Source organism: Castellaniella sp. UC4447_H14 (assembly GCF_052978285.1).
Genome location: NZ_CM129666.1, coordinates 2,934,195 through 2,991,538, shown reverse-complemented (window position 1 = coordinate 2,991,538; position 57,344 = coordinate 2,934,195). Strand labels below are relative to the sequence as shown.

Annotated in this window: 50 protein-coding genes, 1 tRNA gene and 1 pseudogene (2 of these 52 cut by a window edge); 24 read left to right on the top strand and 28 right to left on the bottom strand. The window is 64.8% G+C overall.

All coding sequences use genetic code 11. The annotated features are described in order from the left end of the window. A protein-coding gene (locus ACVCMJ_RS14405) for an aldose epimerase family protein (RefSeq protein ID WP_447082083.1) crosses the window boundary here: on the top strand, window positions 1–841 show its 3' portion. The gene continues 44 nt to the left of window position 1, outside the view; only the last 841 of its 885 coding nucleotides appear in the window; the start codon falls outside the window, past its left edge; it ends in the stop codon at window positions 839–841. A 12-nt stretch (window positions 842–853) separates the two neighbouring features. Here ACVCMJ_RS14405 and ACVCMJ_RS14400 read toward each other — a convergent pair whose 3' ends face one another. Next, entirely contained in the window at window positions 854–2,044 is a 1,191-nt protein-coding gene (locus tag ACVCMJ_RS14400) for an L-talarate/galactarate dehydratase (RefSeq protein WP_447082082.1), read from the bottom strand. 200 nt (window positions 2,045–2,244) lie between these two features. Between ACVCMJ_RS14400 and ACVCMJ_RS14395 the strand changes: the two genes are divergently transcribed. The 3 genes from ACVCMJ_RS14395 to ACVCMJ_RS14385 are packed head-to-tail and all read left to right on the top strand — an operon-like array spanning window position 2,245 to window position 6,113. Further along, window positions 2,245–3,813, top strand: coding sequence for an aldehyde dehydrogenase (NADP(+)) (locus ACVCMJ_RS14395; RefSeq protein WP_447082081.1), 1,569 nt, complete (start codon window positions 2,245–2,247; stop codon window positions 3,811–3,813). Window positions 3,814–3,815: 2 nt separating this feature from the next. Beyond that, window positions 3,816–5,165, top strand: a complete 1,350-nt coding sequence (locus ACVCMJ_RS14390; RefSeq protein WP_447082080.1) for an enolase C-terminal domain-like protein — start codon at window positions 3,816–3,818, stop codon at window positions 5,163–5,165. A 45-nt stretch (window positions 5,166–5,210) separates the two neighbouring features. Beyond that, window positions 5,211–6,113, top strand: coding sequence for a DMT family transporter (locus tag ACVCMJ_RS14385; RefSeq protein ID WP_447082079.1), 903 nt, complete (start codon window positions 5,211–5,213; stop codon window positions 6,111–6,113). Here the strand turns inward: ACVCMJ_RS14385 and ACVCMJ_RS14380 are convergent. From ACVCMJ_RS14380 to ACVCMJ_RS14365, 4 genes are all read right to left on the bottom strand, one after another. Beyond that, window positions 6,091–6,582, bottom strand: a complete 492-nt coding sequence (locus tag ACVCMJ_RS14380; protein WP_447082078.1) for a GAF domain-containing protein — start codon at window positions 6,580–6,582, stop codon at window positions 6,091–6,093. The genes ACVCMJ_RS14385 and ACVCMJ_RS14380 overlap by 23 nt on opposite strands. 32 nt (window positions 6,583–6,614) lie before the next feature. After that, complete coding sequence (locus tag ACVCMJ_RS14375) at window positions 6,615–7,841, bottom strand: copper resistance D family protein (protein WP_447082077.1); 1,227 nt, start codon at window positions 7,839–7,841, stop codon at window positions 6,615–6,617. A 102-nt stretch (window positions 7,842–7,943) separates the two neighbouring features. After that, a complete protein-coding gene (locus ACVCMJ_RS14370) occupies window positions 7,944–10,466 on the bottom strand; it encodes a YbcC family protein (RefSeq protein ID WP_447082740.1) in 2,523 nt (840 codons plus the stop codon). Further along, a complete protein-coding gene (locus ACVCMJ_RS14365; protein ID WP_447082075.1) occupies window positions 10,463–12,061 on the bottom strand; it encodes an NADH-quinone oxidoreductase subunit L in 1,599 nt (532 codons plus the stop codon). Before ACVCMJ_RS14365 ends, ACVCMJ_RS14370 begins: the two co-directional genes overlap by 4 nt. A gap of 94 nt (window positions 12,062–12,155) precedes the next feature. On the opposite strand from ACVCMJ_RS14365, the gene ACVCMJ_RS14360 reads away from it, so the two are divergent. From ACVCMJ_RS14360 to ACVCMJ_RS14330, 7 genes are all read left to right on the top strand, one after another. Then, window positions 12,156–13,058 (top strand): LysR family transcriptional regulator, encoded by a 903-nt coding sequence (locus tag ACVCMJ_RS14360; protein ID WP_447082074.1) that lies wholly within the window; start codon window positions 12,156–12,158, stop codon window positions 13,056–13,058. 239 nt (window positions 13,059–13,297) lie between these two features. Further along, window positions 13,298–14,560 carry an ABC transporter substrate-binding protein gene (locus ACVCMJ_RS14355; protein ID WP_447082073.1) on the top strand — a complete coding sequence of 421 codons (1,263 nt, stop codon included), beginning with the start codon at window positions 13,298–13,300 and terminating at the stop codon, window positions 14,558–14,560. 124 nt (window positions 14,561–14,684) lie between these two features. Next, window positions 14,685–15,557, top strand: coding sequence for a branched-chain amino acid ABC transporter permease (locus ACVCMJ_RS14350; protein ID WP_447082072.1), 873 nt, complete (start codon window positions 14,685–14,687; stop codon window positions 15,555–15,557). 26 nt (window positions 15,558–15,583) lie between these two features. Then, window positions 15,584–16,504: a branched-chain amino acid ABC transporter permease gene (locus ACVCMJ_RS14345; RefSeq protein WP_447082605.1), complete on the top strand. Its 921-nt coding sequence runs from the start codon at window positions 15,584–15,586 to the stop codon at window positions 16,502–16,504. Then, window positions 16,501–17,259, top strand: coding sequence for an ABC transporter ATP-binding protein (locus tag ACVCMJ_RS14340; protein ID WP_447082071.1), 759 nt, complete (start codon window positions 16,501–16,503; stop codon window positions 17,257–17,259). Before ACVCMJ_RS14345 ends, ACVCMJ_RS14340 begins: the two co-directional genes overlap by 4 nt. Continuing rightward, window positions 17,246–17,971: an ABC transporter ATP-binding protein gene (locus tag ACVCMJ_RS14335; protein ID WP_447082070.1), complete on the top strand. Its 726-nt coding sequence runs from the start codon at window positions 17,246–17,248 to the stop codon at window positions 17,969–17,971. Before ACVCMJ_RS14340 ends, ACVCMJ_RS14335 begins: the two co-directional genes overlap by 14 nt. Then, complete coding sequence (locus ACVCMJ_RS14330; protein WP_447082069.1) at window positions 17,950–19,167, top strand: PQQ-dependent sugar dehydrogenase; 1,218 nt, start codon at window positions 17,950–17,952, stop codon at window positions 19,165–19,167. Before ACVCMJ_RS14335 ends, ACVCMJ_RS14330 begins: the two co-directional genes overlap by 22 nt. Before the next feature lie 57 nt (window positions 19,168–19,224). Here ACVCMJ_RS14330 and ACVCMJ_RS14325 read toward each other — a convergent pair whose 3' ends face one another. Both ACVCMJ_RS14325 and ACVCMJ_RS14320 read right to left on the bottom strand, forming a co-directional pair. After that, window positions 19,225–20,403 carry an ABC transporter substrate-binding protein gene (locus ACVCMJ_RS14325; RefSeq protein ID WP_447082068.1) on the bottom strand — a complete coding sequence of 393 codons (1,179 nt, stop codon included), beginning with the start codon at window positions 20,401–20,403 and terminating at the stop codon, window positions 19,225–19,227. A 55-nt stretch (window positions 20,404–20,458) separates the two neighbouring features. Continuing rightward, a complete protein-coding gene (locus tag ACVCMJ_RS14320; RefSeq protein WP_447082067.1) occupies window positions 20,459–21,550 on the bottom strand; it encodes a Rieske 2Fe-2S domain-containing protein in 1,092 nt (363 codons plus the stop codon). Between the two features lie 197 nt (window positions 21,551–21,747). Here ACVCMJ_RS14320 and ACVCMJ_RS14315 point away from each other — a divergent pair, with 197 nt between their 5' ends. Next, window positions 21,748–22,656, top strand: a complete 909-nt coding sequence (locus ACVCMJ_RS14315; protein WP_447082066.1) for a helix-turn-helix domain-containing protein — start codon at window positions 21,748–21,750, stop codon at window positions 22,654–22,656. A 39-nt stretch (window positions 22,657–22,695) separates the two neighbouring features. Here the strand turns inward: ACVCMJ_RS14315 and ACVCMJ_RS14310 are convergent, their stop codons facing one another. Further along, a complete protein-coding gene (locus ACVCMJ_RS14310; RefSeq protein WP_447082065.1) occupies window positions 22,696–23,691 on the bottom strand; it encodes a 3-hydroxyacyl-CoA dehydrogenase NAD-binding domain-containing protein in 996 nt (331 codons plus the stop codon). A gap of 103 nt (window positions 23,692–23,794) precedes the next feature. Here ACVCMJ_RS14310 and thiS point away from each other — a divergent pair, with 103 nt between their 5' ends. The 3 genes from thiS (at window position 23,795) to ACVCMJ_RS14295 (ending at window position 25,997) form a co-directional block, all read left to right on the top strand. Further along, complete coding sequence (gene thiS, locus ACVCMJ_RS14305) at window positions 23,795–24,124, top strand: sulfur carrier protein ThiS (RefSeq protein WP_447082064.1); 330 nt, start codon at window positions 23,795–23,797, stop codon at window positions 24,122–24,124. 48 nt (window positions 24,125–24,172) lie between these two features. Next, window positions 24,173–24,652 carry a hemerythrin domain-containing protein gene (locus ACVCMJ_RS14300; protein ID WP_447082063.1) on the top strand — a complete coding sequence of 160 codons (480 nt, stop codon included), beginning with the start codon at window positions 24,173–24,175 and terminating at the stop codon, window positions 24,650–24,652. 154 nt (window positions 24,653–24,806) lie between these two features. Continuing rightward, window positions 24,807–25,997, top strand: coding sequence for an MFS transporter (locus ACVCMJ_RS14295; RefSeq protein ID WP_447082062.1), 1,191 nt, complete (start codon window positions 24,807–24,809; stop codon window positions 25,995–25,997). Here the strand turns inward: ACVCMJ_RS14295 and ACVCMJ_RS14290 are convergent. From ACVCMJ_RS14290 to ACVCMJ_RS14280, 3 genes are all read right to left on the bottom strand, one after another. Continuing rightward, the gene (locus tag ACVCMJ_RS14290) at window positions 25,994–26,194 is read right to left on the bottom strand and encodes a hypothetical protein (RefSeq protein WP_447082061.1); all 201 of its coding nucleotides are present in this window, start codon (window positions 26,192–26,194) and stop codon (window positions 25,994–25,996) included. The two genes, ACVCMJ_RS14295 and ACVCMJ_RS14290, sit on opposite strands and share 4 nt — an antisense overlap. Next, a complete protein-coding gene (locus tag ACVCMJ_RS14285) occupies window positions 26,191–26,475 on the bottom strand; it encodes a hypothetical protein (RefSeq protein ID WP_447082060.1) in 285 nt (94 codons plus the stop codon). The genes ACVCMJ_RS14290 and ACVCMJ_RS14285 overlap by 4 nt, the downstream gene beginning before the upstream one ends. 67 nt (window positions 26,476–26,542) lie before the next feature. Beyond that, the gene (locus ACVCMJ_RS14280) at window positions 26,543–28,708 is read right to left on the bottom strand and encodes a putative bifunctional diguanylate cyclase/phosphodiesterase (protein ID WP_447082059.1); all 2,166 of its coding nucleotides are present in this window, start codon (window positions 28,706–28,708) and stop codon (window positions 26,543–26,545) included. Between the two features lie 255 nt (window positions 28,709–28,963). Between ACVCMJ_RS14280 and ACVCMJ_RS14275 the strand changes: the two genes are divergently transcribed. Beyond that, entirely contained in the window at window positions 28,964–29,242 is a 279-nt protein-coding gene (locus tag ACVCMJ_RS14275) for a type II toxin-antitoxin system RelE/ParE family toxin (protein ID WP_447082058.1), read from the top strand. Between the two features lie 9 nt (window positions 29,243–29,251). Beyond that, window positions 29,252–29,575, top strand: a complete 324-nt coding sequence (locus ACVCMJ_RS14270; RefSeq protein ID WP_447082057.1) for a HigA family addiction module antitoxin — start codon at window positions 29,252–29,254, stop codon at window positions 29,573–29,575. Between the two features lie 11 nt (window positions 29,576–29,586). Here ACVCMJ_RS14270 and ACVCMJ_RS14265 read toward each other — a convergent pair. Continuing rightward, window positions 29,587–29,663: transfer RNA gene (locus tag ACVCMJ_RS14265), tRNA-Pro, on the bottom strand. A gap of 45 nt (window positions 29,664–29,708) precedes the next feature. After that, window positions 29,709–30,674, bottom strand: a complete 966-nt coding sequence (gene ispB / locus ACVCMJ_RS14260) for an octaprenyl diphosphate synthase (protein ID WP_447082056.1) — start codon at window positions 30,672–30,674, stop codon at window positions 29,709–29,711. A 104-nt stretch (window positions 30,675–30,778) separates the two neighbouring features. Between ispB and ACVCMJ_RS14255 the strand changes: the two genes are divergently transcribed. After that, on the top strand, window positions 30,779–31,630 hold the full coding sequence (locus ACVCMJ_RS14255) for an ATP-binding protein (RefSeq protein WP_447082604.1): 852 nt from the start codon (window positions 30,779–30,781) through the stop codon (window positions 31,628–31,630). Further along, window positions 31,623–32,615 (top strand): Nudix family hydrolase, encoded by a 993-nt coding sequence (locus ACVCMJ_RS14250; RefSeq protein ID WP_447082055.1) that lies wholly within the window; start codon window positions 31,623–31,625, stop codon window positions 32,613–32,615. Before ACVCMJ_RS14255 ends, ACVCMJ_RS14250 begins: the two co-directional genes overlap by 8 nt. On the opposite strand, the gene ACVCMJ_RS14245 is transcribed toward ACVCMJ_RS14250, so the two are convergent. Genes ACVCMJ_RS14245 through ACVCMJ_RS14215 form a run of 7 tightly spaced genes read right to left on the bottom strand, consistent with a single transcriptional unit; the run spans window position 32,616 to window position 43,677 of the window. Continuing rightward, the gene (locus tag ACVCMJ_RS14245) at window positions 32,616–34,073 is read right to left on the bottom strand and encodes an efflux transporter outer membrane subunit (RefSeq protein ID WP_447082054.1); all 1,458 of its coding nucleotides are present in this window, start codon (window positions 34,071–34,073) and stop codon (window positions 32,616–32,618) included. A 13-nt stretch (window positions 34,074–34,086) separates the two neighbouring features. Continuing rightward, window positions 34,087–37,191: an efflux RND transporter permease subunit gene (locus ACVCMJ_RS14240; protein WP_447082053.1), complete on the bottom strand. Its 3,105-nt coding sequence runs from the start codon at window positions 37,189–37,191 to the stop codon at window positions 34,087–34,089. After that, on the bottom strand, window positions 37,188–40,268 hold the full coding sequence (locus tag ACVCMJ_RS14235; RefSeq protein ID WP_447082052.1) for a multidrug efflux RND transporter permease subunit: 3,081 nt from the start codon (window positions 40,266–40,268) through the stop codon (window positions 37,188–37,190). Before ACVCMJ_RS14235 ends, ACVCMJ_RS14240 begins: the two co-directional genes overlap by 4 nt. After that, window positions 40,265–41,512: an efflux RND transporter periplasmic adaptor subunit gene (locus tag ACVCMJ_RS14230; protein ID WP_447082051.1), complete on the bottom strand. Its 1,248-nt coding sequence runs from the start codon at window positions 41,510–41,512 to the stop codon at window positions 40,265–40,267. The genes ACVCMJ_RS14235 and ACVCMJ_RS14230 overlap by 4 nt, the downstream gene beginning before the upstream one ends. Before the next feature lie 10 nt (window positions 41,513–41,522). Continuing rightward, on the bottom strand, window positions 41,523–42,275 hold the full coding sequence (gene zapD / locus ACVCMJ_RS14225; RefSeq protein ID WP_447082050.1) for a cell division protein ZapD: 753 nt from the start codon (window positions 42,273–42,275) through the stop codon (window positions 41,523–41,525). Between the two features lie 11 nt (window positions 42,276–42,286). After that, window positions 42,287–42,919, bottom strand: coding sequence for a dephospho-CoA kinase (coaE, locus tag ACVCMJ_RS14220; protein ID WP_447082049.1), 633 nt, complete (start codon window positions 42,917–42,919; stop codon window positions 42,287–42,289). A gap of 14 nt (window positions 42,920–42,933) precedes the next feature. Then, window positions 42,934–43,677 (bottom strand): prepilin peptidase, encoded by a 744-nt coding sequence (locus tag ACVCMJ_RS14215; protein WP_447082048.1) that lies wholly within the window; start codon window positions 43,675–43,677, stop codon window positions 42,934–42,936. A 105-nt stretch (window positions 43,678–43,782) separates the two neighbouring features. On the opposite strand from ACVCMJ_RS14215, the gene ACVCMJ_RS14210 reads away from it, so the two are divergent. Next, window positions 43,783–44,487, top strand: coding sequence for a hypothetical protein (locus tag ACVCMJ_RS14210; protein WP_447082047.1), 705 nt, complete (start codon window positions 43,783–43,785; stop codon window positions 44,485–44,487). Between the two features lie 148 nt (window positions 44,488–44,635). Here ACVCMJ_RS14210 and ACVCMJ_RS14205 read toward each other — a convergent pair. The 6 genes and pseudogenes from ACVCMJ_RS14205 to metH form a co-directional block, all read right to left on the bottom strand. Continuing rightward, window positions 44,636–44,794: pseudogene (locus ACVCMJ_RS14205) on the bottom strand (LuxR C-terminal-related transcriptional regulator); the annotation flags it as partial. A 128-nt stretch (window positions 44,795–44,922) separates the two neighbouring features. Further along, window positions 44,923–45,783, bottom strand: coding sequence for a pantoate--beta-alanine ligase (panC, locus tag ACVCMJ_RS14200; protein WP_447082046.1), 861 nt, complete (start codon window positions 45,781–45,783; stop codon window positions 44,923–44,925). A 22-nt stretch (window positions 45,784–45,805) separates the two neighbouring features. Beyond that, a complete protein-coding gene (locus ACVCMJ_RS14195) occupies window positions 45,806–46,678 on the bottom strand; it encodes a segregation and condensation protein A (protein WP_447082045.1) in 873 nt (290 codons plus the stop codon). Window positions 46,679–46,687: 9 nt separating this feature from the next. After that, complete coding sequence (locus ACVCMJ_RS14190) at window positions 46,688–46,879, bottom strand: DUF3460 family protein (protein WP_447082044.1); 192 nt, start codon at window positions 46,877–46,879, stop codon at window positions 46,688–46,690. A 62-nt stretch (window positions 46,880–46,941) separates the two neighbouring features. Beyond that, complete coding sequence (locus tag ACVCMJ_RS14185) at window positions 46,942–47,751, bottom strand: helix-turn-helix transcriptional regulator (RefSeq protein ID WP_447082043.1); 810 nt, start codon at window positions 47,749–47,751, stop codon at window positions 46,942–46,944. 13 nt (window positions 47,752–47,764) lie between these two features. After that, entirely contained in the window at window positions 47,765–51,538 is a 3,774-nt protein-coding gene (gene metH / locus ACVCMJ_RS14180; protein WP_447082042.1) for a methionine synthase, read from the bottom strand. A 493-nt stretch (window positions 51,539–52,031) separates the two neighbouring features. On the opposite strand from metH, the gene ACVCMJ_RS14175 reads away from it, so the two are divergent. The 4 genes from ACVCMJ_RS14175 to ACVCMJ_RS14160 all read left to right on the top strand — a co-directional run bounded on the left by ACVCMJ_RS14175 (window position 52,032) and on the right by ACVCMJ_RS14160 (window position 56,674). Beyond that, window positions 52,032–53,927 (top strand): TonB-dependent receptor domain-containing protein, encoded by a 1,896-nt coding sequence (locus tag ACVCMJ_RS14175; RefSeq protein WP_447082041.1) that lies wholly within the window; start codon window positions 52,032–52,034, stop codon window positions 53,925–53,927. Window positions 53,928–54,014: 87 nt separating this feature from the next. After that, entirely contained in the window at window positions 54,015–54,878 is an 864-nt protein-coding gene (locus tag ACVCMJ_RS14170) for a cobalamin-binding protein (RefSeq protein ID WP_447082040.1), read from the top strand. A 123-nt stretch (window positions 54,879–55,001) separates the two neighbouring features. Next, a complete protein-coding gene (gene thiD / locus ACVCMJ_RS14165; protein WP_447082039.1) occupies window positions 55,002–55,820 on the top strand; it encodes a bifunctional hydroxymethylpyrimidine kinase/phosphomethylpyrimidine kinase in 819 nt (272 codons plus the stop codon). A gap of 128 nt (window positions 55,821–55,948) precedes the next feature. Continuing rightward, on the top strand, window positions 55,949–56,674 hold the full coding sequence (locus ACVCMJ_RS14160; protein ID WP_447082038.1) for a protein-L-isoaspartate O-methyltransferase family protein: 726 nt from the start codon (window positions 55,949–55,951) through the stop codon (window positions 56,672–56,674). 56 nt (window positions 56,675–56,730) lie between these two features. On the opposite strand, the gene rfaE2 is transcribed toward ACVCMJ_RS14160, so the two are convergent. Both rfaE2 and ubiB read right to left on the bottom strand, forming a co-directional pair. Continuing rightward, complete coding sequence (gene rfaE2 / locus ACVCMJ_RS14155) at window positions 56,731–57,222, bottom strand: D-glycero-beta-D-manno-heptose 1-phosphate adenylyltransferase (protein ID WP_447082037.1); 492 nt, start codon at window positions 57,220–57,222, stop codon at window positions 56,731–56,733. Beyond that, window positions 57,222–57,344: the end of a ubiquinone biosynthesis regulatory protein kinase UbiB gene (gene ubiB / locus ACVCMJ_RS14150; RefSeq protein ID WP_447082036.1), read on the bottom strand. The gene runs 1,443 nt beyond the window's last position; 123 of the gene's 1,566 nt are visible here — the last part of the coding sequence; its start codon lies beyond the right edge, outside the window; the stop codon is at window positions 57,222–57,224. Before ubiB ends, rfaE2 begins: the two co-directional genes overlap by 1 nt.

Here is a 57,344-nt window from a genome sequence, read left to right as displayed (position 1 = left end):
CCACCGGGCCCGCGTCGCACCGGCCGCGGGTGGACGCGTCCTCAGCTGGTCCACGGATCTGCCGGACGGCCTGCGGGATTGGCTGGTCCCGATCACCGATCATGGCTGGCCGGCCCATGCCTGGCCCAAAGGCGGGCTCTTTCCGCTGGCTCCTTTCTCCAATCGCGTCCGGGATGCCCACCTGCATTGGCGCGACCGAGTGATTCCGCTGGAGCCGCTGCCGGGAACACGCCACGCGCTTCACGGGCAGGCCCAGGGCATGGCGTGGACAGTGGAGCAGTCCGCAACCGATCATGTCGTCCTGATGCTGGAACATCCCGAAGGCCTGGGCGGCTGGCCCTGGGCATGGCGACTGCGGCAAACCATACGCCTGGCAGACCAGGGTCTGCGGGTCGAGCTGGCCCTGGAAAACGAGGACCGCTCCGACATGCCCGCCGGGCTGGGGCTGCACCCCTATTTCACCGCGCAATCCGTCGACCTGTCGGCCACCACCGAGTGGGTACATGAACAGGAATTGGCGAGATACCCGCGGCCCGCCACGCAGCGGCACTGGGAACGAACCGGCGCGACCTGGACCCGATTTCTATCGGGGTGGGACGGCACGGCTTCGATTGCGTGGCCCTCGGGCCCCGGCCTGAGGTTGCGCACGCAGGGCTCTCTGGGCCACATGGTCCTTCACTGCAACGCCGGGCGCTATCTGTGCGTGGAGCCCGCGACGCACGTTTGCGACGGATTCAATCTGGCGGCGGCCGGCTGCCCGGGCACCGGGATGCAGGTCCTGGCGCCGGGCGAGAGCCTGTCGGTCGGCGTGGCGCTGGATGTAGAGCCCGCGCCACGCTGAGCCACCTGCGACTCAGGGCCGCTTGCCGCACTCGAAGGTCTCTTTCGTCCAGGCGACGGCCTGGTCGCTCAACGTGAATCCCAGCCCCGGACGGTTCGGCACCTGCATGCGGCCATCCATCATGATCAGGTGCTCATTGAACAACGGCTCCAGCCACTCGAAATGCTCCAGCCACGGTTCACGCGGGTAGGCGGCCGCAAGGTGCAGGTGGATTTCCATGGCGAAGTGCGGAGCCATGCTAAGGCCATGGTAATCGGCCAGTTGCATGATCTTCAGGAACTCCGTGATCCCGCCCACGCGCGGGGCGTCCGGCTGCACGAAGTCGGAGGCGTGCTTTTCGATGAGATCCGCATGCTCCCGGAAACTGGTGAGCATTTCGCCGGTGGCAATCGGCGTATCGAGGGCCGCCGCCAGCGCGGCATGGCCGTCAGCGTCGTAGGCGTCCAGCGGCTCCTCGATCCAGGTCAGGTTGTACTGTTCCAGGATGCGGCAAATGCGCGCTGCCGTCGGGCGATCCCACTGCTGGTTCGCATCCACCATGAGCGGGAAATTGTCGCCCAGCTTTTTGCGCACCGCTTCCACGCGCTGCAGGTCCACATTGCGGTCCGGATGGCCGACTTTGATCTTGATGCCGCCCAGGCCTCGCGCCAGCGATGCATCGATGTTTTCAAGCACCTGTGGCAGCGCCGTCGACAGGAACCCGCCGGACGTGTTGTAGAGGCGCACCGAGTCGCGATGCGCGCCCAGCAGCTTGGCCAGCGGCAATCCGGCGCGCTTGGCCTTCATGTCCCACAGCGCCACGTCGAAGGGCGCGATTCCCTGCGCCGACAGGCCGCTTCGCCCGACCGAAGCCGCCGCCCAGCTCAACTTGATCCAGAGGCGCTGGATGTCGCTGGGGTCTTCGCCCAGCAATTCATGGGCGATCTCTTTACCATGAGCGTACATGCCGGGGCCGCCGGCACGCTTGGAGTACGCAAAGCCCAAACCTTCATGGCCGTCCCGCGTGCGGATCTCGGCGAAGATCATGGCGACTTCAGTCAGCGGCTTCTGGCGGCCCGTGAAGACCTTGGCATCACTGATGGGCGTCGCCAGCGGCAAGAAGGCCAGCGAGAGCTTCACCCAGACGATGCGATCGCCCTGGCCATCGGCCGCCAGGGCTTCGTCCAGCTGGAAGGTGGACTGGGCGGATTGTGGGATAGGCATGCAAACATTCTCCTTCGGGGTGAAGCGACAAGATGATTTTTATCGGGACCACGTCATCGTACGACAACTGAATAATCCTGCGCAAGAATCCCCCGCATCCAGCGATATATAATGCGAAGGCTCCGGCTCGTTGTAGGGCATCGGTTGTATGATAACTTGCCCGCAGCAGCCTATTGACCCCTCAGATCGGGAATTCGTCCATGACCATCACCGGTACCCAACTCATCGGCCACCAGAACATCCCTGGGGCCGGAGCCTCTTTCCACGCCGTCGATCCGTCCACCGGCCAGGCCCTGCCGGTGACGTGGCACGGTGCCGATGCTGGCCAGGTCGACCAGGCCGTACAGCTCGCACTGGCTGCCTTCCCCACGTATCGCGAGACCACTCCGACGCAACGCGCCGCCTTCCTGGAGTCCATCGCCCAAGCGATCCTGGATCTGGGCGACGAACTCATCACCCGCACCATGCAGGAGACGGGCCTGCCCCGCGGCCGCCTGGAAGGTGAACGCGGACGCACGGTGAATCAGCTACGATTGTTCGCGCGCGTGGTGCGCGACGGCGACTGGCTGGACGCCCGCATCGACCATGCGCTGCCGGACCGCAAGCCCGCGCCGCGCAGCGACATCCGCACCCGCCACATTCCGGTGGGGCCGGTGGCGGTGTTCGGTTCCAGCAATTTCCCGCTGGCTTTTTCGGTCGCCGGGGGTGACACCGCGTCGGCGCTGGCCGCCGGAGCTCCGGTCGTCTGCAAGGCGCATCCGGCCCATCCCGGCGCCTCCGAACTGGTCGGGCAGGCCATTCGTAATGCCGTCCAGCAATGCGGTTTGCCGGAAGGGGTGTTTTCGCTGTTGGCCGGCGCGGGCAACGAGCTCGGCACCGCGCTGGTCAGCCACCCCGGCATCCAGGCGGTGGGATTCACAGGTTCCCGCCAGGGCGGCGTGGCGCTCATGCAGGCGGCGGCCCGGCGCCCCGCTCCCATTCCCGTCTATGCCGAGATGAGCAGCACCAACCCGGTCTACCTGCTGCCCGGGGCGCTCGCCGCGCGCGGAGACGACATCGCCCGTCACTTCGTGGTGTCGCTGCTGGGCAGCGCGGGACAGCTCTGCACGAATCCGGGGCTCATCATCGCGCTGGACGGCCCTGAACTGGATCGGTTCATCGAACTCGCGGCGGCCGGCGTCCAGGCTGCTCCATCGAGCACCATGCTCACGGCCGGCATCGCGCAGTCCTACCGAAGCGGCGTCTCGAAACTGGCCGCGCACCCGGGGGTGCAGACCTTGGCGCAAGGTCAAAGCAACGACGCTCCGGCACCCTGCCAGGCCAATCTGGCCGTCACCACTGCGCAAGCGTTCCTCGAGGACCCCGACACGCTGGGCGCGGAGATCTTCGGCGCCAGCTCGCTGATCATCCGCTGCGCCAATACCCGGGAGTTCCTGGCCATTGCGCAGGCCATCGAAGGGCAGCTCACCGCGACGCTGCATCTGGAGCCGGGCACCGACGACGCGCTGGCCGCCATGCTGATGCCTGCGCTCGAAGTGAAAGTCGGCCGCATCCTGGCCAACGGCTTCCCCACCGGCGTGGAGGTCTGCGATGCCATGGTTCACGGCGGCCCCTTCCCCGCGACATCGGATGGCCGCAGCACGTCGGTGGGGACGCTCGCCATCCGCCGTTTCCTGCGCCCGGTGTGCTACCAGGACATACCGGACAAACTGTTGCCTGCGGCGCTGCAAGCCGGCAACCCCTGGAACATCCCTCGAGCGGAACGCTGATCATGTCGCACACGGAACAGTCAAACGCCCGGACACCTCTGGTCACCCGGGTCACCGTCGTCCCCGTCGCCGGACGGGACAGCATGCTGCTGAACCTGAGCGGCGCGCACGGCCCTTATTTCACCCGGAACATCGTACTGGTCGACGACAGCTCGGGACACCAGGGCATCGGCGAAGTTCCCGGCGGCGAACCCATCCGCCAGGAAATCGAACGCTTGGGCAGGCTGATCACGGGTCAGCCCATCGGCCACTACAACGAACTGCTGTCGCGTTGCCGCGAGGCCACCCTGGGCCGGGACGACGACCGGCGCGGCACGCAGACCTTCGACCTGCGCACTGGCGTGCACGCCATCACGGCGCTGGAGTCAGCCCTGCTCGATCTGTTCGGCCAGCATATCGGCGTACCCGTCGCCAGCCTGCTGGCCGACGGCCGGCAGCGCGAAGCGGTCGAAGTGCTGGGATACCTGTTCTACGTGGCCGATTCCCGCAAGACCACGCTGGGCTATCGTCAGGAGCCCGACGCCGACAACGACTGGTTTCGGCTGCGCAACCAGGAGGCGCTGACCGCCGACGCCGTGGTGCGACTGGCCAGGGCCGCGCGTGAACGCTACGGCTTCCGCCACTTCAAGCTCAAGGGCGGCGTACTGGCGGGCGATGCGGAAATCGAGGCCGTCACGGCGCTGGCCGAGCAGTTTCCGGATGCCAACATCACGCTGGACCCCAACGGGGCCTGGTCGTTGAAAGAGGCGGTCCGCCTGTGCCGCGACCAGCACGACGTGCTGGCCTACGCCGAGGATCCCTGCGGCGGCGAGCCGGGCTACTCCGGACGCGAAGTCATGGCGGAATTCCGCCGGGCGACCGGCCTGCGCACCGCCACCAACATGATCGCCACCGACTGGCGCGAACTCTACCATGCCATCCAGGCGCAAGCTGTGGACATACCGCTCGCCGATCCGCACTTCTGGACGATGCGCGGCTCAGTGCGCGTCGCCCAGCTTTGCCACGAATGGGGGCTCACCTGGGGTTCCCACTCGAACAACCACTTCGACGTCTCGCTGGCCATGTTCACCCACGTGGCGGCTGCCGCACCGGGTCACATCACGGCCATCGACACGCACTGGATCTGGCAGGACGGCCAGCACCTGACCACTGAGCCGATGCGCATCGAAGACGGTGCGATCCGGGTGCCTGACACGCCAGGCCTGGGTGTCCGAATCGACCCTGACCGCCTGTCCAGGGCGCACGAGCTTTACCGGTCCCAGGGGCTGAATCGTCGCGACGATTCGATCGGCATGCAGTTTCTGATTCCGGGCTGGAAATTCGATAACAAACGGCCGAGCCTGGTCCGTTAAACTCCAGCCTTCACGTCACTGCTGCCGACGACCGTCCGCATTTCCATGAGTCACCCTCTTCGCGCGCAGAACTGGCAAGGCCCGGTTCTGATGTGCGCCGCCAGTCTGTTCTTCGCCATTCTGGACACCGGCACGAAATACCTGGCGGCCGGCCACCCGCTGATGCAGATTGTCTGGCTGCGGTACGTTGCGCAGACACTGGCCATCGTCGTCATCTTCACGCCGCGCATGGGGGCCCGGCTGTATGATGCCCACAGCTTCGCGCTGCAAGGGTTTCGCGGTTTGTGCCTGTGCGGGGGCAGTGTGCTGGTCATCAACGGCCTGGCCCGGCTGCCGCTGGCCGAGGCGACCGCGATCGTGTTCCTGGCGCCCGTGATGGTTACCTTGCTCTCTGGCCTGATGCTGAAGGAAAAGGCGCGGACCGCCGACTGGGTGGCCGTGGGCTGCGGTTTTGCCGGGGTGCTCATCATTGCCCGGCCGGGCGGCGGCCTGCTCACTTGGGCCATCCTCTTTCCGATCGGCGCGGCCACGACCAACGCGATCTATCAGATCGTCACGCGGATCTCCCGCCAGTCTGAAAACGCAGCGACCAGCAACTTCTACACCGGCCTGGTCGGCGCCCTGGTGCTGATGCCCTGGGGGATCGCCGAATGGGCGCCGCTGCCTTTACCCGACCTGTTTCTGGTGTTCGCCGTGGGTACCGTGGCAGCGGTCGGCCACCTGACGATCACCTATGCGCTGCTGCGCGCATCCGCGGCCAGCCTGAGCGCCTACAGTTATTCGCAGATCGGCTGGGCCACGCTGCTGGGCTGGGGCGTGTTCATGGCCATCCCTGATCCCGTCGCATGGGTCGGCATGCTCGTCATCGCCCTGGGGGGCCTGCTGCTGTCTGTGCCCGGGCTGATGCGTCTGGCGGCCCGGACGGTTACCCGTTTACGTGCGCCATGAATGTCCGGCACAAGGCTTCCATGCCGAGACGGTCTTCCTCGTCAAAGCGCTCCGTCACGAAGCTGTCACAGTCCCAGACCCCGAGCAGCGTCCCGTCCGCCCGCACCAGCGGCACCACGATCTCGGACTTCGAGGCCGAATCACAGGGAATGTGGCCCGAAAACCGGTTCACGTCCTGAACCACCTGCGTCTCGCGCGTCTTGGCGGCCGTACCGCAAACACCTGCGCCGATCGCAATGCGGATGCAGGCGGGCTTGCCCTGAAAGGGCCCCACCACGAGCTCCTTGCCGTCATACAAATAGAAGCCCGCCCAATTCATCCGTGGCAGACTATGAAAGACGAGCGAGCTGAAGTTCGCCGCATTGGCAATCAGGTCGGGCTCGCCGGATATCAGGCTGCCCGCCTGCGCCACCAGATCGGCATAGTGCTCCGCCTTGGTGGCATAGGTTTGGGTACTTGTTTCAAACATGGGACCATCCACAATCAATATTGGCCAACCGCTCAGTGCGGGACTACAGGGGGCGGCATCGCAGCGGCGTGCCCCGAACCGGTCCCCGGCACGGCCGGGCCATTGGCTCCGGCCGGGGACTGCGGCGCCAGATTCTCGGGCAGGTCCAGATCTCGCTGCAAGGTCACCACATCGAAATCGCTGATGAAGGCCCGGACTTGGACGCGCCACTGGCCGCCCGCAGGCAGCGCCAGCAGGTCCACCCGCCAGCGGCCATCGGGCTGGCGTACGGTATCGTGATCCACGGGGTCCAGGCCGGCTGCGGGGTTGCTCAACGTCAGCACCACCCGCTGCGGATCCAGCGCCACGCCGTCGATCGAAATGACCTGGATGCGCCACGGTCCGGCAGCCTTTGCCGGCAACTCGACCAATGCGCGCGCCTGGCGATTCTCCAGGCTGACGGTGGGGCCATGGGGTTCCTCGATCCGCGCCATGTCGTGCGTCGGAGGGGCCAGGCGCCACAAGGACACCACGCTCAGGATGCCCGCCGCCAGGATGATCTGAGTCCCCATCGACCGCCGCAGCCGCGAGCGGGCCCGGATCGTGCCCTCCATCGCGCGCCCCGCCAGCACCCAGCGCGTGCGCATGGCCATGATCAGCAGGACAGCCACGAGCACGAGTTTGGCGAGCAGCACATTGCCATAGTCCGTGTGCAGCAGATCGCCCGGATGGCGCATCTGCAGCAGCGTCAGCCCGAGGCCGCTGGCCAGGACCAGAATGATGGCCAGGCCGGACCACGCCGTCGACTGCCTCAGCCGTCGGGCCGTGTCGTCGGCGCGGCGAATTCCGGGCACGGACGCAGACCGTCCCGGCACGGCGGACCCTATGTTCGAGTGGATCGTCCGGTAGGCCGGCAGCAGGAAGCCGACCCAGGCCACGGCGGCCACCACATGCAGCGCCAGGGCCGGACCCGACGCCCACCGGGGCAACACCAGGGCCCCCGGTCCCCCGAGCATGATCGCCGCCCCTGAAATCAGCACCACCAGAATCAGCGCGGCCACCGTGCGGACCCAGCGGGGCGCGGTTCTGCGCCACCGGATCCGGAACAGGCAGGCGCCCCCAAGCGCAAACAGCAACAGATAGACGAGCCAGCGGGTCAGCCAGAAAGAGAGCTCATGACCCACCGTCGCAGGCGGAACAGCGGCAGCGGCAGCGGCTTGGCCAAAGGCCACCTGAGACCAGGCAAAAAGACAGCACGCCAGGGCAATCAGCGTTTTCAAGGCAGGCAACCAAATGCAGGAGGACTTGAGTATAAGGCGGAAATCCGCGCCACTGCTGGCACGGGGCGGCCTGGCAAACATCCGTATCGCGAATCGCCGGGCTCAGGCCTCGAGCGGCAGCCAGCGGCCGCGCTCATAACGCTGAAGCTCATCTCCCTCATAGCGCCACAGCAGCATCCAGCCGTTATCGCACAGTTGCCCCAGCACAGCGTTGCGCGCCACGATGCTTCCGATCGATGCCGCCGGCGCGTCGATGACGACCGTCAGGCGCACGGGCTCGTGATACCAACCCTCGCCGTTGTGCAGCGACTGCTTGGGCAGGCCTATGCGAAGGTCGCCACCGTTGCCCTCAAAGACGCCGACATGACCGTCCACGACGTTATGCAGCACCTTGTTTCCAGACCCATAATGCAAGGGATCACAGGTCGAGGCGTGATATTGCCAGGAGAGCCAGTGCGTGACCAGCATCGGTCCCATCATGAGTTTTTCGAGCACGGTCCCATCCGCATCGAAGCGCGCATCGTAGTCGTGAAGATAAGCTCGACTCAGCACCCTGCCCCGACTGCGGTCACGCGGACCGATAATGAATGCCGCATTGCGCGTAAGCCCCCATTCGGGCCTTGTCTGGGACCCGTCGTTGGCCCTGCGCCGGAAGGACGTCAGCAACGGCTCCGCGTCCAGACTCTCGTCCATGTGCAGCGCTGGAGCGCGCTCGCGGCGGATACGGTCGCCCGCCTGCACGAAAACCTCTTCCATCCGCTTCCAACGCGCCTGCGCCGGCGGCGGCAGAAGATCGAGATCAAACCCGGTCACTTCATCGGTGGTTGTGATGTGCAACGCCGCCATGAAAAACGTGTCGTCGGGGATGCTGATGCCACGCCGGCTCAGACCTTCCCGTACCTGGCCGTCGTTCAGCAGGAGTGCCAGGGCGCGTGCATTCGCCTCGCCCGGTCGTCCATAGCAAGCTCCGCAATCCAGCGTCGATGCATGAGCGTTGTTGGTGCAATGCCCCGCGTGGCCGCACAACACCACCAGGGGTGCCAGACGGTCATCCAGCCCCATGGTGTGCAAAATGCCCGCAGCCAGTTCCACCTTCTGTTCAATGTCGAGCCCTACAACCATGGGGCGGCACTGTTCCGCTGGAGTGCCTGACAAGCCGATGCGGTCCTTGTCGACACGCGGTCCGGCAGGTGGCCGAATCCACCGTGCGATCTTGCCCAGATAGCCCACCCCGGCCGCTTCCACGAAGGAAAAGGTCGTGCTCGACCAGCGCACGCTTCCAAGCCATTGGTCAGTGCGGGCCAGCCGCTTCCACCGAACCGCACGGGCCCGCGTGGATTTGGACTCTCCCTCGGCGGTGGCCTCTCCGGTGGCCGTCACCACATCCTGCACCGCGATGCTGGGAAACGCGAGTCCCGGCAATTGCGGCCGATGAATATCCGTGCCCAGGAGGTTGTACTGAATGGGAAGCCCAAAGAAACCCGCGAAGGCCCGCGTCTCGACATCGGGCCAAATCAGCTCGAGGGCACGGCGCATCCGTTCACTGCGCGTATCGATGCAAAACACCGCCTGCACTTCGGGCCGCCGCACCGAGGCGGGCGCGACTCGCGTGCGCAACTTCCGCACGAGATCGCGCTGGTAGCTGGCCTCGAGCGCCTCCTGCCACAATTCACTGGCCATCAACGCGGCATCCGCCTCGGCGACCCGCCGGTCAAAATCTCGCCAGTTCGACTCAAGTTCCGCCGTGGCCACACGCCGTCTGGCGGGCGAGACGGCACAAGCCAGCAATGCCTCCCATGCGACCCGGCACACGAGGAGTTCCCGCAAACGCGGGTCGTCCTGCCCGACCGGAATATTTTGCCAACCCACATAGGCGCACCAGGAGGCCCAGCCGTTGATCGACAGCAGCAGCGCCTCGAAGTAGTCTTCCCAGGCCGACGCGCCGAGCGAAAGCTCGCCCAGCGCCCAACGCAGCGCCGCTTCCGCATCCATCGGCAGCTTGCGCAGTTGCCTGGCAAATCCGGGCAGACCCAGCATCGAACTCAAGCCATGGTCGCCCACCATGCTCTCGCGCCAAAAGCCATACAGGCTTCGACTGCCGGCGGCGCGCCAGTCGGCCTGATGGCGATCGAAATAGGTGGCGCACGTCTGGCTCATCTGGAACACAATGGCTGCGCGCCAGGGCCAGCGCTTGTTCCGCTGCACCTTGTCGTCAAGCAGATCCACCAGAAGAGGTTCGCGGCATATCGACGCGTCATCCGCCAGCCAGGCCACACAGTCCTCAGCGGTCAGGGCGCACGCCTCGCGGGTCGCATGGACCTTCAGGGCCACTGCCAGATCGGCCGGCGAAATGCGCCCGGTCTCCCATTCCCGCGCGATGTAATCGCGGGACGGAAACACGTGAAAATCGCCCAGCACGGCCAGGCGCGCGGCCACGCGCCGAATCGGCTTGCCGATCCGCCGCCAATGCGGGTTGACGGCGACGGCCTGGTCCAAAGGCCACGCCGGCATGATGCTGGAACAGGCACGCGCCAACGCCTCCTGCAACGTTGCATCGTCGACTTCGACGGGGGGCACGGCTGGCTGGGGACTGGCGGACGTCATTGCAAGCATGGAAGAACTCATGATTTCGAGGGCCCGCTCACAGGCTCGGAGAGAACCCAGGGGGCAGGCGCGGCCTTACTGTCGGCCCCAGCCCACCGGGCGGGCCACAAGATCAGCACCCAATGGGTGTAACCCTCGTCCATGTAAAAGCCGGCATATACCCAGCGGCGCGCGACGACAACCGAACGGGGCCAAAGCTGGAACGCGGCCATCTCGAGATACATCGCCCCCATTCCGATCAAGGCAACGAGGCCGGCCGCGTCCAGCGGATCATTATCGGCACCGACCGGCACATGGTCCATGACGCTGGTCACCAGCGTCAGGAAGGCGGCCGCTGCCAGCGCCGTCGCCACGCGCACCGCCACGACGCCCGCCCGACCAGGGGTCGCCTTCGGAACCCACAGAAGCGGCGCCCACGCAAGCGCCAACACGGCACTCCACCACCAGGGCCACGCATGACTGTTCGTGAGGGACTGGAGCGAGAACACGACGATCAACGCCACAGGCACGGCGATGATCATGCTCAAGCTCGAATTTTCGGACGCGCCGGTAACGAGCTTGCGATTGCTCTCTTCGACAGCACTGGAGGCATTCAAGAAGTTGTGCGCCTTGTACAGAGAATGGCCCAACAGGTGCAGTGCGGCAAAAAGATAAAGCCCCAAGCCGCACTCGAGCACCATGAATCCCATTTGTGCGATCGTCGACCAGGCCAGATGCACCTTCTGGCTGACACGCGTCAGCAGCACCAACCCGGCCACCACGGCAGACACCAGGCCAAATATCACCAGCAGCCATCGGGCCACCAGCGACACCCCGAGCAGCGGCGCGAAAAGCACCAATACATACCCTCCCAGGTTGACCACGCCCGCGTGCAGTAGAGCCGATACCGGCGTCGGAGCCTCCATGACCTGCACCAGCCAGCCGTGGACCGGCATCAGCGCCGTACGCGCGATGACCGCAAGCGCCAGACATATGCCACTCCAGGCGAGCGCAGCGGACGCATGGCCCGCCTCGATGTGCACCCACAGCGCAGAGAACGAACCGCTGCCGACCTCGGTCCAGGACAAAACGGCCGCTGCAATCAGGAGCCCATCGGCCGCGCGGTCAGTCACCATCTTCTTGTGCGCCGCCAGCAGCGCGAACGGCCGGTCCTTGTAGAAGCACAACAGATAATGCATGGCCCATTCAATAGCGGCCCATGCCGCGATCAGCACGGCCCAGTGGTTCGCCAGCAACAGGAAATGGACCGAAGACAAAACAGCCGCCAGCGCCGCAATGTATACGGCCTGTCGCGGCTCACCTTCGAGATGGCGAGATGAAAAAATCCCGATCGCCACGCCAAGGAACTGCACGAGGACGCTGACCCAGGCGCCGAACAGATTCGCCGCCAGCCAGCCATCACTCTGGGCCCTCATGGAAGCGTCCGCCGGCACCAGCGACATCTGTGTGATGAGCGCCAGCAGCGAAAAAACCAGTGCGGCAATCGAGAGGCCAATGAACTGTCGCCACAAATGGCGCACTGACGCGCGGCGGCTCCGGCCACATAGGGCAGCCACCAGCATCAGAAGGGCGGGCACCAGCGCAAGCGCAAAGTTCAGATCGTACGGAGGACTCATCACGCATCTCGAAGGAAGGCGGACACATTCTTCTATTTTTTGTGTATTCTGTAAATCGCATTTATAGCTGCGTATCGTTCTTCAAAATAGAACTATGAACATTGACCGACTGAACTTCAAACATCTGTTCTATTTCTGGCGGGTGGCCAAAGAGGGCTCCCTCACCCGAGCGGCTGCGCAGATCCACACGTCCCAGTCCGCTGTCTCGACGCAGATCAAGCAACTGGAAAGCCGCCTGGGCAAACCTCTATTCGACCGCCACGGCCGGCATCTCGAGCTCAACGCCACCGGCCGCCAGATCTTCAGCTACGCCGACAACATCTTCGGGCTGGGCGAGCAGATGCTGGGCTGGCTCGAAGGGCGAGCCGGAGACTCGATTCGCGTCCGGGTGGGTAGCGTTTCAACGATGTCGCGCAACTTTCAGGTCAACTGGCTGCGTCCATTGTTTCGTGACCCGGCGGTCATTCTTTCCGTGGACTCGGGATCGTTGCAGCTTCTGGTCGAGCGCCTTCTTCGCCATCAACTGGACGTGGTGCTCGCCAACGAGCCCGTTCCGTCCGACCCGGCCCACCCGGTTTCCTCGAGCTTCCTCGGAAGCCAGGTGATCTCCCTGGTGGGTCGGGCCGATCGATGGTCGGGCACGAGCTTGCGAGTTCCACAGGATCTCGACGCCGTTGAAATGGCCATGCCAAGCACGCGCCACAGCGTCCGCACACAGTTCGATGCTCTGTGTTTCTCAGCCGGAGTTCGGCCACGGCTGCGGGCTGAGATCGACGACATGACGATGTTGCGGCTGGTCGCGCGCGACAGCGACTGGATCACGATCCTGCCGGAAGTGGTCGTGCAAGACGAACTGCGCTCGGGCGAACTGACGCACGTCGGAGAGTCCTCGCAGCTGACTGAACATTTTTACGCAATCACCGCTCAGCACGGTCAACCGCCGGCCCCGCTTCACCGGCTGCTGTTGCGCGCGGGGGCTGGAGATGTCTTCATCTGAAACCCTTGAAATGCGGCGCCTCCGATGACGACTGCTCACCACCGGGGCGCCTTCTCAACTGCGTCGTGCCCGTGACGTATACCCTGATTGACAACTTTTCCATCGACAGCGCAAACTCACAACCTATTACAAAAGCGGGGCGCAGTTCCACCATCCTTTTGCAGTGTTCCAGACTTATCCACCCAGTAGTGCTGGCCGATGCTTTGCACGCCAGCTTGTCGCTTTGGAGGAATTTCTAGATGAACGACAATTTTGGCAACTCGAAGGCAATCAGCCGCCGCACGGCGCTGAAAATGGCAGCCGCCGCGGGCGTGGCGTCGATCTCGGCGCCCCGTTTCGTACTCGCCGCGGGTGAACAACCCGTGAAGCTGGGGGTCGACAATCCGCTCACCGGCACGTACGCGATCACGGGTCGCAACGAACTCCACGGCATGGAACTCGCAGTCGAAGAAATCAACGCCAAGGGCGGTATCCTGGGCCGTCCCGCGAAGCTGATCGTTGAAGACTCCACCAGCGGCGACGCTGGCGTGGCGGTGCAAAAGGCCCGCAAGCTCATCGACAAGGACAAGGTCGATTTCCTCGTCGGCAACGTGAACTCCGGCCTGACCATGGCCATGTCGGCGGTCGCCTACGAAAAGGGCGTCTTCATGATGGACCCGGGCGGGCACGCCGACCCCATCACGGGCAAGGAATGCCACTGGAATGTGTTCCAGGTGGATCCGTCCACCACTCTGCTGGTCAACGCCATCGCCCCCTCGCTGGTCAAGCGCTTCGGCAAGAAGTTCTACTTCCTGGTGCCGGACTACGCGTTCGGCCACGGGCTGCTCGATGCCTACAACGTCAACCTGAAGAAGCTGGGCGCCACCAACGTCGGGACGGACCTGATCCCGCTGGGCACCACGGAATACTCGTCCTACCTGATCAAGGCCCAGGCCGCCAGCCCGGACGTCGTCGTCATCCTGCAAAACGGCGAAGACCAGACCAACGTGCTCAAGCAGGCCGTACAGTTTGGCCTGGACAAGCGCTTCCATATCGCGGGCGCCAACATCGAGCTCGAAACCCTCGAGGCCCTGCCGCCGGAATCCCGCATCGGCAACTGGGTGATCGAATGGTACTGGAACCAGCCTGGCGTGGCGCACGTGCAGGAATTCACCGATGCCATCAAGAAAAAGACCGGCCGCGTCCCGACCGCACGGACCTGGTTCGGCCATACGGCCATCCACGCCTGCGCTCTGGCCGCCAATACGGCCAAATCGCTCGAACCGGTCAAGATGGCCCGCGCCCTGAACGGCCTCACGCTGCCGCCTGAAGTCGCGCTGCAGCCGCACCCCGCGACATTCCGCGCCGACCAGCACCTGCTGATCGGCACCCTGTGGGCAGGTCACGCACAGGCCTCCGGCAGCGCGCCGGACGATCTGTTCAAGGTCGACGAGGTGATCGAGAGCAAGACCATTGCTCCGACCGTCGAGGAAACCCAGTGCAAGATGACGTGGCCGTCCTGAGCGACACCGACATCACTGCCCTAACGGGCCGCCCGCAGAGCATCGCGGGCGGCCCGCCCCGCATCACAGAGACCCGTTTCATCATGATCGCTCACTCGAGCACTGCCACCGACGGAGGACTGGTGTGACCCAGTTGGTCCTTTTCAATATATTCAACGGACTGGTCATCGGCGCGTTCTACGCCTTGATGGCATTGGGTCTGTCCCTCATCATCAATCTCACCAACGTCATCAATTTTGCGCACGGCGGGTTCCTTGCCCTGGGGGCCTATTTTGCGTATACGCTGGAACCTTACCTGGGGTTCTGGGGCGCGCTGATCATCTCGCCGTTCTTCGCGGCCTTGGTCGGCATCATCGTCGAGCGCGTACTCATCCGGCCGCTCTACAGCCGTGATCCTCTGTACAGCCTGCTACTCACGTTCGGCCTGGCCTTCGTGATTCAGGACTCCATCCGCTACATCTGGGGCGCCCAGGGGCTGCCGATGAAAGTCCCGGCCGCGCTGCAATCATCGCTCAGCTCGACACTGTTCTTCCTGACCGGATACCGCGTCTTCATGGTGGTGCTGGTTGCAGTCACCGTGGCGATCCTGTTCATCATTCTCAAAAAGACCCGGCTCGGCATGCGCATACGCGCAGGCACCCTGGATCTGGAAATGGTGTCCGCGCTCGGGGTCGATGTACGCATCCTGCGCAACCTGAATTTCGGGCTTGGCATCTTCTTCGCAGGCTTGGCGGGGGTGCTCGCGGCCGGCATGCTGGGGCTGACGCCGACCATCGGCGACGGGCTGATCATGCCAAGCTTCGTGGCGGTGATCGTGGGCGGTCTGGGCAGTCTGATCGGGACGCTCTTTGGCGGCATCCTCATCGGTGTAGCCACCGGGATCGTGACCGTGTTCTTTCCATCGGCTTCCGAGGCGACCATCTATGTGATGATGGCGCTGGTGCTGCTGGTCCGGCCGCACGGTCTGTTTGGTGAAGAAGGCGGGACAAAGCTGTGAACAACCAATCCATTCTCAACAAAGCCATGTCCGGCGCGGTCGTGTGGTTCATTCTGCTCACCATGCCGCTCTGGATTTCCCATGTTGGCGGCTACACGGACCTGGGCACGCGGGTGCTGGTGATCGGCCTGGCGGCCATGGCGACCAATCTGCTGGTGGGGCACTCCGGTGTCATGGCGTTCGGCCATGCCGCCTACTTCGGGCTGAGCGCCTACGGAACGGGGCTGCTCATCAAATACCTGGTGCCCAGCACGCCATTGGGATTCCTCGTGGGCATCCTGGTCGGAACCGCGGGCGGCGCCATCATCGGCTACCTGCTGGCGAAGCTGCGCGGGATTTACTTCGCGCTGGCCACCATCGCCTTCGGCCAGGTGTTCTACTTCATCGCCTTCCGCTGGAATTCAGTGACCGGCGGCGACAATGGCCTGACCTTCCAGCGCCAGCCCATTCATCTGGGCTTCACGGACATCAATCTGGGATCCAGCACGACGTACTACTATCTGGCCCTTGCGGTCTTCGCGGTCTGCGCGTTCGCCATGGCCGTGATCCTGAAGTCCCCCTTCGGCCACACGCTGCTGGCCATGCGCGAGAACGAGCGTCGGGCGCGGTTCCTCAGCATCCCGGTCAATCGCCACCTGTGGATCGCGTATACGATCTCGTGCCTGTTCGTGGCCGTGGCCGGTTCGCTCTATGGCATGCTGAACAACTTCGTCAGTCCGCACAACCTCCACTGGACGCAATCCGGCGACTTCGTGCTCATGGCGGTGATTGGCGGCATGCGATCCTTCTGGGGGCCGCTGCTGGGTGCCGCCATTTTCGTGGTGCTGCAGGATTACCTGTCCAGCCTCACGGATAACTGGATGTTCTTCATCGGGATGATCTTCGTCCTGGTCGTATTGTTTATCCCCCGCGGTATCGTCGGGCTGATGCAGAGAAAAACGTCATGAGTTTGCTCGAGGTCCACAACGTTTCGCAGCATTTCGGCGAGCTCGCTGCGGTGAAAAACGTTTCGCTCAATGTCGAAGAGGGCGAACTGCACGCGATCATTGGTCCGAACGGCGCGGGTAAAACCACGTTCTTCAACATGATCAGCGGCTTCTATCGTCCCACCAAAGGGCACATCGTGTTCGATGGCGTCGACGTCACCGAAATGCCGCCCCAGATCCGTGTGGCCAGAGGCATGGCGCGCACATTCCAGATCACCGAGGTCTTCCCGGAACTCACGGTGCGCCAGAATCTGCGCATCGCCGTGGAAGTCACCCAGGGGCTGCGTCTGAAGATGTTCCATTCGGCACGCCAATCCCGGGAAACCGAGGATCGCGTCGACGAACTTCTGGAAACCGGCGGCCTGACGGCGAACGCCGATCGCAACGTGGGGGAACTTTCACACGGCGACCAGCGATCGACCGAAATCATGATGGCCCTGGCGCTCAAGCCCAAGCTGCTGCTGCTCGACGAGCCCGCGGCCGGCATGGGCAACCAGGAAACATTCGACACTGCGGTACTGATCCGCAGGCTTCACCGCACACAGAAGCTCACCATCATTCTGGTCGAGCACGACATGCGCGTGATCTTCAACCTGGCCGACCGCATCACCGTGCTGGCCGAGGGCGAGATGCTCGAACGAGGCACGCCCGACGAAATCGCGGCCAGCGAAAAGGTGCAGGTCGCTTACTTGGGGAAAAAGCGTGAAGGCTCTTGAGATCCACCAACTGAACACCTACTACGGCAAGAGCCATATTCTCAAAGGCGTGGATCTGGAAGTCGGTGAAGGCGAGCTCGTGACGCTGCTGGGCCGTAACGGGGCCGGGAAATCCACGACGCTGCGAAGCATCATGGGTCTGACCCCCGCACACTCGGGGCACGTCAAGATCTTCGGCACAGACTCCACCCACCTGGCGCCCTTCCGAATCGCCCGATTGGGCGTGGGACTGGTGCCGGAAGGCCGTCGCGTCTTCGCCAACCTGACCGTCGAGGAAAACCTCAAGGTTCCCGTCGATCGTCCGGGCCCGTGGAACATCCCCCGCATCTATGAGCTCTTCCCGCGGCTGGCCGAACGCAAGCTGCACAAAGGCAAGGAACTGTCCGGCGGCGAGCAGGAGATGCTGTCCATCGCCCGCGTGCTGCTGCTCAACCCCAAGCTCCTGATGCTGGACGAACCCTCTCAGGGGCTCGCGCCCATCATCGTGCAGAACGTGTTCAACGTCATCGTCGCGGCACGGAACGAAGGTACTTCAGTGCTGCTGATCGAACAGAACGTGCGCGCGGCCATCGAAGTCGCGGACCGCGCCTACGTACTGGAGCGCGGCGCGATCACCTACACCGGTGTCGCGTCGGAATTCGGACAGGACGAGACCCGCGTGCAGGAGCTGGCGGGAGCGAGTGCCCAAAAATGGGAATTTCCCGACGACTGAGCCGCCCCTCCATCAGGGCAGCCCGGCGGGTGGCCCTGATGGCCCTGCTGTGCCAGTCGTTTCCCATTGCCGCCCTCGCCGCCGCGCCTGCGGCGCGTCCGCCGTCGGCACAGGCGGCGACCTGCATCGAGAACGCCGGCACCTTGCCGGCCCGCGCCGCACCACCCTTCCGGGCGCAGTCCATTGCGACCTTTGATTATCCCTGGGCCATCGCCTTCTTGCCGGACCAGCGGCTGCTGGTCACGGAAAAACCAGGACGGATGTTCCTTGTCACCCAAGGCGGTCACAAGACCGAGATCTCCGGAGTCCCGAAGGTCTATTACCGAGGCCAGGACGGTCTGCTGGATGTGGCCGTATCGCCGGATTTCACGCACGATGCCGCGCTGTACTTCACGTATGTCGAACCGGAAGCGCAGGGAGGCGGGTCGCTGGTCCTGGCGCGCGCGCGCCTGGAGGTCGCGGAGAAGGGCCCTCTATTGCGGGATCTGACCACGATCTGGCGCCAGAGCCCGCCCAGCAGGGGTGGACAGCCCGGCGGCATCATCGCCTTTGCGCCTGATGGCCGACATCTGTTCCTCAGCGTCGGAGACCGGCAGGAACCCGACACTGCCCAGGATCCGGACCTGGCGCGCGGCAAGATCCTGCGCATGAACCTGGACGGCTCGGCCCCCCCGGACAACCCGATGGCCCGGGAAGCCGGCATCCGGGCGCTGACGTGGAGCACGGGCCATCGCAACCCATACGGGCTGGCATTCGCCCCCGACGGCCAGCTCTGGGAACACGAAATGGGACCCCGCGGCGGCGACGAACTGAATCGGATCCAGCGCGGCGGCAACTATGGCTGGCCATACGTTTCGTACGGCGATCAATACAGCGGGGAACCCATTCCGCGTCCGCCCACCCGGCCGGAGTTCGTGGAGCCGGCGCTCTACTGGAATCCCGTCATTGCGCCCGCCGGAATGGCATTTTATTCGGGCACCCTATTCCCGGCGTGGCGCGGATCGGCACTGATTGGGGGTCTGCATTCGGCGGGATTGGTGAGGATCGTCTTCACCGGCGACGGTTGCGCTCGACAGGTCGACCGCTGGACGCTGGGGCGGCGCATCCGCGACGTGGCGGTCGCCCCGGACGGCGCCCTGTGGGTGATCGAAGACCGAACCGGGGGGAGTCTGCTGCGGCTCACCCCGAAGCAATGATCACGGCCGCCGAGGCGACCTCCGACGAAGCCACCCCGTGGCGGTACCGTCCCACCGTCAGCCCTTGGCCTTGGCCGGATCCTTCACGGCCTTCATGACGTCGAACTCCACGTTCTGAACCACGCCGTTGACCCGTTCGGTCTTGCGGATGTACTCGTTCTGAATGATGTCGCGCGTGTCCGGATCGATCTGCACGGGACCGCGAGGACTGACCCACTGCATGCTCTTGGCCGCAGCGACGAAGGCGTCGCCGTTGGCATCACCCGCCGTCTTCTCCAGGACCTTGTAGATCAGCGTCATCCCGTCGTAGCCGCCCACCGACATGAAGTCCGGCCGGTCTTCCGGAAAGGCCTTGGAGTAGGCCTGGACATAGGCATGATTTTCGGGAGAATCATGCGCCTCGGAATAATGAAAAGCGGTGATCAATCCCACGGCGGAGTCGCCCATCGCCGGCAACTGCCCTTCGCCCGTGGAGTCGCCCGTGCCGAGCACCCGGATGCCATGCTTTTCCGCCAGCCCCAGGTTGCGGATTTCCTTCACGGCTGCCACCAGCGAGCTGCCGGTCGGAATCAACATGAACAGGGCATCGGGCTTCGAATCGATGACCCGCTGCAGATAGGGAGAATAGTCCACGTTCTCCACGGGAGTGCGCACGCTGCCCACGATATGGCCACCCAGCCCGGTGAAGGTCTTGGTGAACTGAGCCTCGGCGTCGTGCCCGGGCCCATAGTCGGCGGACAATGTGTAGACCTTTTTGATCCCGTTTTTATGAGCCCATTGAGCCACGGCCCAGGCGCCCTGCGGCACTGTCATCGAGGTTCGCACGATATACGGGGAGCGCTCGGTGATGGAGGACGTCGCGGCATTCATGATCACCATGGGAACCTTGGTCTGTGTGGCCAGCGGTGCCACCGAAATGGCATTGGGCGTCAGCGCGAATCCGGCCAGGATATCGACCTTGTCCTTGATGAGCAGTTCCTGGGCGGCCCGCTTGGCCACGGCGGGGGCGATCCCACCCGTGTCCTTGACGATCAACTGGATCTTGCGGCCGGCGACCGTATCACCGTGCTGCGCCATGTACAGATCGATGCCATTCCGGATCTGGCGCGCGGCATCGGCATAGAACCCGGATACCGACAGCACCAGGCCGATCTTCAGATCCTTGGCCTGGGCGCTCGCGCAGAGCGCCATCATCGCCAGCGTCACCACCATCGAGGGGATCAAGCGCATCTTCATGTTGTCTCCTTTGATCGAATATTCTTGATTTGAACGACCGGACTACTCCGCCATCCTACGCCGCGAACTCCTCCAGCAGGGCAAATGAGTGTTCGGGCACGAGCTGTGGCGGCAAGACTGTGTAGGCCGGATCGTCCTGCTCCTGCTTCAGGCGCTTTTCCAGCATCCGGCGCGCGCGGATCGGCGACTGGTCCTGTACGATGGCGACCCCGGGCACGGTCCGGCCGGTTTCCATGATCCGCCTTTGCTGCGCTTCCACGATGTCCCGGTCTTCGTCGAACGTGCGGGAGTTGCCGACCCGCAGTTCCTCCGTCAGGTCGGCGTCATCGATCCTGAAATTGCGGATCACCGCCCAGAAATAGTGCGTGCTGGATTCGCTCTCGGGGGTCAGCAGATGCAGGACATGCGCGACCCGGGCCGTCGCGCGGTCTTCTTCCACCGGATGGATTCCCAGGACCGTCAGATTGGTCGACGGCACGAAGTGGATGGCCGACTGCCAGCGGTTGATGGTGCAGTCACGTCCTATCATCGTGGCAAAGAAGGGCGGCGCTTCGATTCCGCGCATCTCCCGATGCGCCCGCACCATGCAGTCGCCCACCATCGTGACCTTGGGCGTGAAGCTGGCAATGGGCTCTTTTTCATGCGTGCCGATGGTGCTTTTGTGCACATAGGTCTCGTGGCTGAGGTCCAGGAGATTGTCGTTCATCAGCGTGTAATTGCAGTTGAAGTGATGATAGCCCCGGGAAGCCGCCCACCGATCGCTGGAATTCCAGTGCAGGTCGGGGATCAGTTCGGGGGCGGCGAGATCCCGATTCCCCATCCAGATCCAGACAATGCCGTGGCGAGCCACCAGCGGATAGGTATCGACACGGGCCGCCTCGGGGATGTTGTCTTGACCCGGAACGCTCGTGCAGGCACCATCAGTGGAAAAGCACATCCCGTGATAGCCGCACTGAATGCAGTCGCCGATCCGCTCGCCCAGTGACAGCGGCACCAGCCGGTGCGGACACTCGTCCTTGAGGGCTACATAGCCGCCCACCGACGAGCGGTACATGAGAACCGGTTCGCCCAGGATGCGGCGTGCGACGAACGGCGCTTCGAAATCCTTCTCGAAGCCAGCGACATACCAGACGTTTCTGACAAACATGAGTGTCTCCTCAGCATCAATCTTCTTCGAAGATGCCGGAGGTTTTCCGGACAGGCCGCCGCGCCCGATTGCCACTCGACTGGTGCGGGAACTCTCTGAAAAATCCAACGCATCGGCTGACAGGATGGCCCGAAACCGGCCAATTTGACATGAGAATAAGAGACAATAATCTGTACTTTCCGGACACGGACCCGACCATGGACGCTACTGTCCGCCACGAACGCATCCCGCTTTACTCACTGTATGGCCAGCTCGACCAGACGGCGCCATTGGACTTTTTGCACCTGGAGCCGATCGAAACCAGCAACCGCATCCACCACTGGAACATCCGGCCGCATCGCCACCACGACCTGCACCAGATCATCTGGGTCGCAGCCGGCCATGGGATGGTGGAGCTCGACACGAGGACGCTGTCGCTTCAGGCGCCCGTCCTCATCAACGTGCCTCGAACGGTGGTGCACGGCTTTCAGTGGATTCCGGGCACGGACGGACTCGTGCTGACGCTGGCCGAGAGCTTCATGCGGGACATCCTGCAAATTTCAAGGGATCACTCGACCATGGACATCGTGCGTTCGGCTCATGCGATCTCTGGCGCCATCCCGCCCAAGGACGTGGCCCGTCTGAAGCTGCTGTTCCGTACCCTGGTGGATGAATATGTCCACAATCGCGGGGGCCGCATTTCGGCATTGGCCGGCATCACCAGCGTCCTCATCGTCGAGGTGGCCCGATTGCGCCACCTGAATCTTCAGCCTGCGGACGACCCGCGGAACACGGAAGCCTACGCCATCTGCCAGCGCTTCCGCGACCTGGTGGAACAGCACTTCCGGGAGCATTGGCCCGTTGCCGACTACGCCAGGCAGTTGGCGACCACGGAACGCAGCCTGCGCCGGCATTGCCTGGACGGCATGGGCTTGCCGCCGCTCCAGATCATTCACCGCCGCCTGTTCATCGAAGCCCGGCGTGAACTCGTCTACACCCAGCAGACCACCGCCGAAATCGCGTATCGCCTGGGCTTCAGCGACCCCGCCTATTTCACCCGATTCTTCGCCCGCAACAGCGGCAATGCGCCGACCGAATTCAGGCGCCGGTACCGGCCCGAGCCATAGGGCTGGGCCACCCGCGCACTGAGAGCACCCTGGGCGGCATCACGACACCCGGCGGCTCGCCAGGATGCGGATGATGGCGGCGTCGCGCTCGGCGGCCAGCTCGTCGACCGACCGCCCCGCGCTTTCCTCCTTTAGCCCGGCGAGCAGTGCAGCCCGCGTCGCTTCGTCCAGGCGTGCATCACCCAAGTCGTCCCACCAGGTCTGGATGGGTCCCTTGAGGTGATCCAGGAAATGGCCCATGCCACCCTGCCCCCCGCCAAGATGAAAGGTCATGTGAGGCCCGAACACAGCCCACCGCAACCCCGGTCCCTGCGACATGGCCGCGTCTATGTCTTCGACGGAGGCGACATTTTCCAAGGCCAGATGGATCGCTTCGCGCCAGACGGCCGCCTGGAGGCGATTGGCGACGTGGCCCACCACCTCCTTGTTGATGCGGATCGGGTGCTTGCCGACGCGGCGGTAGAACGCCATCGCACGCGCGATGGTGTCGGCCGACGTCTGCTGGCCCCCTACGACTTCCACCAGCGGAATCAGATGCGGCGGGTTGAACGGATGGCCGATCACGCAGCGTTCCGGCCGGCGGCAGCGGCTTTGTAACCGGCTCATGAGCAACCCGGAGGAGCTGGACGCCAGGATCGCTTCCGGAGGCGCCGCCTCGTCCATGCGGGCAAACAGGTCCGTCTTGAGCGCCTCGCGTTCAGGCGCATTTTCCTGCACGAAATCGGCCTGCGCGACGGCGGCCGCAGGGTCGGGCTGCATGTCCAGAGAAGACCACGGGACGTCCTGTGGCGCGACATCCAGCGCGACCAGCGTGTTCCAGGCCTGACCAATGAGCGTGCGCAGGCCCGACTCGGCGTCCGGCAAGGGATCGCTGACGGTGACCTGCAGGCCGTGCGCGAGGAACAGCGCAGCCCAACTGGCGCCGATGGTCCCCGCGCCGATGACCGCGACACGGCGCACACCAGCCGCTGCTTCGGCCGCAGACGCGGCTTGCCGCGCCGCGGAAGAGTTGGGTGCAATGCGGGCCTGCGACATGCTGTCTCCTCATATCCCGATGCCCCACCCGCTTTCCCGAGTATCCGGATGGGTCGAACGGGGCAACAGATACGATTGTACGAGCCGGGAGCGGAGCGCGCGGATGCGAGCGTCCGACACGGCTGGGGTCGCCAGCACGGCGATCACTCGCACGACGGCCGCGCCGGCCGGGCGACAACTGAAGACGGGGAGCGATAGGACCATGGCGGTAAACATCATAAAGGTAAACGGGGTGCTATATGCCTACCCCGCGGGAAGCACGATCAGCGATGTCGTGGCACAGCTCGAGGTCATGAGCCGGCGCGTCGAGGTCGTGCATAACGGGCGCGCCGTCCCCATCGATGAGTTCGCAAGCATTCTCCTGTCGGAAGGCGACACCGTCGAGGTGAAGCTGGGCGACCGCCACCCCCGGGTACGCGACTTGCGCGAGTGAGCCCGCGCCACTGTCGGCGCGATCCAAGCTGGGGAGTGCACGATGGCCATGAATAAATCGCACGCGCCGGCCGCCCAAAAGGGCGTGCTCGGCATGCTGATCGACGATCACCGGGAAGTACAGAAACTATTCAAGGAATTCAAGACCGCGAAGGACAGCGCGCAAAAAGAAGACATCGTCCAACAGGCCTGTAAAGCGCTGACGGCCCACACGGAAGTCGAGGAACAACACTTCTACCCGTTCCTGCGAGAATGCGATCCAGACAAGTTCTCGAGTCTGCTGGACGAAGCGAAGGTCGAGCACGCCAGCGCCAAAGACCTGATCGCACAACTGCAGGACGGAGACTCGGGCGAGGATCTCTACGATGCCCACTTCACCGTGCTGGGCGAATATACGAATCACCACATCACCGAAGAAGAAGACGAACTGTTCCCGAAGGTGATCGACGAAGACATCGATCTGCGGGAACTGGAAGAACCCATGAAGCAAACCAAGGAACAGGTTCTCGGCCGCCTCGCATCGAAGTGACGTCCGAGAGGCTGCGGCGGGTGGGATTTTCGCCGCCCGCCTGACGACTGGAGGCTTGCCGATACCTTTCGACACGGATTTCTGTATCATCTCAAGCTGCTGGGCTCTACAGCGGCCGCCAGGGATATGAACCGAATGTTCGATGCGACAGGCAATGCCTAGAACAGCGCGCAACGCTGGAGCGGGTCTGGTGCTGCTGGCGGTTCTGCTGGCCGGGCTGAACATGCGGGCGATGCTGACCGCCATGGGGCCGGTCCTCGACGGCATTCGCGCGAGCCTGGGCCTGTCGGCCAGCGCGGCCGGCCTGATGGTCGCGTTGCCGACCCTGTACTTTGGCGTTTTCGGCCTGTTCGCGCCCCGGCTGTTGCGCGTGTTTTCGATGCGCAGCGTACTCGTGGGCTCCTTGGTGGTCGTGGCCGTGGGCGTCGGGCTGCGCAGCGTGCTGGGCGTCTTCGGCATGAATGCCGGCCTGCTCCTCGCCAGCGCCGGCATCAGCGTGGGCATGGTGCTGGTCCCCGTCGTCGCCAAGAATGCCTTCCCCCAGCGCATCGGCCTGGTGATGAGCCTCTACACCATGTCCTTTTGCCTGGGCGCGTCGTTCGGCGCCGGGTTGGTGGTGCCGATGAGTCGCCTCCCGCACAGTTCCTGGGAATGGGCGCTGGCCTTTTGGGTGCTTCCCGCGCTGATTGCCGCGGCCGTGTGGCACGCGGTGCCGCCGAACCACCTCGACATACAAGCCGCACCCGGCGAGATTCTCACGCCCCCGAAGGGGCTGTTTCGAGATCCGCTGGCCTGGCACGTCACGCTCTACATGGGACTGCAGTCCTGCATCGGACAGAGCCTGATTGCCTGGCTGCCGGTGATTCTGATCGACCGGGGCCTGCCCGCCACCCAGGCCGGTGCGGTCATGTCGGTGGCACTGCTCGCGCAACTGGGCACCAACCTGGCGGCACCCTGGCTGGCGATGCGCGGGCGCGATCAGCGCGCCGCCATCACGCTGATGATCTGCATGGTGGGAGCGGGCACGCTCGCGACATTTCAAGCACCGCTGTCCTGGATCTGGCTGTCGGCCATTGTGTTGGGGCTGGGGATGGGCGGGACCTTCAGCATTGCGGTGTCGCTGCTGGTGCTGCGCAGCCGTTCATCGCGCGATGCCACGGCACTGTCCGGAATGGCCCAGGGCGTAGGCTATACCGTGGCTTCGGTCGGCCCGGTGCTGGCCGGCATGTTGTATGAATTCACCGGCACCTGGAACGCCGTGGCGGAGATGCTGGCGGGTCTATGCATCGTCACCTGGATCATGGGGATGAAAGCCGGCCGCAACGGCGTGGTCCTGGCGGACTAGTCCCTTTTTGGCCTGGCCTGCTGGATCCTGGAAAACTCCAACGCAGTCTCCCATTTCGTCTCCAGACGGATGATCCTCTTCTCGTGATCTTCCAGGTCCTCGGACAGCCCCTTCAGGCTTTCCGCCACCCGCTCGACCTTATCCGCGAGCAGCAGCGTGCCCTTGAGCGCCTCAATGGCTTCGCGCACCGCGCTCATAAAGCAGCCCCGCTGTACCGGGCACGCGACCGGGATTGCCGGATTGCCGCACGGGCGCTTTCCACGGAGGCGAGACCGGCGTCCAGAGCCCTGTCGGCGGCGGCGGTCGCCTCGCGGAGTTCTGCCGCGAGCGCCAAGAGCAACTGCTCGTCTTCATTCTGCCGCTGTTCGCACCGGCGGCGGATGAGCTCCGAGATGCTGATATCTTCCGCACGAGCTTCTTCCATCAAGAAAGCCTTGAATTCCGCCGAGGCGAGCAGGGTGATGCGTTCCGTCTTCATCGTTCTCACTCCATGATCATGCACATGATCATTATAACGTTCAGGGCAGTGTCCTGCCCAGGCCCGCTCAGTTCGGCACGACATGCTGCAAGGTAAAAGAATCCGCGGATTCCGGCCTTCCAAACAGATAGCCCTGCGCCTCCATGCAGTCGTATTGGAGCAAAATGTCCCGCTGTGCCTCGGTCTCCACCCCCTCGGCGATGACCTCCAGATCGAAATTGCGCGCGATGTCGACAATGGCACGCACGAGCGCTTCATCCTGCCGTGACTCCGCAATCTGCTGCACGAACGAGCGATCGATCTTGATGCGCGTCAGCGGGTAATGCTTGAGCAGACTGAGGGATGCATACCCGGTACCGAAGTCGTCGAAGGCAACGCCTACGCCAATGTCGCGCAACTTCCGCAAAGAGGGAAGAACGGCTTCCTCATTGTCGAGTGCGATGTTTTCCGTGATCTCCAACTCCAACGCCTGCGGAGGCAGCCGGTGCCTGGCAAGCACTCCCATCACCTTTTCCGGCAAATCCCCCGCCCGGAACTGCGCCTCGAAGAGATTCACGCCCATGCGCAAATCGCCCATGCCGGTATTTCGCCAGCGCGTGGCCTGGGAGCAGGCCACATCAAGTATCCAGTCGCCCACGGTCACCGCCAAAGGCCCCCCCTCCAACACAGACAGGAATTCTCCGGGAGTGAGCAAGCCGAGCCGGGGATGCTGCCAACGAATCAAGGCCTCCGCCCCGACTACGGAACCGTCCCGGATGTGAACCTGAGGCTGGTAGTGGAGCAGCAGCTCGCCATTGTCCACCGCGCGGTATAGCTCGCTGCCATACTGCCGACGTGAACTGGCCGCCGACCGCAGCTTCGGCTTGAAGACGAGGGCATGTCCTCTCATATTCGCTTTTGCATTGAAAAGCGCCAGATCGGCATTCCCGATGAGTTCAGTCGCTTCGTCGGCATGTTGCGGCGCCAACGCGATGCCACAACTGACAGCGACGTGCAGGTGGTGCCTGTCAACCTCTACGGGGCGTTTGATTTCGTGGATCATCGCGTCGGCGACCATTTGAGCAGCGTCCACCGTAGCCACGTCCAGCAGATGGAGAGCAAACTCATCGCCTCCGATCCGGGCAACGACATCGCCGGCTTTCACGCTACCGCGCAATCGACGACCAATCTCACAAAGAATGCGGTCTCCAACGGAGTGCCCCAAGGTATCGTTGATGTCCTTGAAACTATCCAGATCCAGAACCAGAACGGCGCTCTTCCGCCCGGCGACGATGCTCTCGTGAATGGATCGGAGGTAGAGCCCGCGATTGGCCAAGCCGGTCAGCGTATCGAAATTCGCCAACCGCGTCAGTTCTTCCTGATGCCGCAGCCGTTCGCTGACGTCCTGGGCGATAGCGCCAAACCGGATCTGTCCGTGCTCTTCCCACAGGGAAGCCGCCAACTCGGCGGGAAATTCAGAGCCATTTTTGCGCCGGCCGATAATCTCGATGGGAGTCTCGCATAGTGCGTCCCTGTGTGCCAATGCGCCGACGATGCGCAACCGGAACGCTGCGCGCTGGTGTTCAGGCATGAGCACTTCGATGCTTTGCCCGAGCAGTTCAGCCGGTTGGTAGCCGAACATTCGAGCCGCGGCGGCGTTCCACGCAAGGATTCTGGAATCCGCCCCAAACGATACGATCGCTGATGGAGAATGCTCCGCCAAGGCGTCGAATCGGGACGTGCCCCTGTGCAATGCCCTGTCCATGCGCCGCAGTTCCAGCTTGTCGGCAACGATGCGAGCCAGTTCGCGCAAAGCGCTTTTATCGGGATCCGACAACCCCGCGCGAGGCTCGTGATCGATGACGCACAGCGCCCCCAGAGGCCACCCCTTGGGCGAAACCAGAGGCACGCCGGCGTAGAACCTGATCCCCGACGCACGCCGCACCAAAGGGTTGTCATGGAAGCGCTCATCATGCAATGCGTCCGGCACGACCATGACGTCTTCCTGGGTGATGGCATGAGCACAGAACGAAACGTCCCTGCGCATGTCCGCGCCGCTGATGCCGGTGCTGGCGGCGAAGAACACGTGATCGTTCCCGACGAGGTTGACGGCCGACATGGGGACGTTGAAGATTTTGGTCGCCATCGACACGATCGGCTCCAGACTGGGGAGCTCCTCACCCTCGTCGAATTCGTACTCTGCCAGTGCTGCCAGGCGCTCCGGCTCGCTGTCGAAGACGGGTGGGCATCGCATGCGTATCCTCCGGAGAAATAACAATCAGTAGCGTAGGATTAACAAGTGATACGACATCTGTCAAGTAGAGATTTTGGAAGCCAGTGCGTACCCGACGCTTTGGACACCGGGTCACAGACGATCGCCGCGATACTGTCGACGGACCGGCCCAAACCCTCCGCCTTCAACTCTTCGATGTAATTTCAGGGTTCCCCCGAATCTCACGTCGAAAAATAACGAATATCGTTAAACGCGGTACGTTATAATCGAGTCGACATGATCATCTCGTTTCGCAGCAAACCCACGCAATCGTTGTTCGAAGGGAGAACGGTAGCGACGTTCGCCAACATCCGCATGGTCGCCGAACGCAAGCTGCAGATGTTGAACCGGGCTACGCGATTGAGCGACCTGCGCGTGCCTCCGAACAACCGGCTGGAGGCACTGGCTGGCAATCGAAAGGGACAGCACAGCATTCGCATCAACGATCAATGGCGCGTGTGCTTCGTCTGGACAGGCACGGACGCGACTGACGTCGAGATCGTCGACTATCACTAGGAGTCCAACATGACAAAGACCCAGCACCCCGTCCACAACGGCATGCGTCCCATACACCCCGGCGAGATTCTCCGAGAGGAGTTCCTCGTGCCGATGAACATGTCAGCCAGCGCCCTGGCGGTGGCATTGCACGTGCCTGCGCCGCGCGTCAACGATGTGGTGCGCGAACGCCGTAGCGTGACGGCTGATACCGCGCTGCGGCTGGCTAAATTCTTCGGTACGAGCGAAGCCTTCTGGATGGGCTTGCAGGACGACTACGACTTGGCCTTGGCCCGCAGGGGGCTGGACGAAACGCTGGAGAGCATCAAGCCGCTGGAAGCATCCGCCGTCTGACGATGAAATAGTGGTCGGGGTGACATGATTCGAACATGCGACTCCTACGTCCCGAACGTAGTACTCTACCAGGCTGAGCTACACCCCGACGGTGTGATCGGCAGGCAACAACGAAGCACCTGTCGCGGGAACTTCAACGGTCTCGGTCGACCGCGAAAGCACAGAATTTTAGCAGAGTTTCGCGATATTCGGAATTCGGGAAGGCAGACAACGCCTCGCGCGCCCGATCCGCTTCGACATGAGCTGCGGCGCGCGTGTAGTCCAGCGCATCCGTGGCGCGAATGGCCTGCGCCACTGCAGCAAAATCAGCGTGGCCTGTTTCGATGGCGCCCCGGATCAGCGAACGCTGCTCGGCCGTGCCAGCCTCCATGACGCGAATCAGGGGCAGCGTGGGCTTGCCTTCACGCAGGTCGTCACCGACGTTCTTGCCCAGCGTCTGCGCATCGCCGCTATAGTCGAGCACATCGTCAATCAACTGGAACGCCGTGCCAACGTGCCGCCCATAGTCGGCGGCAGCCGACTGCAGCTTCGCATCGGCCCCTGAAATGATCGCCCCCACCTGGGCGGCCGCCTCGAAAAGCCGGGCCGTCTTGTAGCGCACCACCTGCAGGTAGCGGTCCAGCGATACGTCGGGATCATGCACATTGAGGAGCTGCAGGACCTCGCCCTCGGCGATCACAGTGGTGGCGGAGGACAGCACCGCCATGGCCGCCATGGAGTCGGTCTCCACCATCATCTCGAAGGAACGGGAATACAGATAATCGCCCACCAGGACGCTGGCTGCGTTGCCGAACACCGCGTTCGCCGTGTCGCGCCCCCTGCGCATGTCGGACTCGTCCACCACGTCATCGTGCAGCAGCGTGGCCGTATGGATGAACTCCACCACCGCCGCCAGCCGGTGATGGTTCACGCCCTGGTAGCCCAGGGCGTTGGCCACCAGCAGCACCACAGCCGGCCGCATGCGCTTGCCGCCCGCCCCCACGATATAGTCGCCGATCGTGCGGATCAGCACGACCTCGGAATCCAGGCGCGCGCGGATGACTGCGTCGACCGCCTGCATGTCGGAAACGATGGGAGCAAACAGTTCAGAGAAATTCAAGGCGGACCCGACTGCTGTTGGGCGCCCGCAGGACGCGGCCGCAAGGACCCAGATTATACTTTCCGTGTCATATTCAGGAGAACCCAGTGGTTGCCCCCGCCAAAATGCAGGACCTCGCTGAGCGCGCGCTGGCCGTGCTCGCACAGCTGGAGGCCTGGTTGCCTCCCGCCCCGCCCCCCATCGACTGGACAGCCCACGCGTTTCGCTGGCAACGCCGTGGCGCGCGCGGATGGCTGGATGCGGTGCGCACCCTGGCGCCCATTCGCCTGCAGGATCTGCAGCATATCGAGCGGCAGAAATCCATCATCGAGCGCAACACCGTGGCGTTCCTCCAGGGAAAGCCCGCGAACAACGTCCTCATGACGGGCGCGCGCGGCACCGGAAAGAGCTCGCTGGTGCGGGCTCTGCTGGACGCCCACGCCGAGCGGGGACTGCGGCTCATCGAGCTCGACAAGTCCGACCTGGGGGATCTGGGCCAGATCTCCGAGCTGATCCAGGGGCGCCCCGAGCGCTTCATCGTCTTCTGCGACGATCTCTCCTTCGAGGAAGGCGAGGCGAGCTACAAGGCGCTGAAGTCGGCGCTGGATGGCTCCGTGTCATCGCCCGGCGACAACCTGCTCATCTATGCCACGTCCAACCGGCGCCACCTGATGCCGGAATACATGCACGAAAACCTGCAGGCCGAACACCAGGCGGATGGGGAAATCCACCCCGGCGAGACTGTCGAAGAAAAGATCTCGCTCTCGGAACGGTTCGGGCTGTGGCTGTCGTTCTACCCATTCGCCCAGGACGACTACCTGGACATCGTGAACCACTGGCTGCAGACTCAGGGCTGCCCGGCGCCGCAAATCGAAGCGGCCCGCACCGAAGCGCTGCAATGGGCGCTGGAAAGGGGCTCGCGCTCCGGGAGAGTGGCACGGCAGTTTGCACGTGACTGGGCGGCTCGCCATGTCTAAACCCTACGTACGTGTGGCAGCCGGCCTGATCCTGGATCAAAGGGGCCGCCTGCTGCTGGGGCAACGCCCGGATGGCAAGGCCTGGCCCGGCTGGTGGGAGTTCCCGGGCGGCAAGATCGAGGCCGGCGAAACTGTCCGGCAGGCGCTGGTGCGGGAGCTGGATGAAGAACTCGGCATCCGCGCCACGCATGTGTACCCCTGGGTCGTCCACGTGCACGAATATCCAAAGACCATCGTGGAACTGGCGTTCTGCCAGGTCACGGCTTGGGACGGCGAACCGCATGGCCGCGAGAACCAGGCGCTGGATTGGGTGGATCCCTGGGCGATCCGCCTGGACGAGTGCGAACACCCCATCGCTCCGGGAGGCGGGTCGCTGCTTCCCGCCGCCGCCCCGCCGCTGCGCTGGCTGCGCCTGCCTATGCACTATCGGGTCAGCCACATCGGCACGCCCGACGGGTTGGACGCATGGCTGGCGGAGCTGCGCCAGGAACTGATGCACGGGCTGCGGCTGGTGCAGTTCCGCGAAGCGGCCTGGTCGGGCGACGAGGCCTCGCTGCGCGAAGCCTTCGAGGCCACGCTGGCGCTCTGCCGCCAGCACGATGCGCGCTGTCTCGTCAATAGCCGCCATCCGCACGCCTGGTGGTCACGGGCCGACGGCGTGCAACTACGGGCCGAGGACGCTCGCAAGATCCTGCAGCAGGACACGCGCCCCCCCGGATGGCTCGGCGTCTCGGCCCACCAGGAAGAAGACGTCGCCTGCGCCCGGCAGCTTCAGGCCGATTTCGTGGTGCTGGGCCATGCCCTGCCGACGCCCAGCCATCCCCAGGAACCGCCTCTGGGCTGGGAGCGCTTTCAGTCGCTGGCCCTGCGCGCCGGACGTCCGGTTTTCGCGATAGGAGGGCAATCGGCCGACACGCTGGAAACCGCCCGCATGCACGGCGCGCACGGCGTTGCGGCGCAGCGAGGAGCGCTGGTCGGCCCCTGATCAGGACCCCCCAGCCTCCGGCGCCGCGAGCCCGGGCCACCCGCCGCCCAACGCGGCCACGAGCTGCACGGCCGCATCCAGGCGTTGTGCCCGCAGGCTCAGGGCGTTTTGCTCGGCGCTCAGGGCGCTGGCCTGCGCCTGCACAACGTTCAGATAATCCACCAGGCCAGCCTGGTATTGATTGACGGTCTGGCGCACGCTTTCACGCGCGGCAGCCAGGGCACGGTCCTGGGCGGCCTGTTCATCGATCATGTCGTGCGCCTGAACCAGCGCGTCTTCGACCTCACGCAGCGCGTCCAGCACCGTCTTGCGATACGCAGCGGCCTGGGCATCGTAGGCCGCCCGTGCCTGCGACACGGCGGCACTGCGCGCCCCGCCATCGAAGATCGTCAGGGCCAGGGCCGGACCCAGGGTCCAGAAACGCGCGGGTGCCGTGATCCACGACGCAAACGCGCCCGCGCTGTAGCCGCCTTCGGCACTGAGCGTCAGATTCGGAAACCAGGCGGCCTGGGCCACGCCGATCTGCGCATTGGCCTGCGCCGCGCGCCGCTCGGCGGCCGCGATATCCGGCCGATGCTCCAACAGGGACGACGGCACACCGGCCGGAACGCCCGGTACGGCGGGCAAGCCTTGCCCGCCGGGCATCTGGAACTGCGAAGGCACCTCGCCCACCAGTACGGCGACGGCGTGGATCTGCTGCTGCCGCTGCCAGCCCAGGCGGATACGCTGCACGCGCGTCTGCTCGAGCTGCGCGGAAGCCGCTGCCACATCGGCCGGCGACGCAACCCCCGCCGCCAGACGGTTGCGGGTCATTTCGAGCGCGCGGGAATATGCCTGGAGGGTGCGCGCGAGCAGGTCATCCTGAAGCTGGCTCAGGCGGATGGCAAAATAGGACTGCGCCAGCGTGGACTGAAGGCTCAGCCGCACCCCGGCCAGATCCGCCGCGCTGGCCTGCTCCCCGGCGCGCGCGGCCTCCACGCCGCGACGGACGCGTCCCCACAGGTCCACCTCCCAGTTCACGCTGCCCGACAGGTTGTAGCTCGTGGTCGGGCCGCCGGGCCCCGCAGCGCCCTGCTCGCCCCGTCCCACGGAGACCGACGTGCCCACCGTCGGGAACAGGCCGGCCCGGGAGGCCGCCAGCGCGGCACGCGCCTGGCGATACTGCGCCTCGGCCTGCGCCAGATCGGGATTCGCACGCGGCATCTGCGCCATCAACGCGTCGAGTGAGTGGTCTCCAAACGCATGCCACCATCCCTGCACCACCGCCATCTTTGGCTGGGCCGGATACCAGTGGCCCTCGGGCGCGCCGCCATAGGCCGCGCCGACATCCTGGGGCGGACGATGATAGTCGGGTCCCACCGCGCAAGCGCTCAGCAGCAGGCTCGCGCCCACGGCCATACAAAGGGCGGCCCCACGCGGCCAGTGCGAACGGCCCAACGAATGCCGGAGTTCGATCATCTCTGTTTTCCTATCATCCCGGGACTCCAATGGAAGGCTGCGGCATGCCGGGATTGCGGCGCCTCCTCAGCCGGTCGAGCGTCAGGTACACCACCGGAGTCGTATAAAGCGTGAGCACTTGGCTGACCAGCAGGCCGCCAAAGATCGTCAGCCCCAGGGGCCGGCGCATCTCCACGCCCGCGCCTGTGGCCAGCAGCAGCGGCAAGGCGCCCAGCATGGCCGACAAAGTCGTCATGAGAATAGGCCGGAATCGCGCCAGGCAGGCCCGATAGATCGCCTCGCGCGGGTCCAGGCCCTCGCGGCGTTGGGCCTGGAGGGCAAAGTCGACCATCATGATGGCATTTTTCTTCACGATACCGATGAGCAGGAACACGCCGACCAAGGCAATCAGCGTGAACTCCATCCCCACCAGCCGCAGTGCCAGCAGCGCCCCCACGCCCGCCGAGGGCAGCGTGGAGAGGATGGTAATGGGATGGATGGTGCTCTCGTAGAGCATGCCCAGCACCAGATACATGGCGACCAGCGCCGCCACCAACATCCAGGGCTGCTGCGCAACGGCATTGCGCATCATGCTGCTGCTCTGGTCCAGGTGCGCCTGCATCTCCTGTGTGGGCAGATTGATGCCCGCCATCGCCCCGTCGATCGCCTTCAACGCCTGGTCCAGCGAAACGCCTGGCGCCAACCCGAAATCAATGGAATAGGACGCGAGCAGGCCATCGTGGTCCACGGCGTTGGGAGCCACCGATTCGCTCAGGTGCGTGAAGGCCAGGAGCGGCACACGCTGGCCGCCCGCCGTGACCACCTGCATCGCCTGCAGAGAATGGACATCCTGCGTATATTGCGGCTGCAGCGCCATGACGACGTGATATTGGTTCAACGCACCATACAGCACGGCCACCTGGCGCTGGCTGAAGCCATTGTTCAGGACGGCGGCGAGATCGGACATCTGGACGCCCAGCCGGCGGGCGGCATCGCGATCAACCTGCAATTCGACCTGGCGCCCCTTGTCTTCCACGTCGGCATCCACGTCGGTAAGCTGCGGCAACGCCGCCAGCGCGTTGCGCACGCGGGGCAGCCAGCGGGCCAGCAGCGGCAGGTCGCTGCCCAGCAGTTCGTAGGAATAGGAACCGGAGCGTGAAGAATTGCCGACGAAGATGTCCTGCTGCGGGACCAGAAACATGCGCGCGCCGGGCGTATGCTGGAAACGCGGCCGCAGCCGGTTCACCACCTCGGTGGCGCTGGCTGTTCGCTGCGACAGCGGCTTGAGCTGGATCTGGATGAAGCTGGAATTGCTGCCACCCCGCCCGCCGGCGTAAGCCGTGACCGTATCCACAGCGGGATCCGCCAGCAAGATCTTGCGAAAAGCATCCAGCCGCGCCTGAGTCTGATCGAACGAGTCTCCCGTGTCCACACGGAAGAACGCCAACAGTTGCCCGGTGTCTTGTTGGGGGAAAAAGCCCTTTGGCACGCTGATGTACAGATACACGTTCAGCCCCACGGTGGCCAGCAGCAGGAGCAGCACCAGGCGCGAATGGTCCAGCGACCAGCGCAGTGACCGCTGATAGGCCTGCATGCAGACCTCCCCTACGCGCGCCAGGCCGCGCGCCAGGCGCCCGCGCCGGGCCGGCTCGCGAGGCGGCTGCAGCTTCAGCAGATGGGCCGCCATGACGGGCGTCAGCGTCACCGAAATCAGCAGCGACACCAGAATCGCAACCGACAGCGTCACCGCGAATTCCTTGAACAGGCGCCCGACCAGCCCGCCCACCAGCCACAGCGGGATGAAGACCGCGATCAGCGACACACTCATCGCCAGCACCGTGAAACCGACTTCAGTCACACCGCGCAGCGCAGCGCGCGCCGGCCGCATGCCGCGCTCCACATGACGCATGATGTTTTCCAGCACGACGATGGCGTCGTCCACCACGAAACCGGTCGCGACGATGAGCGCCATGAGCGAAATCGTGTTCAGCGTGAAGCCGAACCACCACATGAGGCTGAACGTGCTGATCAGCGACGCCGGCACGGCAATGGCCGGGATCAAGGCGGCACGCCAGTTTCCCAGGAAGACCAGCACCACCGCGACCACCAGGATCACCGACAGGACCAGCGTCAGCTCGGCCTCGTGCAGCGACGCTCGAATGCTGGGCGTCCTGTCCTGTGCGATCGTCAGGCGCACGCGCTCCGGCAGCAGCGACTGGAACGCCGGCAACAGCGTACGAATCTGGTCGACGGTGTCGATGATGTTGGCATCCGCCTGGCGACGGATGATGAGCAGCACGGCTCGCTGGTCATTGAAGTAGCCAATCTGGTTGGTATCCTCTACCGAATCCTGGACCCGCGCCACATCGCCCAGACGCACCGGCCGGCCGTTCTTCCAGGCGACGACCAGCGGTGCGTAATCAGCCGCATGGCGCAACTGGGCACCCGAGCGGATCTGCCACTGAGTGGCGCTTTCCTGCACTACGCCACCCGGCCTGAGCGTATTCACGTCCTGCAGCACCTGGCGCACCTGGTCCAGCGAAACGCCCATGGATTCCAGCGTACGCGGGTCGAGCAGCACCCGCACGGCGGGCAGCGAGCTGCCTCCCAGCGTCACCTGTCCCACGCCGCTGACCTGGGCGAGTTTCTGCGCCAGCACAGTGGAGGCCAGGTCATAGAGCTCGCCCTGCGTGGCCGTCTGGGAGGTCAGCGCCAGGGTCATGATGGGCGACGACGATGAATTCACCTTGCGGTAGGTCGGATTCTCGCGCATGCCGGACGGCAGTTGGGGGCGCGCCGCATTGATCGCTGCCTGCACGTCTCGGGCCGCACTATTGATATCCCGATCCAGCTCGAACATGAGCGAGATGTTGGTCTGTCCCTCGCGGCTGCGCGAACTCATGCTGCTCACCCCGGCAATCGAGCCCAAGGCCTGCTCCAGCGGCATGGCGACACTGGAGGCCATGGTCTCCGGGCTGGCACCGGGCAGCGAAGCCGACACCGCAATCATGGGGAAGTCCACCTGCGGCAACGGAGCCACCGGCAGAAAGCGCAAGGCCAGCACGCCCGCCAGCACCAGCGCCAGGCACAGCAGGCTGGTCCCGATGGGCCGACGCAGGAAGAGCGCAAAGAACCTCATGGCGCCGCGGCCTTGCGCCCGTGCGCCAGGCGTTCAAACATCAGATAAATGACGGGCGTCGTGAAAAGCGTGAGCAACTGGCTGCACAGCAGGCCGCCCACCATCGCCAGTCCCAGCGGCTGGCGAAGCTCGGCGCCGGATCCCGAAGCCAGCATCAGCGGGATGGCGCTGAAGAAGGCCGCCAGCGTCGTCATGAGAATCGGACGAAAACGCAGCAGCGCGGCTTCGTGGATGGCGGCCTGCGGCCCCAGGCCGCGCTCGCGCTGGGCATCCAGTGCAAAATCGATCATGAGAATGGCATTTTTCTTCACGATGCCGATGAGCAGGATGATGCCGATGACCCCGATCATGTCCAGTTCCGTCCCGCCCAGCCACAAAGCGGCCAAGGCGCCGATGGCGGCCGACGGCAGCGTCGATAGAATGGTCACGGGGTGGATGGTGCTCTCGTAGAGCACGCCCAGCACGATATACATGGTCACCACGGCAGCGAGCAGCAGCCAGAGCGTGCTGGACAGCGACGCCTGGAAGGCCCTGGCCGCCCCCTGGAACTGGGTATCGACCGCCGCGGGCACCTGCAGATCCGCCCGCGTGGCGTCGATCGCCCGCACAGCGTCGGAAAGCGCCACGCCGGGCCCTAGATTGAACGACACGGTGACCGCCGGAAACTGATCCAGCCGCTGCTCGGCCAGCGGCATGAGGCCGGGCTGCAGCCGGGCCACCGCCGAGAGTGGCGTGACGCCCGAGGAGCCGGTCGGCACATAGAGATGCTGCAGGGCCGAGGGGCCCGACGCCAGCAGGGCGGCATTCGCCTCCAGGACGACGCGGTACTGTGCCGACTGGGTATAGATCGTGGAAATCAGCCGCTGCCCGAAGGCGTCGTATAGCGCATCGTCGATGGAAGCCTGCGTGACACCCAGCCGCGCGGCGGCATCGCGATCCACGATGACCGACAAGGCCAGCCCGCGATCCTGCTGGTCGCTGCTGACGTCACGCAGTTGCGGCAGCCCCCGCATGGCCTCCGCCAGTCTGGGTGCCCACTGAGCCAGCGCGGCGGGGTCGGGACTGGAAACCGTCATCTGATATTGTGCGCGACTGATCTGGTCCTCCACCGACAACTCCTGCACCGGCTGCAGGTAGACCTGCAGGCCCACCACCGCATGCAGGGCAGCGGTGAGCCGATTCATGACGACATCGGCCCGGTCCGCACGGTCCGCCAGCGGCTTGAGCGTGATCTGCAGCCGGCCGGTATTCAAGGTGGTGTTGTCGCCGTCGATACCGATGAAGGACGACACCGAGTCGACCGCAGGGTCCGCCAGCACACGGTCGACCGCCGCGCGCTGCAGTTTCTCCATGACGGCAAAGGATGCCGTCTGCGGCCCCTGCGTGATGGCCAGGATGGCACCGGTATCCTGCTGCGGGAAAAAGCCCTTGGGAATTCCCAGGTACAAACCGGCCGTGACGAACAGCGTCGCCAACGCCACCCACAGCGTGGCCCGCTGATGGCCCAACACCCACGTCAGCGCCACGTCATACGCCTCGACCAGGCGGTCCATGGCGCGCCCCGCACGGCGCAGAAACGGACCATGCCGTTCTTCCGATTCCGGCCGCAACAGCCGGGCGCACATCATGGGGGTGAGCGTGAGTGAAATCAGCAGCGACAGCAAAATGGCCACTGCCAGCGTGACCGCGAATTCCCGAAACAGGCGCCCGACCACGTCCGCCATGAACAGCAGCGGAATGAGCACCGCGATCAGCGACACGGTGAGCGAGACCAGCGTGAAGCCGATCTGCCGGGCGCCCTGCAGTGCCGCCACCAGCGGCTTCTTGCCGTCCTCGATATGGCGGGCGATGTTCTCGATCATCACGATGGCATCGTCCACCACGAACCCCGTGGCGATCGTCAACGCCATCAACGTCAGGTTGTTGATCGAAAAACCCAGCAGAAACATGAGCCCGAAGGTGCCGATGAGCGACAGGGGCACGACCACGCCGGGGATCAGGGTCGCCCGCCAGGTGCGCAGGAAGACGAACGTTACGGCGACCACCAGAAAAATGGCCAGCAGCATCTCCATCTCCACATGCGAGACCGAGTCGCGGATGGTGTGCGTGCGGTCTGCGGCGACCTGCAGATCCACACCGGTCGGCAGCGTCTGGCGCAACCCCGGCAGCAAGGCCTGAACACGGTCCACCACGTCGATGACGTTGGCACCCGGCTGGCGCTGGATGTTCAGCAAAATGGCCGGCGTCCGGCCGAACCATGCGGCCTGGTGACTGTCTTGGGCCGCCTGCTGGATCCGCGCCACATCGCGCAGCCGCAGCGGAGCACCGTTTTCATACTTCAGAATCAGGCGCCCGTAATCCGAGGGGTCCTGCAACTGGTCATTGACGTTGATCGTGAGGGACCGCTGGGGACCATCCAGGTTGCCCTTCGGCTGGTTCACGTTGGCCTGCGTCACAGCCTTGCGCACGTCGGCCAGCGTGAGGCCATGCGCGGCCAGCGCCTGCGGGTCGGCCTGGATGCGCACGGCCGGACGCTGCCCTCCCGTCACGCCCACCAGCCCCACGCCGCTGATCTGGGCAAGCTTCTGGGTCACGCGAACTTCGATCAGATCCCGGACCTGGTACAGCGGCAGGGTCGGCGACGTCACCGCCAGCGTCACGACGGGCGTATCGGCCGGATTGACCTTGTTGTAAATCGGCGGCGATGGCAGGTCCGAGGGCAGCAGGTTGGACGCCGCGTTGATGGCGGCCTGGACTTCCTGTTCGGCCACGTCCAGCGGCAGCCCGAGGTCGAAGCGCAGCGTGATGCGCGACGACCCCCCCGAACTCGTGGACAGCATCTGCGACAGCCCTGGCATCTGCCCGAACTGGCGTTCCAGCGGAGAAGTGACCAGCGCCGTCATGACATCCGGGCCCGCCCCCGGATACAGCGTGGTCACCTGAATCGTCGGAAAATCCACCTGGGGAAGGGCGGACACGGGTAGTTCCCGATACCCCATGAAGCCCGCCAGGACAATGGCGATCATGGCCAGCGTGGTGGCCACAGGCCGCAGGATGAAGGGGCGCGACAGGTTCACGAGCCCTTGGCTCCTCCCGGGGCGCCGGTTCTGGCCGCAGCGGCAGCCGCCCCGGCCGGCGCCGAGGCCGGCGCTCCGTCATCCGCTGCGGTGTCCGGTGCCACCGGTTCCACCGAACTGCCATCACGCAATCGGTCCGTGCCCTCGACCACGATGCTGTCGCCGGCCTGGAGGCCCGATTCAACCACGACGCGATTGCCGTCATCCACCCCCGTCGCCACCATCACGACATGGGCCTTGTGCTGGGCATCGACGCGATAGACGAACTCGCCCGCCGAACCGCGCTGCACGGCCCGCAGCGGCACCACGACACCGGATTCCAGCCCCAGCCTCAGGCGAACCTGGACGAACTGGTTCGGAAACAGCGCTTCATCCGCATTGGGGAACCGTGCCTTGAGCTGCACCGTCCCGGTGGTCACGTCAATCTGGTTATCGACCGCCAGCAATGCCCCGGTGGCCACGGCCGGCCCCCCCGCCACGAGCGTCAGTTGCGTCTGCAGATCGGGCTGCCGCCGCCTGGCCGTCAGCAAGGCCGGCAATTGTCCCTGCGGGATCGAGAACACCACGTCCATGGGCTGGTTCTGCGTGAGCACGACCAGCCCCCCCGTGTCCGCGGCATGGACCATATTGCCCACGTCCACTTTGTGCAGCCCTAGCCGGCCATCGCCAGGCGATACGATGCGTGTATAGCCGAGCTGCAGCCGCGCATCGGCCACGGCCGCCTGATCGGCCTGGATCTGTCCCTGCAGCTCACGCACCTGCGCGCGCGCGGCGTCGAGCTGTTGCCGGGCCACCGAATTCTGCTTGTAAAGCGTCTCATAGCGCGCCAGGTCCAGCCGCGCGTTATCGAGTTGCGCCTCATGCTGGGCCTGCTGACCCAGCGCCTGCTGCAGCGCGATTTCAAAAGGATGTGGATCGATCTCGGCCAGCAGATCGCCGGCATGAACCGCCTGGCCATCCGTGAAGTGCAACGCCTGCAGCGGCCCGTCCACGCGCGACCGGATGGTGACGGTGCGCACAGGCGTCACCGTTCCCAGCGCCCGCAGGGTGCGATCGATCTGGCCCGGTTCGGCCTTCGCCACGGACACTGGAGTAGGGACGTCCGCTGCCCCGCCGCCGGGGCCTGGGCGGCCAACCTGGTGCCGCGGCCATAGCCAAAATGCCAAGACCACCACCGCACAGAGGACTACGCCCAGCCAGATCCGGCCACGCCGGTGCCCTGTCCGCGTCAAGGACTCGACCATGGGAAAAATCCTAGATATTGCAGCGCGCCAGGCGGAACTTGATATCCCGGCCAACCGGCTGAGGCTTGGTCATGCTGTCTTGCGCGGAGAAACGGACCCAGATGACGTACTTGTTGGCGCTGATTTCGGGAAACACTCCCAAGGCGGGGTCCACCCAGACGCGCAGCAGCTGGAAGGTCTTGCCGCCGAGCATCTCCTGATAGGCACCCTGAGTGGCCACCTGGTCCTGTGCATCGCCCGCATCGCGCAGCAGATGCAGTATGAGTCCCACCGCGTTGTGCAGAGACATGAACGGCTCGACCCAGCCGTGCAGGTCACGCGATCGCACCGACGGCGACCGGCTCTGCCAAGAATAATACGAGGGGAGATCGATGGGCGAAGACCCACCCGGCACGGTGATGCGGCCACGCAGGCTGGCCAGCCACTCATTGTCGCGCAGCTCCTGACCGATACGCCCCTGGTCGGCCAGCCGGCTGGACGCGGCCTGGATATCGCGCAGCAGCTTGTCGAGCGTGGTCCGGTCCACCCCGGGGTGCTCGCGCAGCGCCGACAATGCCGAGCGATGCCGATCCAGGTCCTGCAGGACGGCCGTGCGTACATCCGCGCGATCACAGATGTCCAGCAGCTCGAAGAGCGTGGTCATGGCAATCTGATGGCAACGGGGATCTTCGCCCTTGACGAAGAAAAACAGACGGTCGAACAGATATTCGACCCTCAGCAGGGTCCGCACACGTTCATTGCAGGGATTTTCGTACAAAATCACGCGGTGAGATCCTACTCATGGGTGGTATGTCCGGCCGAATATCGGGCCGCCCGACCACACCAGACGTCGTGAAAACCCCGTGTCCGCACACGCAGCGTGTCCAGATCCGTCATGCCGTCATTGAGGATGACGTCATCGGCAGCCGCCAGGCGATTCTCCCGGGATGCTTGAGCGGTCATGATACGCTCAATGGTATCGCGCGTCAGCCCGCTGCGGGCCTGCACGCGGCGGATCTGAGTCTCCGGATCGCAATCGACCACACACACCCGATCCACCCTCGAACGCCAGCGCCCGGACTCCACCAGCAAGGGGACGACGAAGACGCGGTACAGGCCCGTGGCCCGGGCCGCCTCGGCCATGACGGCCTTCTCGATGAGCGGATGAACGATGGATTCCAGATCGCGACGCACCGCCGGATCCCCAAACGCGCGCTCACGCACCCAGCCCCGGTCCATACCGCCGTCCGCACGGACGGCGGCATCCCCGAAGCGGGCGCGGACCCCCGCCATGGCGGCACCGCCGGGCGCCGTGAGCGCGTGGGCGATGCGGTCGGTGTCAATGACGGCCGCGCCCCACTCGCCCAGCCAGTCGGCGACCTGGGATTTGCCGGATCCAATTCCGCCGGTCAGGCCGATGGAAAACATGCGCGCACCCGATCTCAAAACCATGACTGTAACGCAGGCACGCCCGAGATGGCGGGCATGGCTGCAGCGGCAATACAGGGACCGAAGGGTCCACCCGATCTGGAACGACCGCCGCGGCCGAAACAGCGCTGCCAGGCCCAGGCCACCAGCCCCACCACACAGGCCTGCCATAGAACGGACATCGTCGCCGGAACACCCAGCCACGCTGCCAGCGCGGCGAGGCATTTGACGTCCCCCGCGCCAAAGCCATCCTGCCCGCGCAGCCAGCGATAACCACCTGCCGCCCACGCCAGCCCGGCCCAGACCAATGCCGACGCACTGCTCGCGGCCTCCAGGGACAGCGGGCCGCATAGCCATCCCGCCACCATGAGCGGCAGGGTGATCGCATCGGGCAGCAAGCCGCTGCGTGCGTCGATCCACCCCAGCGACATCAACGTCAGACACAGTCCCAGAGGCTCCAGCGCAGAGGCGCCCCAAAACGCCGTAGCCGCCCCGGCGCCCCCGCCCCAGAGCGCGGCGCAGACCCTATCGGGCCACGCCAGCCTGCGCCGCCGCCATGCCACCCCGGCCGCACCCCACAAAGTGGCCGCATCGGGTATCGCACCCAGCTCCAGACGTTGGGCATAATGATCGGCCCAGCGCGGCAGACAGGCGCCGCCGTGCGTCAGGACCAGGACCATGGCCCCCCAGGCCAACCAATGAAGGGGGCGGAAATTCCATGCGGCCCAACTCGAAAATTCAGGAATGATGGCGAACATTGGCTCTGCTTCCGCTCCCTGGCCGCGGGCTTCCCGCCTCCGCCCATCGCCAAGCCTTCCCCAAATGCGTAGAATGGCGGCTTCAGAACCCGCAGGTCATCGCCCATGTCGCGCCGCCCCGTTTTTGTCTCGCCCATCCGGCTCGTCGGCCTGAGCCTGCTCGTCCTGTTGGGGGCCTGCACGCAACAAAACCAGCCAGGCTACTACGACACCCCCCGCGAAAACACCGTGTCGGACGCGCTGCACCGGGCCCAGGGCGACGCGGGAACCGTGGCACCGTCCCAGCTGCAGCTAGGCTTTGGCGCCCAGAGCCGGAAGCCTGCGAATGGTGCCACCGGGGCTCCGGAAGGCGCGCCTGGCACAACACCTCCGCAGGCCGCAGCTGCCGCCGGCGCACCGGCAGCGGCAGCCGGCCCCCGAAGCGGCATGCCCGAGGCGCTGCGCGAGACCCGCACCTATCTCGGGACCGTCCCCTGTCCCGACAACGGCCTTTGTTCGGCCGCCCGCATGACCCTGACGCTGGCGCCTGATGGCCAATGGCGCGCCCGCAACGCGACGCTGACCGGAAACGGCCCCACGCAGACCGTGATGGGCTGCTGGTTTCTGGCCGGCACGGAGCCTGCCCGCATCGTCCTGCAATCCGGCGACCAGTCGTACGCCACGCTCGAGCTCATCCAGTCGAACGTGCTGAAACTGACCCGCCTGAACGGGCAGGCGCCGCTGCTGGAATCACGGCTGACGCGCCAGGCGGACATTGATCCCATCGACGAACTGGCGTCGAAACCCGCCCAAGCCTGCCCGGCTCATTGATCGCGATCGGCGCCTCTGGCGCCACGGGTCGCGGATCAGCCACCCCCGTACCCGACGCCGCAGCGGCCAGGCGGCCGCCCAGGCAACGCTGGGTGAGCTGTACGGCATTTCGCACCCGCATTTTCATGAAGATCCGTGCGCGATGGGCTTCTATCGTGCGCTGGGAAATGCCGAGTTCGGCTGCGATGATCTTGTTGGGTGTGCCGCGCGTGATATAGGCCGCGATTTCGCGTTCCCGTCCGGTCAGTGTGTCCAGCAGGAAATTCGCCGTCGCCTCGTGAGCGGATGTTTGCCGCAATTCAGCCATGATGGTCCCCTTTTGGAGTTGTTCTTGGGGGCATTCTGGCACGACGTCACCAGGCCCATAACTGCCAGTTCTAACAGGTCCCATCCGTCTGTGGAAATGCCGCGGGAAGGGTCGGGCGAGGCTTCCTGTCAGGCGTCCGGTCCGAGCCGGAACTCCAGATTGTCGATGAGACGGGTGGTCCCCAGCCGGGCCGCCGTGAGCACCACAAGCGGTTCGCCCGCACGGATCTCGGCGATGGTCGGAGTCAGCAAGTCGCGCTGGCGGCGCAACGCCACATAATCCGGGTCCCAGCCCCGATCCCGAAGCGTCTGCATGGCCTGTGCGCCGACACGCGCGGCATCGCACTCGCCAGACCGGACCTGGTCCCGCACCCGCTGCAACAAGCCGTACAGATTGGGCGCCTCGGCCCGTTCGGACGGGTCCAGATATCGGTTACGCGACGACAGCGCCAGACCGTCCGTGTCGCGCACCGTTTCATGGGCGATGATCTCGACGGGAAGTTGGAACTGCCGGCACATGGCGCGCACGACCATGAGCTGCTGATAGTCCTTCTTGCCAAAAACGGCCACCTGCGGCTGGACGCACGAAAACAGCTTCAGCACCACGGTACTGACGCCCGTGAAGAAATCCGGCCGGAACTCGCCTTCCAGGATCTTGCCCAGCGCCTCGCCGGGCTGAATGCGGAAATTCTGGGGCTCGGGGTACATCTCGGATTCATCCGGCGCAAAAAGCACATAGACGTCCCGGGCGTCTTCCAGCTTCGCGATGTCATCGGCCAGGGTCCTGGGATACCGGTCGAAATCCTCGCCCGGGGCGAACTGCAGCCGATTGACGAAGATGCTGGCCACCACCGGGTCGCCGTGCTGGCGCGCCAGCTTCATGAGCGAAAGATGCGCGGCGTGCAGGTTGCCCATGGTCGGCACGAAGGCCACCCGCAGTTGGCCCCGCAACTGGTCACGCAGTTCTTCGATGGTATGAACGACTTTCAAGCGGCATCTCCGGCAATCGGCCCTAGGCCGATTGCGTATAGGTCAGTCTGACGTACAGCGGCGCATAGGCCGCCGCCTGGGTGATTTCCAGCAAGGATTCGCGGGCAAGCTCCAGCAGCGCGAGAAAATGGACGACGATGACCGCGGCCGGGTCGCCCGACGCAATGCGCTCCATGAAAAGCTCCGTGAATTCCATGAACCGGACGCCCGACAGCCGCCGAAGGATATGGCTCATATGGTCGCGCACGGACAGTTGCTCGCGCGTGATTCGATGACTGGCATTGAGCTGGGCACGATGAAGGATCGCCGCCCAGGCATCGCGCAGGTCCTGGGCGCGGACCTCGGGCAGCGCCTGCTCCAGTGAAACTTCAGCCTGCGCACCCGCCAGGAAAAAATCCCGACCCACACGCGGCAACGCGTCCAGGCGCTGGGCCGCGAGCTTCATGCGCTCATATTCCAGCAGCCGACGCACCAGTTCCGCGCGCGGATCCTCGGGCTCCTCGCCCGTATCGGACCGGCGCACCGGCAACAGCATGCGCGACTTGATCTCGATGAGCAGCGCCGCCATGAGCAGGTATTCGCCTGCGAGTTCCAGGTTGGTACGCCGCACCTGCTCCACATACGTCAGATATTGCGCCGTGACCTCGGCCATGGGAATGTCCAGAACGTTGAAATTCTGCTTGCGAATCAGGTACAGCAGCAGGTCCAGCGGCCCTTCGAAGGCCTCTAGGAAGACTTCGAGCGCGTCGGGCGGGATGTACAGATCCTGTGGAATGGAAAACAGCGGCTCCCCGTACAGACGAGCCAGCGCCACGTGGTCCACCACATCGGGCGTGCTGTCCACGGGGGGCTCCATCAGCGCCTCCATCCCGCCGGCCCGGTCGCCTGCGGCCATGTCGCAGAATCAGTCGTGCTGATAATAGACGTAGGGATCCTGCGGGACGCGCGCCGAGCGGAACCCTTCCTGCTGCTCGGCATCGAGTTCCTTGTCCCACAAGCGGAATCGCCCGGCGCGCTGACGCGCTTCGGTGTCAGGATTGTCCGTCTTGTAGTGGTTCAGGAACTGGGTCAGTTCGGATTGGAAGTTGTTTGCCATGATAACGTGCTGTTGCCGATCGCCATGATCGATGCGCCCCAAGTGTACCCCACCCTCCGCCACTAGCGGCTGTCGTGAGACCCCGACACCAGGCTTTCCAACAACATCACCAGTTTGCAATCCGGTCGTATCGCCAGCCGAAAGGTGAACTGGCGGAAGGACAGGCGGCCATCGACGGGATGCTGGAATTCACGCAGCCCCCCTTCCCGGTCCACCACCGCCTGGCGCGTCCAGCACTGCGCAAAGAGCGCGCTGCCGGTCTGTAGTTCGGCGACCAGCTTCTGAATGTCCGGGTCCGAGGCGTGGCCGGCCACGTCGGCACGGAACTCGGCGACGACCCGGCTCGCCCGTTCTTCCCAATCGACCACCAGGCGGCGGGCCGCCGGGTCCAGGAAAATGTAACGCAGGAGATTCGGCCGGCCCCGGCTGGGCCACCCGTCGAAGACGTGCAGCAGTGGCGTGTTCCAGGCGAGCATGTTCCACGCCTGGTCGAGGATGTAGGCCGGGCAGCCGATGTTGTCCACACAATCCGCGAGCCCGTCCGGCAGCGCAATGGCATCCCGCCGATCCGCATCCGGGTCCGCGCACCCGGCCAGACTGAACAGATAGTGGCGTTCCGCGCGCGTCAGCCGCAGCGTTTGCGCGAGACGGACCCATACGTCGGCGGAGACCGTCACCTCGCGCCCCTGCTCGATCCAGGTGTACCAGGTCGTGCTGATGCCGCAGAGCTGCGCGAGTTCTTCGCGGCGCAGCCCCGGCGTACGCCGTCTCGCCCCGGGCGGCAAGCCATGGTCCGCCGGCCCCACGCGCCCCCGGGCGCTGCGCACGAATGCACCCAGGGCCTTGCGCCGCGCAGTGTCTTCGCCTGGCACGCCCAGTCCCCCGTCAGCGCAGGACGCTGGCCAGCGTCCTGCGCACGTCGTCCTCGTCGCGGCCCGTGCGGCGCGCATAATCGGCAACCTGATCCGCGTCGATATTGCCCACGTTGAAATACTTCGACGCCGGATGGCTGAAGTAGAAGCCACAGACGCTCGACGCCGGCATCATGGCAAATCCTTCCGTCAGCTCCATGCCGATCTCTCCGCACTCCAGCAGACGGAACATTTCGCGCTTGACGATGTGTTCGGGGCACGCTGGATAACCAGGCGCCGGACGAATGCCCTGGTATTTCTCGCCGATGATGTCTTCGTTGGACAGGCTCTCATCGGGAACGTAGCCCCACAGATCGCGGCGCACGCGAGCGTGCAGGGTCTCCGCGAAACCTTCGGCCAGACGATCCGCCAGCGCTTTCAGCATGATGACCGAATAGTCATCGCCGTCCTGCTGGAAGCGCTCGATATGCTTTTCGATGCCCAGTCCGCCCGTTACGGCGAACAGGCCAATGTAGTCGGTCACCCCGCTGTCCCTGGGCGCCACGAAATCGGACAGGCACTTGTTGTCCACGCCCTCGCGCTTCTGGGTCTGCTGTCGCACGCCGCGCCAGGTCAGCAGCACTTCGCGGCGCGTCTCATCGCGATAGATCTCGATATCGTCGTCGTTGATGCTGTTGGCCGGATAGAAGGCGACCAAGCCGTTGGCCGTCAGCCAACGCCCCTCGACGATCCGCTTCATCATTTCCTGCCCCTCGGCGTAAAGCTTTCGGGCCTGCTCGCCGACCACCGCATCGTCGAGGATCGCCGGGAACTGGGCCATCAGTCCCCACGACTGGAAGAACGGTGTCCAATCCAGGAATTTCAGGATCTCGTGCAGATCATAGTGTTTGAAGACGCGCCGGCCGATGAACTTGGGACGCGGCGGAACATAATGCGCCCAGTCGATGGCGGGCCTGGAAGCGCGCGCCTGCGCAATGGTCAACATGGGCTGGGTCTTGCGGTGGGCGTGGCGTTCCCGCACCTGTTCGTATTCCTGGGCGATGCCCTTCAGGTAAGTATCCACCTGATCGGACATCAGGCTGGTGGCCACCTGGACCGAGCGGCTGGCATCCGGCACGTAGATCACCGGGCCATCATAGTTGGGCGCGATCTTGACCGCGGTGTGCACGCGGCTGGTCGTGGCGCCTCCTACCAATAGCGGAAGCTTGCGGCTCAGGAAATAGTCGTCGCGCTGCATTTCCGACGCCACGTAGGCCATTTCCTCGAGGCTGGGGGTGATGAGGCCGGACAACCCCACCATATCGGCCCCCACTTCCTTGGCCTTGGCCAGGATCTTGGCGCACGGCACCATGACCCCCATGTTGATCACCTCGAAGTTGTTGCACTGCAGGACCACCGTCACGATGTTCTTGCCGATGTCGTGCACATCGCCCTTCACCGTCGCGATCACGACCTTTCCCTTGGAGCGTATATCGCCGCCCGCCTCGGCCAGCAGCTTCTTTTCTTCCTCGATGAACGGCAGCAGATGGCCCACCGCCTGCTTCATGACGCGCGCCGATTTCACGACCTGCGGCAGGAACATCTTGCCGGACCCGAACAGGTCGCCCACCACATTCATGCCATCCATGAGCGGCCCTTCGATGACCTCGATAGGCCGCCCTCCCCCGGCGAAGATCTCCTGGCGGACCTCTTCGGTGTCCGCCACAATGAAAGTAGTGATGCCATGCACTAGCGAATGCGTCAGGCGCTCCCGCACCGTGCCCTCGCGCCAGGTCAGGTCTTCTTCCTTCCTGGAGCCCGCGCCCCGGATGGTATCGGCCAGTTCCACAAGACGCTCAGTGGGCGTGCGCTCATCCGAGGGACCGGCTCGCCCCACGGGTTCGGCACGGTTCAGCACCACGTCCTCGACCAGATCGCGGACGTTGGGATCCAGCTCCGAATACACGCCCAGCTGGCCCGCGTTCACGATCCCCATGGTCAGGCCGTTCCGGACGGCGTAATACAGGAACACCGCATGGATGGCCTCGCGCATGGCCTCATTGCCGCGGAAGGAAAAACTGACGTTGGAAATCCCGCCGGAGACCCGGGCATGCGGGAGGTTCTTCGTGATCCAGCCGGTCGCTTCGATGAAATCCACCCCATACGGGTTGTGCTCGTCGATCCCCGTCGCGATGGCAAAGACATTGGGGTCGAAGATGATGTCCTCCGGAGGAAAGCCGACCTGGTTGACCAGAACGTCGTAGGCTCGCGCGCAGATGGACGTTTTCCGTTCGAGCGTGTCCGCCTGGCCTTGGGTGTCGAAAGCCATGACCACCACGGCCGCCCCGTATTTGCGGCACAGTTTCGCCTGTTCGATGAACGGGCCTTCGCCTTCCTTCATCGAAATGGAGTTGACGATGCATTTGCCTTGCACGCATCGAAGTCCCGCCTCTATGACCGGCCACTTCGAACTGTCGATCATGACCGGGACCCGCGAAATGTCCGGCTCCGAGGCGAGCAGGTTCAGGAAGCGCGGCATCAGCGCCAGCGCGTCCAGCATCCCTTCGTCCATGTTGACGTCGATCACCTGAGCCCCGGCCTCGACCTGCTGGCGCGCCACGGAAAGCGCTTCATCGAATTTTTCTTCGCGGATGAGGCGCAGGAATTTCTTGCTGCCGGTGACGTTGGTGCGCTCGCCCACATTGATGAACAGCGTCTCACGATCGATATTGAGCGGCTCCAGCCCCGACAACCGGGTCTTCACCGGAATGGTGGGCGGTTCGCGGCGCGGCAGGCCATGGACTTTGCGCGCGATCTCGTGGATATGCTCGGGCGTGGTGCCACAGCAGCCGCCCACTACGTTCACGAGTCCCGCCTGTGCGAACTCCTCCAGCAGCCCGGACGTATCGGCAGGCGTCTCGTCAAAGCCGGTCTCTGCCATGGGATTGGGCAGGCCCGCATTAGGGTACACGCAGACATAGGTGTCGCAGAGCTTGGACAGTTCGGCGACATAAGGCCGCATCAGCGCAGCGCCCAGCGCGCAGTTCAGGCCAATGGCGACCGGACGCGCGTGGCGCACCGAATTCCAGAAGGCCTCGACCGTCTGCCCGGACAGGATGCGTCCGGATGCGTCCGTCACTGTCCCCGAGATGATCACCGGCAGCCGGACATTGCGCTCCTCGAAAATGGATTCGATGGCGAAGATGGCCGCCTTGGCGTTCAGCGTATCGAAAATGGTTTCGATGAGCAGCAGATCCGCGCCCCCATCGATCAGTCCGTTGACCTGCTCCGTATAGGCGACGCGCAATTCCTCGAACGTGATGTTGCGCGCGCCCGGATCGTTGACGTCCGGCGACAGCGATGCGGTCTTGGGCTGCGGTCCGATCGACCCTGCGACGAAACGGGGGTGATCAGGCGTGGAAAGGGCGTCGCAGGCCTCGCGTGCCAGCCGGGCAGCCGCCACGTTCATCTCGTAGGCGATGTCCTGCAACCCGTAATCCGCCTGCGCGACTCGCGTGGCTCCGAACGTATCCGTCTCCACCACATCGGCACCGGCCTGAAGGTAGGCCTGATGGATCTCCCGGATCACATCCGGACGCACCAGCGCCAGCAATTCATTGTTGCCCTTCAGGTCGGAGGGATGGCCGGCAAAGCGCTCCCCCCGGAAGTCCGCCTCGGTCAGCTTGTAGCGCTGGATCATGGTCCCCATGGCGCCATCCAGCACGACGATGCGGCTATCCAGCAGGCGCACGAATTCGGCACCCCGTGTATAGGAGGCGAGAGGATAGGGCAAAGTGGGGTAACTCACGGCGGGATCCGGCGGTATTTGGGGAGAGGGCTATTGTATCGTTGCGACTGGCTTCGCCGCGCCCGGGCGGCGGAGAACGCGCCGCACCCGCCTGGACCGCCCGCGTGGGGATCCCGGGAGGCACGCGGCGGCTGCGTGATATAGTTTGCTACGGATCAGGTATGCCCGCCAGTCCGCACCACGCTGGGCGGCCGGCATTCAAATGGGAAACAGTAGGTCCCCCGCACTGCAGGCCGGTTCGTACCCGCACGTCCGAACCCGCCACAGCGCCCGGCCAAGCTGTGCTGCCCCCGCAACGGTGTTCAATGCCTCGCATTGCCAGCCGATACCAGCCTGTTTCGACACCTGAAACGCTGTCCTGCTCCGCGCGCCGCCCCTTGAGGCATCGAGCGGCGTCGGGCGGCTCCCGGTGCCCCGCTGGCTGAACACACAAACCAACCGGACGGGACACTCACCACGGCGTGCGGGGACGCGCGCCACACAGGGACTCCACATGCCCCCATCCGACCTGCGGTGCCGTCTGGCCACCGCGCTTTGCCTGATACCTCTGGCCGCCACGGCCCAACCGGATCCCGCCCCGACCGCCGTCCCCACACTGCAAGACATCGTAGTGACGGCCAGTCGCCGCCCCGAACCGCTAGCCGACGTGGTCGGCGACGTCACCGTCATCGGTCCTGAGCGGCTCCAGGACGCACCCGGCGAGAGCATCGCCCGGATCCTCAGCCAGGCGCCCGGCGTACAGTTGACGACGAACGGCGGTCCGCAGACGAACACCGGCCTGTTCATCCGGGGAACGAGCTCCACACAATCATTGATACTGATCGACGGCCTGCGGATCAACGGCTCCACGTTCGGCGGCGCCCTGCTTCAAGCCATCGATCCATCCACGATCGAACGGATCGAAATCCTGCGCGGTGCCGCCAGCAGCCTGTACGGCTCGGATGCCATGGGGGGCGTCGTCAACATCATCACCCGGAAAGGCGAGCAGAACCGGCCCGTGTCGGGTTGGGTCAACGTGGGCGGGGGCAGCTACGGCACGGCAAAGTCCAGCCTGGGCCTGTCGGGAGCGAGCCACGGCTGGGATTACAGCTTCTCGGCCAGCGCCGCAAGCAGCCAGGGGTTCAACGCAACGCGACGACACACCGAGGACAACCGCCCGAACTTCCTGTACGAGCCTGACAAGGACGGATATGCCAGCCATTCGGTGTCCGGCACGCTTGGCTACCAATGGGCCGAGGGCCACCATATCGGGCTGACGGCCTATGACGGTTACACCCGCGGAGACTATGACGCGGGGACTTCGATCCCCGACGCCTACGCGCTCTATCGGCAGCAAGCGTATCGCGTGACCAGCACCGACCGCATCGCCGACGGGTGGCAAAGCGTCCTGAGCGTGGGTTTCACGAAGGACGGCTACGATGACCGCGGATACCAGAGCACGGCCAACTCGCTCAAAAGGAACTATAGCTGGACCCATACTCTGACGCCCGTCAAGGACCAGCAGATCTCGCTGTTGCTGGAGCGCCAGGAAGAGCGTATCCAGAGCAGCAACGCCTACACGACCGACGCCCGCGACGACAACGCCGCCGCGCTGGTCTACAAGGGCCGGTTCGACAGGCTGCACACTCAGGCAAGCCTTCGCAACGACCGCTATACGGGATACGGCAACGAGACCACCGGCAGCCTGGGGCTGGACTTCGACCTGACGGACGCCTGGCAGGTCGGCGCAGCCGGAAACACGGCCTTTCGGGTTCCGACGTTCAACGACCTCTACTGGCCCTTCCAGGACTTCGGTCCGTTCGGCTCGTTTTCGGGAAATCCCGGCCTGAAGCCGGAAAAATCCAGGAACATCGAGGCCCACGTGCGCTACCAGACCGAGGAAACGGACCTCTCGCTGACGGCCTACCGGAACCGGATCGACGATCTGATCGTACCCAGTGTTTGCGATGCCGCCTTCAATTGCATGGCGCAGAACGTCAGCAGCGCCACGCTGCGCGGCGCGACCCTGGCCGGTTCACACCGCTTTGGCAACACGACGATCCGGAGCAGCCTGGACGTTCTGGATCCACGCAACGATGAGCCCGCTGCCGGCCAGGACTCCCAGCTTCCGCAACGTGCCCGCCAAGTGCTCCATTTCAGCGCCGAGCAGCGCATCCATGCCCTGAAGGTCGGCGCGGAGTACCAGTACACCGGCAACCGGATCGACGCCTCGACGCAGGCGCGCCTGGGGGGCTATTCGCTGGTCAACCTCACTGCGGCATACGACTTCACCAAGTCGATGGGCGTGCAGGTCCGCTGGAACAACGTCCTCGATAAGGAGTACGTCCTGGTGGATGGTTACAACACGCCAGGATCCAACGTCTTCGTCAACCTGTCCTGGAAGATGTGACCCATGATCGGCACCAGGACCGGGCCTGGCTGCGGACCTTCTGAGCCAAAGGCGGAGCGGGAGCCGCCACGTGCCGCCGCCGATGGGATGATTCGGCGCGCCCGCACCTTCGCGGCCCGCACGGCTGGCATGCTGTTGGCCGTGGCGGGGCTCTGCGGCAGCACCCTGCCGGCCGCCTGGGCGCACGCATCCGACCGTCCCCGTGTCATCACCCTGAGCCCAAGCGCCACCGAACTGGTCTACGCCGCGGGCGCCGGGGGGGATCTGGTCGGGACCGACCGCAGCAGCGACTACCCGCCCGCCGTGCGGTCGTTGCCACGCGTGGGCGACGTGATGCAGTTGAACGACGAGACCATCCTGGCGCTGCGCCCCACCCTGGTCGTCGGGTGGCAGCCGTCGGGTGACACCGCCGCGCTGGCCGCACGCCTGGCCGCGCTGCACATCCCCCTGATCTATGCGGACCCCGCAAACCTCGATGACATCCCCCGGCTGATTCGCGGCCTGGGCAAGCGTCTGGGAACCCCGGCTGCAGCGGACGCCGCAGCGGACCATCTGGAGCAACGCATCCGCGCACTGCGGCCGCTCCCCGGCCCGCCGCGCACGGTCTTCATCGAGATCAGCGCGGACCCGCTCTATACCTTGGGCGCCGCCCCCATCATCAACGATCTGCTCGCCCGCTGCGGCGGCCGGAACCTCTATGCAGGCTCGCGCATCGCAGCACCCCAGGTGGGCGTGGAATCCGTATTGCACCTGAACCCGGACGTGGTAATCATGTCCCCCTATGGAAGCGACACATTGCCGGAACGCCGAGCGTGGTGGGCCCAGCGCGGCCTGCAAGCCGCGCGCGACGGCCACTTCTACGCCGTGAATCCCGACTGGCTGCATCGCCCCGGCCCGCGGCTGGTGGATGCGGCAGAGGCGGTGTGCAGGGATTTGCGTGTCAGCCGTTGAGCGGGTGCCGCGGCACCCGTGCCCGGCCGTCGCCGCCGGTTCCATGGCGGACCGCCTGACTTGTCGATGAGGCTCCCGAGCTATACCATCATGAACCTTCAGCATGAAGGCAGGATGTGACCCATGATCCCCAACACGCTTACCATCGCCGGCGTGGACCCCTCCGGCGGGGCCGGCATTTTGGCCGACGTCAAGACCATGAGCGCGCTGGGCGCCTACGGCATGGCCATCATCGCGGCTCTGACCGCCCAGAACACGCAAACGGTCACGCAGATCTGCCCGGTGCCGCCGGATTTCGTCGCGGCACAGATCGACACCCTGTTTGCGGACGTTCGAGTGGATGCCGTCAAGATCGGCATGCTCGGCCAGGCCGGTGTCATTCGAACGGTGGTGGATCGCCTGACGCACTGGAAGCCCGCCCATCTGGTGCTGGATCCCGTGATGGTGGCCAAAAGCGGCGACCATCTGCTGGAGCGCCAGGCTGTGGACGCCCTGCGCACAGGACTGGTTCCACTGGCTTCCATCATCACGCCCAACCTGCCCGAGGGCGGGGTGTTGCTGGATCAAAGCCCCGTCGATAATCTGAAGGACATGCGCCGCGTGGCCGAGCGTCTGCGACGCCTCATGAGTGACCACGGCGAACGCTGGGTGCTCCTGAAAGGCGGGCATCTGCCGGGAAACGACACGATAGACCTGCTGCACGATGGCGATCGGATGATCGAATTGCCCGGTCGGCGCATTGAGACGCGCCACACGCACGGCACCGGCTGTACGCTGTCGGCCGCGCTGGCCGCGCTGCTGCCACGCACGGACGACGTACCGGAGGCCGCGCGCCAGGCAAAAGCCTACCTGGAGCGCGCCATCGCGGCTGCTGATCAGCTGCAAGTGGGGTCGGGCCACGGCCCCGTCCAGCACTTCCACGCATGGTGGCCCAACGCCTGACGGCGCCCCGTGGTCCGGGCCCATGACGACCCCGGCATTCCCGCCGGCGCACCCTGCCCGCGCGCCGAGGCGCGGATGAACGCCTGGCCTATAATCCAGTCAACATCGACTCTCTGGCTTTTCACGACATGAACGTCAATGACATCGCCGAATCCGACCGTGCACGATTCAACATGGTGGAACAGCAGATTCGCACCTGGGGCGTCCATGACGAGCGGTTGCTGCAGGCTATCTTCGACACGCCGCGCGAACGCTTCGTTCCGCCGCACCTGAGCGCGCTGGCGTTCGCCGACACTGAATTGCCGCTGATCATCGACGGGGTGGACACGCGCGAATCCATGCTCTCGCCCAAGCTGGAAGCCAAACTGGCCACGGAGCTAACGCTCGCTCCCACCGACTGTGTGCTGGAAATCGGTACGGGTTCGGGCTACCAGGCCGCTTTGCTCTCACGCCTCTGCCAGCAGGTCACCAGCATCGAATTCGAAAGCCGGCTGTCGGCCTTCGCACAGGCCAATCTGGCCCGCAACCAGATTTCCAATGTCTCGGTGGAAACGGGCGACGCCCATGCGGGTTGGGGAACGGCCGAATACGATGCCATTCTGGTAACCGGCTCGGTTCCAACCGTTCCGGATTCCCTGAAGTACCAGTTGGCGGTCGGTGGCCGGCTGGTGGTGGTCGTGGGGCGCAGCCCCATCATGACCGCCTGCCGCATCACGCGTACCAGCGCGGCCAATTTCGAGACCGTACAGGTCTTCGACACCTACGTGAAGCCATTGCGTGGGACGTCCAGGTCACGGTTCAAGTTCGAACCGGCCCCGGAACCCGCGGCGATCAAGCAGCCGGCCAATAGCTGAATCACGCCAGGCGCCAGCCAGCGGGTGTGCGCGTGACGCGCCCGGCCGTGTTCCGATCAGCGACCGTCGCGTATCCTTTTCAGCAAATCAGTGGTAGAGCGCTGGTGCTCGAACGGGATCGCAACGGCCCGGCCACCCCAGCTTCGGACCGCCGCAGTCTCCGGCAAGGTCTCCATGTCGTAATCGCCGCCCTTCACGATCACGTCGGGCTTCAACGCCCGGATCAAGGCCAGCGGCGTATCTTCCGCGAACCACGTCACGGCGTCCACACATCCCAATGCAGCCAACATCGCCGCCCGGTCGTCCTGGCCGTTCAGCGGCCGGTCGCTTCCCTTTCCCAGGCGTCTGACGGAATCGTCGGTATTGACGGCCACGATCAGCGTCGCGCCCAGTTGCGCCGCCCGGTCCAGGTAGGTCACATGCCCCCGGTGGAGAATATCGAAGACGCCATTCGTGAAGACGAGGGGTCTTGGGAGACGCCCGCCTTGCACCGCCTGCTCGCAGGCGGCCCGGTCCAGTATCTTGGACATGAATCGGGGCGGCGCCATCAGAAGGCCGCTCCGCGCGTCAGCGCCCACACCGCCACTCCGACCCCCACGGCCAGAATGCCGCACAACACGGCCACCAGGCGATTCGAATGCTCCTGTGCACGTCGCAGACGCTCGAGTTC

Bases quoted from the DNA above. Each gene is read 5' to 3' on its own strand.
- ACVCMJ_RS14175 (WP_447082041.1), top strand. From the start codon at position 52,032: ATGCCCCCATCCGACCTGCGGTGCCGTCTGGCCACCGCGCTTTGCCTG.
- ACVCMJ_RS14320 (WP_447082067.1), bottom strand. From the start codon at position 21,550: ATGTTTGTCAGAAACGTCTGGTATGTCGCTGGCTTCGAGAAGGATTTC.
- ACVCMJ_RS14400 (WP_447082082.1), bottom strand. From the start codon at position 2,044: ATGCCTATCCCACAATCCGCCCAGTCCACCTTCCAGCTGGACGAAGCC.
- ACVCMJ_RS14360 (WP_447082074.1), top strand. From the start codon at position 12,156: ATGAACATTGACCGACTGAACTTCAAACATCTGTTCTATTTCTGGCGG.
- ACVCMJ_RS14285 (WP_447082060.1), bottom strand. From the start codon at position 26,475: ATGAAGACGGAACGCATCACCCTGCTCGCCTCGGCGGAATTCAAGGCT.
- ACVCMJ_RS14345 (WP_447082605.1), top strand. From the start codon at position 15,584: ATGTCCGGCGCGGTCGTGTGGTTCATTCTGCTCACCATGCCGCTCTGG.
- ACVCMJ_RS14230 (WP_447082051.1), bottom strand. From the start codon at position 41,512: ATGGTCGAGTCCTTGACGCGGACAGGGCACCGGCGTGGCCGGATCTGG.
- ACVCMJ_RS14315 (WP_447082066.1), top strand. From the start codon at position 21,748: ATGGACGCTACTGTCCGCCACGAACGCATCCCGCTTTACTCACTGTAT.
- ACVCMJ_RS14270 (WP_447082057.1), top strand. From the start codon at position 29,252: ATGACAAAGACCCAGCACCCCGTCCACAACGGCATGCGTCCCATACAC.
- ACVCMJ_RS14195 (WP_447082045.1), bottom strand. From the start codon at position 46,678: ATGGCCGCAGGCGACCGGGCCGGCGGGATGGAGGCGCTGATGGAGCCC.
- ACVCMJ_RS14250 (WP_447082055.1), top strand. From the start codon at position 31,623: ATGTCTAAACCCTACGTACGTGTGGCAGCCGGCCTGATCCTGGATCAA.
- ACVCMJ_RS14385 (WP_447082079.1), top strand. From the start codon at position 5,211: ATGAGTCACCCTCTTCGCGCGCAGAACTGGCAAGGCCCGGTTCTGATG.
- ACVCMJ_RS14355 (WP_447082073.1), top strand. From the start codon at position 13,298: ATGAACGACAATTTTGGCAACTCGAAGGCAATCAGCCGCCGCACGGCG.
- ACVCMJ_RS14190 (WP_447082044.1), bottom strand. From the start codon at position 46,879: ATGGCAAACAACTTCCAATCCGAACTGACCCAGTTCCTGAACCACTAC.
- ACVCMJ_RS14330 (WP_447082069.1), top strand. From the start codon at position 17,950: ATGGGAATTTCCCGACGACTGAGCCGCCCCTCCATCAGGGCAGCCCGG.
- ACVCMJ_RS14365 (WP_447082075.1), bottom strand. From the start codon at position 12,061: ATGAGTCCTCCGTACGATCTGAACTTTGCGCTTGCGCTGGTGCCCGCC.
- ACVCMJ_RS14245 (WP_447082054.1), bottom strand. From the start codon at position 34,073: ATGATCGAACTCCGGCATTCGTTGGGCCGTTCGCACTGGCCGCGTGGG.
- ACVCMJ_RS14380 (WP_447082078.1), bottom strand. From the start codon at position 6,582: ATGTTTGAAACAAGTACCCAAACCTATGCCACCAAGGCGGAGCACTAT.
- ACVCMJ_RS14295 (WP_447082062.1), top strand. From the start codon at position 24,807: ATGCCTAGAACAGCGCGCAACGCTGGAGCGGGTCTGGTGCTGCTGGCG.
- ACVCMJ_RS14275 (WP_447082058.1), top strand. From the start codon at position 28,964: ATGATCATCTCGTTTCGCAGCAAACCCACGCAATCGTTGTTCGAAGGG.
- ACVCMJ_RS14170 (WP_447082040.1), top strand. From the start codon at position 54,015: ATGATTCGGCGCGCCCGCACCTTCGCGGCCCGCACGGCTGGCATGCTG.
- ACVCMJ_RS14160 (WP_447082038.1), top strand. From the start codon at position 55,949: ATGAACGTCAATGACATCGCCGAATCCGACCGTGCACGATTCAACATG.
- ACVCMJ_RS14210 (WP_447082047.1), top strand. From the start codon at position 43,783: ATGTCGCGCCGCCCCGTTTTTGTCTCGCCCATCCGGCTCGTCGGCCTG.
- ACVCMJ_RS14255 (WP_447082604.1), top strand. From the start codon at position 30,779: ATGCAGGACCTCGCTGAGCGCGCGCTGGCCGTGCTCGCACAGCTGGAG.
- ACVCMJ_RS14370 (WP_447082740.1), bottom strand. From the start codon at position 10,466: ATGAGTTCTTCCATGCTTGCAATGACGTCCGCCAGTCCCCAGCCAGCC.
- ACVCMJ_RS14390 (WP_447082080.1), top strand. From the start codon at position 3,816: ATGTCGCACACGGAACAGTCAAACGCCCGGACACCTCTGGTCACCCGG.
- ACVCMJ_RS14240 (WP_447082053.1), bottom strand. From the start codon at position 37,191: ATGAGGTTCTTTGCGCTCTTCCTGCGTCGGCCCATCGGGACCAGCCTG.
- ACVCMJ_RS14215 (WP_447082048.1), bottom strand. From the start codon at position 43,677: ATGTTCGCCATCATTCCTGAATTTTCGAGTTGGGCCGCATGGAATTTC.
- ACVCMJ_RS14310 (WP_447082065.1), bottom strand. From the start codon at position 23,691: ATGTCGCAGGCCCGCATTGCACCCAACTCTTCCGCGGCGCGGCAAGCC.
- thiD (WP_447082039.1), top strand. From the start codon at position 55,002: ATGATCCCCAACACGCTTACCATCGCCGGCGTGGACCCCTCCGGCGGG.
- ACVCMJ_RS14395 (WP_447082081.1), top strand. From the start codon at position 2,245: ATGACCATCACCGGTACCCAACTCATCGGCCACCAGAACATCCCTGGG.
- rfaE2 (WP_447082037.1), bottom strand. From the start codon at position 57,222: ATGGCGCCGCCCCGATTCATGTCCAAGATACTGGACCGGGCCGCCTGC.
- ACVCMJ_RS14280 (WP_447082059.1), bottom strand. From the start codon at position 28,708: ATGCGATGCCCACCCGTCTTCGACAGCGAGCCGGAGCGCCTGGCAGCA.
- ACVCMJ_RS14300 (WP_447082063.1), top strand. From the start codon at position 24,173: ATGAATAAATCGCACGCGCCGGCCGCCCAAAAGGGCGTGCTCGGCATG.
- ACVCMJ_RS14340 (WP_447082071.1), top strand. From the start codon at position 16,501: ATGAGTTTGCTCGAGGTCCACAACGTTTCGCAGCATTTCGGCGAGCTC.
- coaE (WP_447082049.1), bottom strand. From the start codon at position 42,919: ATGTTTTCCATCGGCCTGACCGGCGGAATTGGATCCGGCAAATCCCAG.
- ACVCMJ_RS14290 (WP_447082061.1), bottom strand. From the start codon at position 26,194: ATGAGCGCGGTGCGCGAAGCCATTGAGGCGCTCAAGGGCACGCTGCTG.
- ACVCMJ_RS14325 (WP_447082068.1), bottom strand. From the start codon at position 20,403: ATGAAGATGCGCTTGATCCCCTCGATGGTGGTGACGCTGGCGATGATG.
- thiS (WP_447082064.1), top strand. From the start codon at position 23,795: ATGCGAGCGTCCGACACGGCTGGGGTCGCCAGCACGGCGATCACTCGC.